This is a genomic window from Escherichia sp. MR (assembly GCF_005280595.1).
Taxonomy (GTDB): domain Bacteria; phylum Pseudomonadota; class Gammaproteobacteria; order Enterobacterales; family Enterobacteriaceae; genus Escherichia; species Escherichia ruysiae.
The window spans coordinates 1-57671 of record NZ_SZVK01000007.1 but is presented as its reverse complement, the minus strand read 5'-3'; the positions used below and the strand labels follow the sequence as shown (position 1 = coordinate 57671).

The following is a 57671-nucleotide window of genomic DNA, read 5'->3' as shown; positions in this document are numbered from 1 at the left end:
TGCCAAACTTTTACCTGCTGATAATTGCCAGTCTGGTAGTAGCTGACGCCTGCCACAATTAACGCCACCACAATACCCGGCAGATAAACAACATATCCGGCACGCTTACCTTCCGGCACGCTTTGTTCAGGAAACTCCTCCTGCGCCACATGCACCCGACGCCGCGAGCGGGAGTAAATCACCCAGCCGCCGATACCAATAGCGACAACTGGCAGCACCCACAGCAGCACGGTCAGCGGTGTTAATGGCGGATCGTAAGTGACGAAGTTGCCGTAACGCGCCACCATATAATCAACAATCTCTTTCTTGCTTTTACCTTCCTGCATCAGTTCATACACTTTCTGGCGCAGGTCAGTGGCAATCATCGAGTTGGAATCGGCAATACTGTTGTTCTGGCATTTCGGGCAGCGCAGTTCTTCCGTGAGCTGGCGGAACTGCTGTTCCTGTGCTTCATCTTTAAACTGCAACACGTCGATGGTCGCCAGCGCCGAGCCGGAGATCATCAGCATCAGCACGCCCAATAAAAACCTCATTGTGCGGCCTCCTTACTGTATTTCTCCCACAGCGGCTTGATCTCTTCTTCCCAGACGCGAGGATTGAGATCGCCCGCATGGCGATAGCGAATGATGCCGTTGCCATCGATGAGAAACGTTTCTGGCGCGCCATACACGCCGAGATCCAGCCCTAACATGCCGTCACCGTCAAACAGACTTAACGCGTAAGGATTGCCCAGTTCTTTCAGCCAGCTAATTGCTTTCTGCCTGTCGTCTTTATAGTTCATACCCACCACGCGGATGCCCTGCGCAGAAAGCTGATTCAGATATTGATGTTCCGCACGGCAGGTCGGGCACCAGGTCGCCCAGACGTTGAGCAGCACCGGTTTGCCTTGGGTCAGCACATCTGCCTGATAAAACTGCCCCGGATTGTCCAGTGATTCGAGGCGAAACGTCGGCACTGGCTTGCCAATGAGCGCCGATTCCAGATTGGTCGGATCATCCCCTTCGGCATTACGCGCCAGCTGCCACAACAATGCTGCGGCAATCGCCAGGAAGATAATCAAAGGAATTAACAATACTTTGCGCTTCATACAGCCTCCGGCGCAGTTTTTTGCGGGTTCACGCGCTTGCGATAGCGAGGATCAAACAGGCACAGCAGCCCGCCCAACGCCATCATCAGCCCGCCCGCCCAGATCCAGCGAACAAACGGTTTGTAGTAAAGACGAACTGCCCACGCGCCGTTTTCCAGCTCTTCACCGAGCGCGGCGTACAGGTCACGCGTGATGCCGCCGTCAATCGCCGCTTCGGTCATCATCGACCCGGCAGTGTTGTAATAACGTTTTTCTGCATACAGCACTGTTTCCGGCTTGCCATCTCGCGTTACGCCGATAGTCGCCACACCGCCACGCCAGTTCGGGCCAGTCACCTCTTTGACATCACGGAAGGTGAAGCGATATTCATGAATATCGACGCTATCGCCGGACTTCATGCGCACATCACGCTCAACGCTATAGTTCTGACTAAAAGCAATGCCAACAATTGTCACTGCCAGCCCCAGGTGAGCCGCCACCATCCCCCAATAACTGAAGGTGGTTTTCGTGCCGCGTGAAATACGCAGCGCAGCTTCCGCAATTGCCAGCACCGCAATCCAGCAGGCCATTGCCAGGCCGAGCACCGTCATCGCCACAACTTTGCTCTCAAACAGCCACGGCAACAGCAGAGACAGCACCAGCGTTGAGATGAAGGCGATAATCAATAAATTGCGGATCTTGCGTGGGCGATCGCGCCCCCAGCGCACCAGAGGGCCGACGCCAAGCAACAGCGCAAACGGCACCATTAGCCAGGTAAACATAGTGTTGAAGAACGGTTCGCCAATCGAAATACTGCCCAGCCCCAGTTGCTTGTGCACCAGCGGCAGCAGCGTCCCCAGCAATACCACCAGCATCGCGGCGACCAGCAAAACGTTGTTCGCTAACAGCAAAGATTCCCGCGACCACAGCGCATTGTTTACGCGTGAGCGAACTTTGTGTCCACGCGCGGCAAACAGCAGCAGCGAACCGCCAATCACCAGTACCATAAAGGCGAGGATAAACATACCGCGCGCCGGATCAGACGCAAACGCGTGTACCGATACCAGCACGCCGGAACGCACCAGGAAAGTCCCCAGCAGACACAGCGAGAAGGCACTGATTGCCAACAGTAATGTCCACGCTTTGAAGCTGGCGCGTTGTTCAGTGACCGCCAGTGAGTGCATCAGCGCAGTCCCCACCAGCCACGGCATAAATGAGGCGTTTTCTACCGGATCCCAGAACCACCAGCCACCCCAGCCGAGTTCGTAATAGGCCCATGCGGAACCGAGCACAATGCCGAGCGTCAGGAAGATCCACGCCGCCAGCGTCCACGGACGGGTAAAGCGTGCGTAAGTGCTGTCCAGACGCCCACTCAGCAAAGAAGCAATGGCAAAAGCAAACGCCACCGAGAAGCCGACGTACCCCATATAAAGCAGAGGCGGATGGAAGATTAGCCCCGGATCCTGCAACAGCGGGTTAAGATCGCGACCTTCAATCGGGAAGTTCGGCAGCGTGCGGGAGAACGGGTTTGAGGTAAAGAGAATGAACAGCAAAAATCCGACGCTGACCATCCCCATTATCGCCAGTACGCGAGCAACAATATCCAGCGGAATACGCTGGCTAAAAATCGCTACCGCAAACGTCCAGCCGCTCATCAGCAACACCCACAGCAGCAGTGAACCTTCATGCGCGCCCCAGGTAGCCGCCACGCGATACCACACCGGAAGCTGGGTATTGGAGTTGCTGGCAACATAGGTGACGGTAAAGTCGTTGACCACGAAAGCATTGACCAGCACCAGAAATGCGCCAGCCACAGTCATGAACAGTAGCCAGGCAAACAAGCGGGAAGACGCCATCATGCGCGCATCTCCGCGCGCCACGCCCCATAACGGATACACGGACAGCAGCAGCGCAATTCCTAGCGCCAGGCACAGCAGCCCGTTACCAATTTCTGGCATCATGATGCTGGATCCTTATAAACACTCGCCGGGCGACGGTGATTCGCTTCCATCGCTTTTTCGACTTCTGGCGGCGTATAGTTTTCATCGTGTTTCGCCAGCACTTCTTTCGCGAGGATATGATTGCCTTTTTCCAGCTCGCCCTGCACCACAACGCCCTGCCCTTCACGGAACAGATCCGGCAAAATGCCTTCGTAAGAGACATCCACTGAGCCTTCAGCGTCGTAAATGGTGAACGTTACTTTCAGCGAATTGGGATCGCGCTGCACGCTCCCCGGCATCACCATTCCGCCGACGCGCAGGCGCTGCCCGACTTCCGGCATCTGTTGGGTTTCACGTTTGCCGTAGAGAATCTCCCCCGGCGTATAAAAAAGATCGATATTCGAGCGCAGCGCATACAGCACCAGGCCAATCGTCAGCGCCAGCCCCGCCAGCACGGCACAGGCAATCCACAAGCGGTTTTTACGGCGAATATTCATGCAGCCTCCTGCTGTTGCGCAGCACGTAAACGCGCCTCACGCGCCCGCTGTTGCGCCACGCCACGCAGAATTGCGCGATGCTGCATCACCGAGTGCACGACCAAAACCACCAGCGGAATAACGGTCATCACCACCGCCAGCCAGACATAAAAGGCGTAACCGCCCATTGCGAAAAATTCATTCCAGGAAGCAAATGCAGGGGTCATTTACGGCCTCTTTTCAGTATCAGTTCACTCACCCACGGACGGCGTTTTTCCATCAGCAAAATCAAATTACGCATCCGCATCAGCGTCAGCGTGGCAGACAGCAGCAGGAAGCCGAAAATCGACCAGCGCAGCGGCGAACGCATCGCCGGATCGATACTTTGCTGCATCCGCGTTGATCCCTGATGCAGAGTGTTCCACCACTCCACGGAGTAATGAATAATCGGCAGATTCACCACGCCAATCAGCACCAGGATACCTGCCGCACGGCCCGCCAGACGGCGGTCGTCGAAGGCGTGCCACAGGGCAATCACACCCACATACAAAAACAGCAGCACCAGTTCAGAAGTCAGGCGTGCGTCCCATACCCACCAGGTGCCCCACATCGGTTTTCCCCACGCAGAACCGGTGACCAGGGCAATAAAGGTAAACACGGCACCAATGGGCGCCATCGCCGCCACCGCCAGGTTGGCCATTTTCATCTGCCAGACCAGGCCGATAAACGCGGCCACCGCCATTGAGGCATAAATCCCCATTGACCAGATCGCCGCAGGTACATGCAGATAGATAATGCGGTAGCTATTTCCCTGTTGATAATCAGCGGGGGCAAAGCCGAATCCCCAGATCCAGCCGACGGTAAGCACAACCACACTGGCGATTGCCAGCCACGGTATAAACCAGCCACAGATTTGGTACAGCCGTGGTGGGATCGCCAGTTGATGCAGTGTTTTCCACATAGTTTCGATACCAGACTTGAACAAAAATCAGTAATCCAGCGTTATTGAATGCTGATTCTTAACGCTGCCGCCGTCGCAAAAGGACTTAATGTCGCGGTGCCTGCCAGCAACGCGCCTAAAATTGCCAGATACCCGTCAACGGGCAAATGCATCGAAGCCGCGTCCATCGCGGCGGTGGCAAAGATGAGTAATGGGATAGTCAGCGGTAACACCAGAATGCTCAGTAGCACGCCGCCGCGCTTAAGTCCCACCGTCAGTGCCACGCCAGGTGCGCCGAGAAAGCCAAGCGTTGGGGTTCCCAGCAGCAGCGTCAGCGCCATCACTTGCCAGCCATAAACGTCCATTCCCAGTAGCAATGCCACCAGAGGCGAGAGGATGAGTAACGGCAGACCGGTTACCATCCAGTGCGCCATCACCTTCGCCAGCACAACGGCGGGCAAGGGTAACGGCAACAACATCAATTGTTCAAGACTGCCGTCCTGCAAATCGTCACGGAACAGTCGCTCCAGCGCCAGCAAGGATGAAAGCAGCGCAGCAACCCAGATAATGCCCGGTGCAATACGCGCCAGCAGTTGCGGCTCCGGACCGATACTGAGCGGAAAAAGGGTAATTACAATCAGGAAGAACCAGAGCGGGTTGGCGATTTCGGCGCTATGGCGAAACGCTACGCGCAGCTCAAGACGGAAAATGCGCCAGAACATCATGCGGCCCTCGTTTGCGTCAGTGAAATGCGGCGAATTTTACTTTCAGCAACGTTGAGCGGCTGGTGGGTAGTCAGAATCACAATCCCCCCCTGCTCCGTATGCTGCGCCATACGCTGGGTCAGACGATCGACGCCGTTAACGTCAATCGCGGTAAAAGGCTCGTCGAGGATCCATAACGTGGCACGGGTCAACCACAGACGCGCTAAAGCGACGCGGCGTTGTTGCCCGGCAGAAAGTTGATTTACCGGAATATCTTCGAATCCGGCAAGCCCGGCCTGTGCCAGAGCTTCCAGACATTGTGCGGTATCGCCATCGCGATGATAAAAGTGCAGATTTTCTAACGCCGTCAGCCGGGTTTTGATCCCCGGCTGATGGCCTATCCATAACAGGTTTTGATGGTAGCTGTCGCGTACCTGATGCAAGGGCTGCCCTTGCCAGAGAACGTCACCCGCATCAGGGCGAGACAATCCCGTCAGCAAACGGAGAAGTGTTGTCTTCCCCGCGCCGTTGCTGCCGGTGATTTGTACCCACTCTCCTGCGTTCAGCGTAAATGACAAACCACTAAATAAGGTTCGTTCATCCCGCTCGCAAAGTAATTCTCTGGCTTCAAGCATACCCACGCAATAACCCTGTTAAAAACCTGTCTCGACTTCGCGCATATCGGGCAGCTTGTGCGCTATCCCTTTATGGCAATCAATACAGGTTTGCCCATCTTTCACCGCCTGGTCGTGCATCTTAGCGGCAACAGATTTCTGGGCGGTTGTATCCATATACTCGAAGTTGTGACAGTTACGGCACTCCTGCGAGTTATTGTCCTTCATGCGCCGCCACTCATTCTGTGCCATCGTCAGGCGATGAGCTTCAAATTTCTGCGGCGTGTCAATAACGCCAAAAATTTTACCATACAGCTCTTTACTTGCTTTGAGCTTGCGTATCATCTTCGGCACAAACTCGTGCGGAACGTGACAATCTGGGCAGGTCGCACGCACGCCGCTACGGTTGTTGTAGTGCACGGAATCCATGTATTCCTGATACACCGTGTTACGCATTTCGTGGCAGCTAATGCAGAACTCTTCGGTGTTGGCTTTTTCCATACCGGTGTTAAAGCCGCCCCAGAAGACGATGCCGCCGACAAAACCGATCAACAGCAGCGTCCCCAGCGCCAGACGGCTGGGGGTACGCCACCATTTCCACAGGCGCTTAATCAGACCAGGCTTACGGTCAGAATTTCCCATAATAACCTCTTATTTCCCGTAACCTTTTGATGGGGTAAAGGTATTCCCCACGATTGGCGCGGTATCGGCCTGCGGTACGTGACATTGCAGACAGAAATAACGACGCGGAGCCACTTCCGCGCCCACTTTGCCGTCGCTGTCCATAAAGTGAGTAGGACTGATACGCGGCGCGCCAGTGGTGCGATAGCTTTCGACACCGTGGCATTGTAAGCAGCGGTTGGTATTGGTCGTTACCTGATAACCTTCAACGCTATGCGGGATCATTGGCGGCTGATTCACATAGTTCAGCGGCATTCGTTCCTGCTCTTTTGGCATCCGAATGGCCCCTTCCTGCGTCCCGGATACTTCCGGCGACTGGCTAAAATCGACGCCATTAGCCGCCCAAACTGCGCCGCTCACCACCAGGGCCAGCATCGCCGTCCATTGACACAGCGCCTTCTTCAGGTCATGGCTTTTCATGATTTCGCTCCCGAACTCCATCGTGTAGTTATTGTAAATACATCCTCAGAACAGACATCCACGCAGCGACCGCACGTCATGCAATCGCGGCTGGTGACCTGCACCGGGCTTTGTTCATCCAGCACCGGGGCACGTAGCACATGCGGTTCCGGGCAAACATGAAAACAATCCATACAGCGGTTACATTTCTGCCGATCGGTGGCCGCAACGGTAATCACACCTTTGCTACCCAGCACGCCATACAGTGCACCAACCGGACAAATGTGCCCGCACCAGCCGTGTTCAACGACCAGTAGATCAAATAAAAACAGCGCGAGAATAAGCAGCGCGCCGCTACCGAAGCCCATTACCAGGCTACGCCCCATCAGGGAAACGGGGTTGATCCATTCCCAGATGAGCGTGCCAGTTAAGGCCGAACCCACCAGAATGACCACCAACAGCACGTAGCGAATGTGGCGCGGGATCGTCGCAGACTGATTAAGGTCAAAACGCCGGCGCAACCAGTTCGCTAAGTCGGTAATCGGGTTCAGCGGGCAGACCCAACTGCAAAATAATCGCTTTCCTGCCAGGGCGTAGAGCACGGTGATAATTACCGCACCGGTCAACGCCACCGTGGCAGGCAGATGACCGCTGGCAAGACTTTGCAGCGTCATCAGCGGATCGGTCAGCGGAACGGTGTCGAATAACAGGCTACTGCTGTAGTTGCCGTGCAAAATCCACACACCAAACCACGGGCCGCTCAAAAACATCCCCAGCACGAAGAACTGACAAAGGCGACGCAATACCAGCCAACGGTGACTGCGCCACCAGCCTTTTTTCTCCAGCGCCTCGCGCCCGGCGTCACGTTTACGATTTGCCATTGTTCCCCTCCAGCCAGCCGAAGCGGTAATGGTGACCTAACTCCCCTTTCGCCAGTGACAGCGGTAACACCTTGATTGCCGGTTGTTCCAGCACGCACACTTTTTCGCACTTACCGCAACCGGTACAGGCGTCGCTGTGAACCGTCGGCAGAAAGCGGGCGTGCTTACCGGTACGCGTGTTGCGCTCCAGCTCCAGGGTGATGGCCTCATCAATTTTCGGGCATTCGCGATAACAAACATCGCAGCGCAGCCCCTGAAAGTTGAGACAGTTTTCCTGGTCCACCAGCACCGCCAGCCCCATCCGCGCGTCGTCGATCGATTCGATCTCACGATCCAGCGCACCGCTAGGGCACACTTTGGCGCACGGAATGTCCTCACACATTTCGCAAGGAATATCCCGTGCGACAAAATATGGCGTGCCCGCCGACAGGCCAGAAGCCAGCGTCGCCAGTTTTAAGGTGTCATAAGGGCAAGCCTGAACACACTGACCGCAACGCACACAGGCACTGGCAAAGGCGTTCTCGTTTATGGCTCCGGGCGGGCGCAACCGCACGCCAGATGCGCGTGCGGTTTGCTGTTGTAACCCCAGCGCCACACCCACGGCAGCCAGCCCGCCTGCTGTGCGAACGACATCGCGCAGAAAGCGGCGGCGACCATTTTGAGGTTTCGCTGACCGGGACATAATGGCTTACACCTTCTCCAGTTTGACCGCGCACTTCTTGAAGTCCGTCTCTTTCGAGAGCGGATCGGTCGCATCCAGCGTCAGTTTGTTAACCAGCTGTGCGGCGTCGAAGAACGGCATGTACACCAGGCCCTGCGGCGGGCGGTTACGACCGCGCGTTTCAACAATCGAGATCACTTCGCCACGGCGAGAAACCACTTTCACTTTGTCGCCACGGCGCAGATCGCGCGCTTTCGCATCCAGCGGGTGAATAAACAGTACCGCTTCCGGGAAGGCGCGGTGCAGTTCTGGTACACGGCGAGTCATACTGCCGGTGTGCCAGTGCTCCAGAACGCGTCCGGTAGAGAGCCACAGATCGTACTCTTCATCCGGTGCTTCCGCCGCCGGTTCGAACGGCAGTGCGAAGATCACCGCTTTGCCATCCGGTTTACCGTAGAACTTATAGCCTTCGCCCGCTTTCACGTACGGGTCGTTACCTTCGCTGTAACGCCACTGCGTTTCTTTACCGTTCACCACCGGCCAGCGCAGACCGCGCGCTTTGTGGTAGTCATCGAACGGTGCCAGATCGTGACCGTGACCGCGACCAAACCATGCGTACTCTTCGAACAGCCCTTTTTGCAGATAGAAGCCCAGCTCGCGGGATTCATCGTTCAGCTGATCTTCCGCCAGTTCGGATACCGGGAATTTGCTCACTTCGGGGGTGGCATACAGAACTTCGTACAGCGTTTTGCCACGCAGTTCCGGTTTCTTCGCCAGCAGCTCTTCCGGCCATACTTCTTCTGTTTTGAAGCGGCGGGAGAACTGGACTAACTGCCAGAGATCCGATTTCGCTTCGCCCGGTGCCTGTACCTGCTGACGCCAGAACTGAGTACGGCGTTCGGCATTACCGTAAGCGCCCTCTTTCTCTACCCACATTGCGGTCGGCAGGATCAAGTCGGCGGCCAGCGCACTGACTGTCGGATACGGATCGGAGACGATGATGAAGTTGCGCGGATCGCGCCAGCCCGGCATACGCTCTTCATTAATGTTCGGCCCGGCCTGCATGTTGTTGGTACACATAGTCCAGTAAACATTCAGCTTGCCGTCTTTCAGCGCACGGTCTTGTGCCACCGCGTGCAAACCGATTTTCGCCGGAATGGTGCCGCTCGGGATATTCCACTTCTTCTCGCAGATATCACGGTGTTTCTCGTTAGTCACCACCATGTCCGCAGGCAGACGGTGAGCAAAGGTGCCCACTTCACGCGCAGTACCGCACGCGGAAGGCTGCCCGGTCAGGGAGAACGGACCGCAACCCGGCTGGGAAATTTTGCCGGTCAGCAGGTGCAGGTTGTAGACCAGGTTGTTGGCCCACACGCCACGAGTATGCTGGTTGAAGCCCATCGTCCAGTAGGAGATGACTTTCTTGTTCGGATCGGCATACAGCTGCGCCAGTTGTTCTAACTGGTCTTTCGGCACGCCGGTCATTTCGGCAGTTTTTTCCAGCGTATACTCAGCAACGAAGGCTTTGTAATCTTCAAAGCTCATCGGTTCGGAGGCGTCAGAACCTGGATTCTTCGCTGCTTTTTCCAGCGGATGGGTCGGACGTAAACCGTAGCCGATGTCCGTCGCCCCTTTACGCAGATTAACGTGTTTGCTGAAGAAGTCCTGATTTATCGCATTGTTTTGAATGATATAGTTGGCGATGTAGTTCAGGATCACCAGGTCAGACTGTGGCGTAAAGATGATGCCGTTATCCGCCAGCTCGAAGCTACGATGCTGGTAGGTAGAAAGCACCGCCACGGTGACGTTCTGGTTAGAGAGACGACGGTTGGTGATGCGCGACCAGAGGATCGGGTGCATCTCCGCCATGTTTGCGCCCCACAGCACAAACGCGTCAGCCTTCTCGATGTCGTCATAGCAGCCCATCGGCTCATCCATACCAAAGGTACGCATAAAGCCAACTACTGCCGACGCCATACAGTGACGCGCGTTCGGGTCGATGTTGTTCGAACGGAAGCCCGCTTTAAACAGCTTGGAGGCGGCATAACCTTCCCAGATAGTCCACTGACCAGAACCGAACATACCGATCGATTCCGGCCCTTTTTCTTTCAGGGCGGTTTTGAATTTCTCTTCCATCACATCGAAAGCCTGATCCCAGGTGATTGGGGTAAATTCGCCTTCTTTGTCATATTTACCGTTTTTCATACGCAGCAGCGGCTGCGTCAAACGGTCTTTACCGTACATGATTTTGGGCAGGAAATAGCCCTTAATGCAGTTCAGGCCACGGTTAACCGGTGCGTCTGGGTCGCCCTGACAGGCCACCACACGCCCCTGCTGCGTTCCGACCAGAACGCCGCAACCAGTACCGCAGAAACGGCACGGCGCTTTATCCCATTTAATGGCTTCCTGCTGACCAACAACGGCGCGGGCAACGCCCGGCACGCTGAGACCGGCAGCCGCCGCAGCGGCCGCAACGGCGTTAGCTTTCATAAAGCTACGACGACTGAGTTTCATGGTGTTTCCTCACCTTGCTCTTCCTGCTGGTGATAAACCAGCGACACCGCCAGCACGCCCTCTACGTTGCGTACTGACTCAATGGTTTGGATCAGCGTTTCGCTGTCTTCTGCTTCCACCACCACAATCAACTGACCGCTCGGCGCGTCGCTGACAGCAACTTCACAGCCGGGAAAGGCGTTCAGTTGGGTGCTGATGTCTGAAATTCGTTCGCTTTTGGCCTGCACGACCAGGCTGCAAACTTGCCAGTTAGTGTGCATGGAGATACTCCGCAGTTATGGCTGATACCGGACAGCTGGCTGCACATGCTCCACATCCGTTGCAAAGTTGGCTATTAAGTTGCGGCTGGTAGATCCCGGAGAGCGTCGGGCGAAAGATTATTGCCATTGGCTCGCAGCTATCCTGACAGCGGCGGCATTCAACTGACTGATACGCCAGGCACGCATCCCCAATGGTGAACTGCAAATCCCAGGCCCTGGTGTGGCGCGGAGAAAATAGCGATTCGGGGCAAGCCTGCGCGCAGGCGTAACAGAAGCTGCACTCGTTATTTTTGAAATTAACGCTCGGATAGCCACCCGCGCCGCGTTGCAGAATGTTGTTTTCACAAGCATTAATACAGGCGTCGCAGCGGGTGCAATGGGTCAGAAAATGAGATTCATCACCGGACCAGGGCGGACGTATACCGTTACTGGCTTTGCGCAAGCGACCAGTGAGTATGCCCCGACGGGATGCATCAATCTTCACATTGACCTTCCATCATTAACGCGCTCTGAAAACTGAGAGCGACCAAATAAACCGCATAATTAATAAGCCATTTTTATAGCCGCTAAGATATTAAAGGATGTGTCAAAGATGCATACCCCGATCGGGGTAAAACCTGTAGCAGGATCAAAAGAGTGGTGGGAAGAGTGGCAAAAACGAGCTTTTGCTCACATTTCAAATGGTTATAAACATATTTATATAGCGATTAATTCACCAGAAATATTTCTCCAGGCTTCACCATTCATCAGAATTTAACACTAAAAGGGCAGGTAAAATTGTCTGAATATTCTTTAAGTTATTCATAAAGCAAATTAATAAATCTGATGAAGAATATGTTAACCTTCAGCGACATCATCGGTGAAAACCTATAAATGAAGAAGGAAAGCAAAAATGAAGACCATTCTACCTGCAGTATTGTTTGCCGCTTTCGCTACCACCTCCGCCTGGGCGGCAGAGAGTGTCCAGCCACTGGAGAAAGTAGCGCCTTATCCACAAGCTGAAAAAGGCATGAAGCGTCAGGTGATTCAGTTAACTCCGCAAGAAGATGAATCTACCCTGAAAGTAGAACTGTTAATCGGTCAGACGCTGGAAGTCGATTGCAATTTGCATCGTCTCGGCGGGAAGCTGGAAAGCAAAACGCTGGAAGGCTGGGGCTATGATTATTATGTCTTTGATAAAGTAAGCTCCCCGGTTTCGACGATGATGGCCTGCCCGGATGGCAAGAAAGAGAAGAAATTTGTCACCGCGTATCTGGGCGATGCTGGAATGCTGCGTTACAACAGTAAGCTGCCGATCGTGGTGTATACGCCAGACAATGTGGATGTGAAGTACCGGGTCTGGAAGGCGGAAGAGAAAATTGACAACGCGGTAGTTCGCTAAACTGCTGTGAGGTGCGGCACCCCGTAGGCCGAATAAGACGGTTACGCCACATCCGACATCTGGCGCACGAGCCGGTTGCCTGATGCGACGCTGACGCGTCTTATCAGCATACGCCACATCCGGCATACCATGCCGGATGTGGCACATCATTACAACGCAATATCCGCCACTTCTTTTTGAACGGGTTGCGGTTTCAACTGCGGTTTCGGCGTACTATCTGCTGCTTGCGGTTTGTCGTATTTCAGCCCCAGCACTTCGCTGGTGTACTGCAACTCGCGTTCTGTTGCCGCTACATCACCGTTCAGCTTGCGTCCATAAGACGGAACGATCGCTTTCAACGTTGCCTGCCATTGCGGGCTGGAAACGCGATCGCCAAATACTTTTTCCAGCAAATTCAACATAATCGGCGCGGCGGTTGACGCCCCCGGAGATGCCCCCAACAGCGCGGCAATGGTTCCTTGCTGGTCGCTGACCACTTCTGTACCCAGACGCAGCACGCCGCCTTTCTCGGCATCGCGTTTGATAATCTGCACACGCTGTCCTGCTTGCCACAAACGCCAGTCCTCTTTTTTCGCCTGCGGATAGTACTCTTTCAACGCTTCAAAACGATCCTCTTCACTCAACATCACCTGACTTACCAGATATTTCACCAGATCGAAATTATCCAGCCCGACGTGCATCATCGGCATCACGTTAGAGGTGGTGGTGGAACTCATCAGATCCCACAGTGAACCGTTTTTGAGGAATTTGGTTGAGAAGGTGGCAAATGGCCCAAACAGCACTACGCGTTTACCGTCCAGCACACGGGTATCGATATGCGGAACCGACATTGGCGGTGCGCCAACGGAGGCTTTCCCATAGACCTTCGCCAGATGATGGTTAACCACGTCCGGGTTTTCCGAAACAAGGAACTGCCCACCAACCGGGAAACCAGCGTAGTCTTTCGCTTCCGGAATACCCGATTCCTGTAACAGCTTCAGCGCCGCACCGCCCGCGCCGATAAAGACAAATTTCGCGCGGATGTTCTGTGCTGTGCCGTTTTTCAGATCGGCAACGGTGACGGTCCAGGTGTTATCGTCATTACGTTTGAGGGCGCGGACTTCACTGCTGAGTTGCAGCGAGAAGTTAGATTTCTTCTGCAAGGAAGCAATTAACTGGCGGGTGATCTCACCGTAGTTCACATCAGTGCCGATTTCTGTGCGTGTAGCCGCCACTTTCTGCTGCGGATCGCGCCCTTCCATCACTAACGGAGCCCACTCTTTGATTTGCGCGTGATCTTCAGAGTAACGCATACCGCGAAACAGCGAACTTTGTTGCAATGCCGCATAGCGGGCACGCAGGAAATTGACGTTATCTTCGCCCCAGACAAAGCTCATGTGCGGAACGGTATTGATAAATGAACGCGGAGTACGCAGCACGCCGCGCTCGACCTGGTGCGCCCAGAACTGGCGGGAAATCTGAAATGCTTCGTTAATGGCGACTGCTTTTTCAATACTGATGCTGCCATCGGCGTTTTGCGGGGTGTAGTTCAGTTCCATCAGTGCAGAATGCCCGGTTCCGGCGTTGTTCCAGCCGTTCGAACTCTCCTGCGCGACACCCTCCAGGCGCTCCACCATGGTCATCGACCATTCAGGCTCCAGCTCGCGTAAATAGGTCCCCAACGTGGCGCTCATAATGCCGCCGCCAATCAACAGTACATCAGTTTCCTGCTCCTCGGACGCTTTCGCTTTTGCCGCCATCGAAACGGCATTAAGCCCCACGGCCATCGAGAAGAGCATGGCAGTCACTTTTTTCATCTTGTTAATGCCTTACTTTTAGTCGCTTTATTGCAGGTGAGATTTGCGCGGCATCAACGGTAACACTTAAGTAACAACATTTAAATAATGTTTATAAATTATATTCTAATTTTAGAAACATTATAATTTCGTTGATTAATTATAGGGTTATTAGAAACGAAGGGATTTTTAGAATATTTACCTGGCGGCAGCGAGCCGCCAGGTCAGCGTCAAAATATTATGCCGTCCGGGCAACGGCATCACGCGAAGCAGCATCGCGCTCTTCGCCCGTCAGTTCGCTAAGTTGCCCGTTGCGCATCTCCAGCAGGCGGTCGGCGTGGATAAAGTAATGGTCATCATGGCTGATGGCGAAAATAGTTTTTCCCATCTCCTGCATCAGCGGTAGCAGCACCTGATAAAACTCACGGCGGAAGTGTGGGTCCTGATCCGCCGCCCATTCATCCAGCAGGATAATATCGCGTTCTTCTGCCAACGCCAGCAACAGCGCCACGCGTTTTTTCTGCCCTTTTGATAACTTCAGGTTAACAATACGCCCGTTACTTAACTCCAGCTTATGAGCCATTTTCAACTGCGCCAGCCACTTCTCAACCAGTTGCGGATTAGCAGGTTTACCCTCCGGTCCCAGCAGTTGATCAAACAGCCAGACATCGGTAAACACGGCCGAAAACAGTTTGCGATAATCTTCCGGTTTTTCGCCGCTGATGGGTTTACCATCCAGCAAAATTTCACCGCTTTGCGGCTGATACAACCCCGTCAGCAACATCGCCAGCGTCGATTTTCCGCTACCGTTGCCACCAATCAGAAACAACAGTTCGCCACGTTTAATGGTGAGGTTGAGTGGGCCAACGGAAAACGCGTTATCCTGATAGCTAAACGTCACATTACGCAGCTCCAGCGTTTGCCAGTTGGGAAACGCCTGCGGACGCGGAAACTCCGCTTTGAAAGGCGCGAGCGCGAATTTGTTCAGCTTGTTAAACGCCACCTGTGCCGTCAGCAGGGTCGGCAATGCGCCAACCGCAGAAAGCAGCGGCGTGCGCAGGAATAACAGCGTCAGCGAATAGGTCGCGGCAACGTTGGTATCAGCCCATCCGAGACTGTTCGCCATCCAGAACACCAGGCCGATAGCACCCAGCATCATGATGTTTGACCAGTTCACAGCACTAAGATGGAAGGTGTCTGCGCGGATAATATGATGGCGATACTCTTGCGCATCAGGAATGTAGCGGTTGTTAAACACATACTCGGCGCGTTCACGGTTCAGGGTCAGCTCTTTGCGCCCTTCCAGAACGGTTTGAAAATCCGTGTACAGCTTGTCTTCGGTTTCACGCAGGGTCGCCATATGTTTGTATACCCGCGCCACCAGCACAAAACCGCCCCAGATGGTGACCGCCATCCAGATAGCCGTTACCAGCAACATTTTGCCCGACAGCATCCACAGATACGCCGCTGAACCGATAGTGAGAATAATCCCCTGCACCAGTTCCGGCAAACGCACAAAAGCAATGGTGATATTGCGCACATCGCTGGTTAACCCCGCCAGCAATGAGGCGCTACCGAGTTGTTCGATACGCTCAACGTGGGTATCCAGAATCCGCTTGATAAATTCGCTACGCAGTCGGTAAACGAAGTGGTGCCCCAAAGTGGTGAGTGCCAGTTGCGATCCCAGCGTCACTGCCATTAGCAACAGCAATAAACCCAGAAACTCCGGCAGCACCAGCAGACTGTTATCCGCCGTTTCGATAAGGCGCTGATTGATAAAAGCAATTAAGCCAATGCCTAATGCCGCACTGGCGAGGCTTAGCGCCATCACACTGATAAATGGCCAGCGATACTGCCGCCAGACAAGTACAAGAAGTTCCATGCAGAAAACCCGGACAATGAATTACAGCCCGCAGTTTAAACATCTCCGCGCTCACAGCAATAATAATTCTTATTTTTATTCTTTTTTACCTGCCTGACGGAATGTCAGATTGTAGCGGCAGTCGGCGGTGAGTGGATGAAAGCCCGCTTTGAGCGGTTGAATGCCGTGATAAAACAGCCGCGATTCACCGCCCCAAACCACCACGTCGCCATGCTCCAGCAACAGTCGTTTTAGCGGATCATTACGTTTGAGGCCGCCAAATTGAAAAATCGCGGGTAAGCCCAGAGAAACAGAAACAATCGGTGCGCGCAGATCCGGTTCGTCTTTATCCTGATGTAACGACAGTTTCGCGCCAGGGGCATAGCGGTTGATCAGGCAAGCGTCAGGCTGGAAATCCGCATAACCCGCCACCGTGGCTGCCCGCTGACATAAATCATGAAAACTTTGCGGCATCGCAGGCCACGGTTGTTCCGTTTGCGGATCAATGGGCGAATAGAGATAGCCCTGCCGATTGGTGGTCCAGCCCAGACGCCCGCAGTTGGTCATCGCCACCGACATGGTATATCCGCCGGGTGTGACCATCTGGCGAAACGGTGACTGGCGGGCGACATTGCTGATTCCCTGCATCAGTTGCTCCGCAGTATTAAAGGCAAAACGGCGCAGGATCACCGCGCCAGGTGCCAGGAGTTCTTGCCACGGTTCAGCATCAGCAAACAGATCCAACATTATTTCTCCTCGTTTTCAGCTTCACGGCGTAGCAACTGTGCTTTACGCGAAACACCCCAGCGGTAACCGGAAAGTGTGCCATCACCACGTACCACCCGATGACAAGGTATAACGATCGCTAACTTATTGGCGGCGCAGGCACTTGCCACGGCACGTACCGCTTTCGGTTTGCCGATGGTGTTTGCCAGTTGCTGATAACTCACAGTTTCACCGCAAGGAATGGTACGCAGCACCTGCCAGACTTGCTGTTGAAAAGCGGTGCCGCGAATATCCAGCGGCAACGTCAGCGGCGTATCGCGCTGATTGAGGCTGGCGATCACTTCGCGTAGGCGTTGCTGAAATTCCTCACCCGCCGGTTCGTCGCTGGCAGCGGGAAACATCTGCCGCAGTTCACTGATTAACGTCGCGTCATCATCACCCAGTAATATCGCGCAAATCCCCCGCTCGCTTTCTGCCACCAGGCAACGACCCAGCTTACAATCAGCCAGCGCATAACGCACAGCCAGGCTTTCGCCACCGTGACGAAACTGTTTAGCCGTCATGCCCAGCGTTTCATCGGCTTTACGGTAGTAACTGCTGCCGTCGGGGAATCCGGCATTGAGAATCGCCTGAGTCACGCTTTCCCCTTTTGCCAGAGATTCCCGTAAACGACGAGCGCGCCAGGCCTGTTGCCAGGCTTTAGGCGTCATTCCGGTCGTCGCTTTAAACAATCGATGCAAATGGAACGGACTCATCGCCACCTGGTCGGCTAAGGCTTCCAGCGTTACAGGCGTTTCCTGTTCCAGCAGTCGGCAGGCGTGGGTAATTTTATCAAGGCGATGTTGCTGGGGATTGGCTTTGTCTGGCTGACAACGTTTGCAGGGGCAAAAGCCAGCGGCAAGCGCCTCGCTGGCATCCGTATAGAAAGAAACGTTTTCCCGCAAGGCATGTCTGGCGCGGCAAGACGGACGGCAAAAGATGCCCGTGGTGCGCACGGCGAAGACAAATTCGCCGTCGGCGTTCGGGTCGCGGGCTAAGACAGATTGCCAGCGTTGATCATCAGTTAAGCGTGTGGCGTTTTTCATCATCAGCTCCCTGGTTAAGGATAGCCTTTAGTCTGCCCGGTCACCATCGCGCAAAAACCAACAATCTTGCGCTTTAATTTTTTTCGCTAATAAGGAAGCTTTTAAACTGCGGCGACATCCAGGTTTTAAAGCTATCGCCCTCTTTGGTGATCATATAGACCGCCAGCCCTTCCCGACGAACGACTTCTTTGGCTTTCTCCGGCCCGAGCACCATTAAACCTGTATCCCAGGCGTCGGCTTCCAGCGCCGTCGGGGCAATCACGGTCACGGAGACCAGATTGTGCTCAATGGGACGCCCGGTTTGCGGATCGATAACATGGGAAAGGCGTTTGCCGTCCAGTTCGTAATAGTTGCGATAGCTGCCGGAGGTGCTAATCCCGTGACCGTTGATATCCACCACGGCCTGAACCGCGTTTTCTTTATCGGTCGGTTTTTGGATCGCCACTCGCCACGGCTGCTCTTCGCCGTTCATGCCACGGCTGTTCAGCGCCCCCCCCACCGACACCAGATAGCGGGAAATACCTTCCTGCTCCATTAAGCGTGCCAGATGATCTGCCGCATAACCTTCGCCGACGGTGGAGAGATCGACATATAAATCCGGCAGATCTTTTTGCAGATATTGCTGATGCGACTGATTAATGACCGTCAGGTGCTGCAAACCTGTTTTGGCTTTCATCGCGTCGATCTGTTCCTGGTTCGGGATTTGTACCGGCTGTTGTTCCGGGCCAAAGCCCCACAGATTCACCAGCGGCCCGACAGTAATATCCATCGCGCCATCGGTTTTGGCGCCAATGCGCAGCGAGGTGGTGATGATATCGGCCATCGCTTCACTTACCGGCCACGGTGACAAACTTTTCGAATCGTTAAAGCGCATCAGCGCGGAGTCTTTTTTATAGGTCGAAAGCAGCTGATCGTCGGCGTTCAGCTGGGTCTGAATCTTCTCTTTAAGTTCAGCACTGCGTTTGGCGTCAATGCCAAGGATGCTGGCACGCCAGAAGGTTCCCATCGTTTTGCCTTCAAGAACGGTAACTTCAGTAGCGTGGGATTTGGCGGGTTGTGTTTTTTGATCGCAACCAACAAAGAAGAGCGCGGCAGCCAGCAATGCCACGCGGGTAAATCTTATTTCCATACGTGATTATCCTCATGCGAACGGTCGCAAGAGTACACCAAAAAACTGCGTTTGTACGCTGAAAACAATGAAAAAAGGGCCCGCAGGCCCTTTGTTCGATATAAATCGAGATTAGAACTGGTAAACCAGACCCAGAGCTACGATATCATCAGTGTTGATGCCTGCAGCGCGGGTGAACTGGTTGTCGTCCAGCAGGTTGATTTTGTAGTCAACGTAGGTGGACATGTTTTTGTTGAAGTAGTAGGTAGCACCAACATCAACATATTTCAGGATATCTTCGTCGTCGTAGTTACGACCAGCAACGACACCCAGGTTTTTACCTTTAGACTGCAGGTATGCTACAGACGGACGCAGACCGAAGTCGAACTGATACTGAGCAACAGCTTCGAAGTTCTGTGCTTTGTTCGCCCAACCCAGGGTACCTACGCGAGTCGCGTTGTAGGTCTGGGTGTACTGAGCAGCCAGGTAGATGTTGTTAGCGTCGTATTTCAGACCACCGGTGTAGGTTTCAGCACGGTCGCCAGTACCGATGAAGCCCAGGTTGTTCTGATCCCAGGTACGTTTGGAGCTGGAAACTGCAGCACCGATACCGAAGCCTTCGTAATCATAAGTAACAGAACCGCCAACGCCGTCGCCGTTCTGACGCAGAGCACCACGACCGTTGTTGGTCATGCCTTCGCCGCTTACGCTACCGTTTTTACCCTGGTACTGAACAGCAAAGTTCAGACCGTCAACCAGACCGAAGAAGTCGGTGTTACGGTAGGTCGCGAAGCCGTTACCACGCTGCTGCATGAAGTTGTCAGAACCGTAAGTGTCGCCACCGAATTCTGGCAGTACGTCGGTCCAGGAAGTTACGTCGTAAACAACGCCGTAGTTACGACCGTAGTCGAAAGAACCAACGTCCTGGAATTTCAGACCAGCGAATGCCACACGGGTCCAGGAGTTTTCTTTGTTGTCTTCAGAGGTATTGCCCTGGATCTGATATTCCCACTGGCCGTAACCGGTCAGCTGGTCAGTAACCTGAGTTTCGCCTTTGAAACCAAGACGTACATAGGTCTGGTCGCCGTCTTCTGACTTGTTGTCAGAGAAATAGTGCAGGCCGTCTACTTTACCGTACAGATCTAATTTGTTGCCGTCTTTGTTGTAAACTTCAGCAGCGTTTGCTGCGCCTGCTACCAGCAGAGCTGGGACCAGGAGGGACAGTACTTTAACTTTCATGTTATTAACCCTCTGTTATATGCCTTTATTTGCTTTTTTATGCCACTGCATACTGATTAACCCTCATTAATCAGTCGGCAAGTCCATTCTCCCCAAAAATGCAGAATAATCCAACACGAATATGATACTAAAACTTTTAAGATGTTTCATTTATCGCTATAGATGTTTCAAAATGTAAATATGATGGAACTTTTTAAGATTCTTGATGATTGGCGAAATAAGCACCTAACATCAAGCAATAATAATTCAAAGGTAAAATCAATAACTTATTCTTAAGTACTTGATAGCACTGAATGCCAAAACAAAATCTTCACTCGCAACTAAAATATGTCTCGCTATCATCATTAACTTTATTTATTACCGTCATTCATTTCTGAATGTCTGTTTACCCCTATTTCAACCGGATGCCTCGCATCCGGTTTTTTTTACCCTTCTTTACACAACTTTTATTTTTTTGTACTACCGCTGGAAAATTATAACGCCTGTTAATAATTTCACAAAAATTTAACAAGATATAATTCCCGCCATCTTTTCTTTATCCATAATTAATTTCGCTCTTCTTTTTGCAGATTATTTGTACAGCAGAATGCGGTGTGTACATCTATTTCCTATCGGGCAGAACGAGACATATCGTTGAGGAAGAGAGAATCATCTATCGGGTAATAGTCTGGAATTTCGCACTGTACCCTTTATACTGCCCTATCACTTCGCGAAGTTTTAACAGGTCATAAACACGAATGCGTCAGAAAGAGACAACGGCCACGACCCGCTTTTCACTCCTACCGGGGAGCATTACCCGCTTCTTTTTACTGTTGATCATTGTGTTGCTGGTGATGATGGGTGTAATGGTACAAAGCGCAGTCAACGCCTGGCTGAAAGATAAAAGCTACCAGATTGTCGACATTACTCATGCTATACAAAAGCGCGTCGATACCTGGCGTTACGTGACCTGGCAGATCTACGACAACATCGCTGCAACGACTTCACCTTCCACCAGTGAAAGTTTGCAAGAGACGCGTCTGAAACAGGATGTCTACTATCTGGAAAAACCGCGTCGCAAAACAGAAGCCCTGATCTTTGGTTCTCACGACAACTCAACGCTTGAGATGACCCAACGAATGTCTACTTATCTGGACACATTATGGGGCGCAGAAAATGTACCGTGGTCGATGTATTATCTGAACGGTCAGGATAACAGCCTGATTCTTATCTCGACCCTGCCGTTAAAAGATCTCACCTCCGGATTTAAAGAATCGACCGTCAGTGACATTGTTGATTCTCGTCGCGCAGAGATGCTGCAACAGGCTAACGCCCTGGATGAACGTGAAAGTTTTTCTAACCTGCGCCGTCTTGCCTGGCAGAACGGTCATTATTTTACCTTGCGTACAACCTTTAACCAGCCGGGACATCTGGCAACAGTGGTTGCATTTGATCTGCCTATTAATGATTTAATCCCGCCAGGGATGCCGTTGGATAGCTTCCGTCTTGAACCAGAAGCAGGTACTGCGGGTAACAATAATAATGAGAAAGAAGCAACGGATAGCGTCAGCATTAACTTTAATAGTTCGAAGATTGAAATCTCTTCGGCGCTCAACTCCACCGATATGCGGCTGGTCTGGCAGGTTCCTTACGGCACTTTGCTGCTGGATACATTGCAAAATATTCTGCTGCCACTGCTGCTGAATATCGGTTTGCTGGCACTGGCGCTTTTTGGTTACACCACCTTTCGCCATTTCTCCGGGCGCAGCACAGAAAGCGTTCCCAGCACCGCAGTGAATAACGAACTGCGTATTTTGCGAGCAATAAATGAAGAGATTGTGTCACTGCTGCCACTCGGTCTGCTGGTTCACGATCAGGAATCGAATCGCACAGTTATCAGCAATAAGATTGCCGACCATCTGCTGCCGCATTTGAATCTGCAAAACATCACCACCATGGCAGAACAGCATCAGGGGATTATTCAGGCGACCGTCAATAACGAGCTGTATGAAATTCGCATGTTCCGCAGCCAGATAGCGCCGCGTACGCAAATCTTCATCATTCGCGATCAGGATCGCGAGGTGCTGGTGAACAAGAAACTCAAGCAGGCGCAGCGCCTGTATGAGAAAAACCAGCAGGGCCGGATGGCCTTTATGCAAAACATTGGCGATGCGCTGAAAGAACCCGCACGGTCACTGGCGGAGAGTGCGGCTAAACTCAACTCCCCGGAAAGCAAACAACTGGCAAATCAGGCTGATGTGCTGGTGCGCCTGGTCGATGAAATTCAGCTAGCGAATATTCTTGCGGACGATAGCTGGAAGAGCGAGACCGAGCTTTTCTCCGTACAGGATTTAATCGATGAAGTAGTGCCCGCAGTGCTACCAGCAATGAAACGCAAAGGCCTGCAACTGCTGATTAACAATCATCTGAAAGCACACGATATGCGCCGTGGCGATCGCGATGCTTTACGCCGTATTTTGCTGCTGTTGATGCAATATGCCGTCACCTCAACGCAACTGGGGAAAATTACCCTTGAGGTTGATCAGGATGAATCCTCTGACGAACGTCTGACTTTCCGCATTCTTGACACCGGAGATGGTGTAAGTATTCATGAAATGGATAATTTGCACTTCCCGTTCATCAACCAGACCCAAAGCGATCGCTATGGCAAGGCGGACCCGCTGGCATTCTGGTTAAGTGATCAACTAGCGCGAAAACTGGGCGGTCATTTAAATATTAAAACGCGGGACGGGCTTGGCACACGATACTCCGTGCATATAAAAATGCTCCCTGCTACCCCGGACGTTGAAGAGGAAGAAGAACGTTTACTGGATGATGTCACCGTGATGGTGGATGTAACTTCCACAGAAATTCGGAATATTGTCACTCGCCAGTTAGAAAATTGGGGTGCAACCTGTATCACACCCGATGAAAGATTAATTAGTCAGGATTATGATATCTTTTTAACGGATAATCCGTCTAATCTTACTGCCTCTGGCTTGCTTTTAAGCGATGATGAGTCTGGCGTACGGGAAATTGGGCCTGGTCAATTGTGCGTCAACTTCAATATGAGCAATGCTATGCAGGAAGCGGTCTTACAATTAATTGAAGTGCAACTGGCGCAGGAAGAGGTGACAGAATCGCCTATGGGTGGAGATGAAAATGCACAACTCCATGCCAGCGGCTATTATGCGCTCTTTGTAGACACAGTACCGGATGATGTTAAGAGGCTGTATACTGAAGCAGCAACCAGTGACTTTGCTGCATTAGCCCAAACGGCTCATCGTCTTAAAGGCGTGTTTGCCATGCTAAATCTGGTACCCGGCAAGCAGTTATGTGAAACGCTGGAACATCTTATTCGCGAGAAGGATGTCCCAGGAACAGAAAAATACATCAGCGACATTGACAGCTATGTCAAGAGCTTGCTGTAGCAAGGTAGCCTATTACATGAACAATATGAACGTAATTATTGCCGATGACCATCCGATAGTACTGTTCGGTATTCGCAAATCACTTGAGCAAATTGAGTGGGTGAATGTTGTCGGCGAATTTGAAGATTCCACAGCACTGATCAACAACCTGCCGAAACTGGATGCGCACGTGTTGATTACCGATCTCTCCATGCCTGGAGATAAATACGGTGACGGGATCACCTTGATCAAATACATCAAGCGTCATTTCCCTAGCCTGTCGATCATTGTTCTGACCATGAACAACAACCCGGCAATTCTTAGCGCGGTACTGGATCTGGATATCGAAGGAATCGTCCTGAAGCAAGGCGCGCCTACAGATCTGCCGAAAGCCCTCGCCGCGCTGCAAAAAGGCAAGAAATTTACCCCGGAAAGCGTATCTCGTCTGCTGGAGAAAATCAGCGCCAGTGGTTACGGTGACAAGCGTCTCTCACCTAAAGAGAGTGAAGTACTGCGCCTGTTTGCAGAAGGTTTTCTGGTTACCGAGATTGCTAAAAAGCTCAACCGTAGCATCAAAACCATCAGCAGCCAGAAGAAATCCGCGATGATGAAGTTGGGTGTCGAGAACGATATCGCCCTGCTGAACTATCTCTCTTCTGTGACCTTAAGCCCGGCAGATAAAGAGTAATCTCCCGACAGGCCAGATAAGCACCGACCGCCGGATGCGGCGTAAACGCCTTATCCGGCCTACAAATCCCAATACTTCAATACATTACACAAACGTAGGCTTGATAAGACGCGCCAGCGTCGCATCAGGCATTTGCTCCGACCGCTCCTACGATTTCCGCGCTTTCCTGACCCTCTCGGCATACATCGTCAGCGTCTGTTTTATGACATCCAGCGTCACGGGCTTCGACAGACAGCTATCCATACCGGACTCCAGACACCGCTGCTTCTCTTCAGCCAACGCATTGGCAGTCACCCCGATTACCGGCAACGTTAGCCCTAACTGACGAATACGTTGCGTTAACCGGTAACCGTCCATATTCGGCATGTTGACGTCGCTAAGCACGATATCGATATGATTCTTGCTTAGTACATTAAGCGCATCGACGCCATCATTTGCCGTTTTACACTGATAACCCAACGATCCGAGCTGATCGGCTAGTAAGCGACGGTTAATCGGATGATCGTCAACCACCAGAATCATCATGTCGTCATTGCTGGTGGAATCTTTGTCCATCAATGGCAGAACGTTGGCAGGATCATCATTTTCAATTTCTATCCGATAGATACGCGCCAGTAGCACAGGCAGTTCATGCGACGAGGTGACGCTATGCACCCACTCACCGGGCGCTTTCTCCAGCGGAATACCAATATGCCGACGGCAGAACGTCACCACCGCTCTACCCTGCCATTTTTCGCTCAGCGCCTCATCCGTAATCAACACATCCTCTGGTGAGGGTTCCTGACCTTCGTATGTTGTAACGATTACACCACTGCGCTGCAAACTGGTTTCGATAAACTGGTATAGTGACGCATTACGTACCGCCAACCAGCAGCGTTTACCCGTTAATCCTTCGACACCTTTTTTATGTGGATATTGCGCACCATACAGCGGAATACGCACCGTAAACTGGCTTCCCATGCCTGGTTCAGACTCCACCGAGATGTCACCGTCCATCATGCTGATCAATTTTTCACAAATCGCCAGCCCCAGACCGGTTCCCTGGAAGTTACGCTGTACGCCCGTCCCTACCTGGAAGAAGGGATCAAAAAGCCGCACCACTTCTTTCGCCGGAATACCCACGCCAGTATCGCGAACACGAATAGAAAGATAATCACCATCAGCACGGACATGCAGAACAATGCAGCCGGTATCGGTAAATTTAATGGCGTTACTCAACAGATTGGAGATAACCTGCTGTAAACGCATCGGATCGCCGTTTAAAGCTACCGGCACATCCGGTTCAATAAAGCAGTACAAACCAAGCTGCTTTCGCACCACCAGCGGCAAATAGTTGGCGGTGATATGGTTCATCACTTCACGCGGTGAAAACTCACGTGGCTCTATCTTTAACTGTTCCGATTCAATCTTCGAGAAATCGAGAATGTCGCTGATAATTTTCAACAGCAGGCTAGAAGAGTTATTCATTGCCGTCACCAGACGGTCAACGCCTTTCGGCAACTCTTTGGTTTGCAACAGATCCAGGTTACCGATAATGCCATACAGCGGCGTTCGCAACTCGTGGCTGACGGTAGCAAGGAACATCGATTTCGACTGACTCGCCTGTTCTGCTGCCTGCGCCATCTCTTGCAACGACTCTTCCATCTTCACGCGCGAAGAAACATCGACCAGTACGCAAATCGCCACGTTTTCATTACGATAGCGGGAATGAACAAAGCTGATTTGCAGATTAGTATTGTTGCTGGTCAGGACATCGACAAAATTGACCTGCTGCCCGCAGATAATTTGCGTCAGCCGCTGGCGATCCTCATGCGTAAGCATGTTGAGATAGGTATGCGCCAGTTCGTTACTCAAAATATTGACGCCATCAGCGGTGCGCAAAATACAGATCCCCACCGGTGCGGAGGCGACAATCTTGCGATTAAACTGCTCGTGTTCTTCCAGACGCTGGGCGTCACTTTCTGCCGGAATGAAAATACGCCGCTCGTACATCCGCGCGAGGGTGAAAAGCGCCGCACCAGCAATCACATTCAGCAAAATAGCGTTAAGTATCAGCATACGAATGCGTTCCAGCACCTGATCTACGGGCACCGAGTAAACAATACTTAACGATGATGGCGGCAGATTTTTCTTCAGCACCAGCTCATGGAAGCCTGGTGTATAACCAAACCAGGAACGTTCCTGCATCCAACGCGGTTCAGCCTCGATTTTGCTTTCTGGTCCGGTCAACGAAATCAGGGTATGACCATTCTCATCAAGGATAGTAACCCCCATCGGTAATGTACCTGGTAAGAAGAAGTTCTCCATCCGAATGGTTTGTTCAACGCCCAGCAAGGCCTGCAAACGGTTCGCCAGATACACCGGCGCCAGCGCGTAAAAATATCCAACGCCAGGACGCGGGCCTTCGCTGATCCAATAAAGGTTGCTGCCGCTGTCATCCTGCGGAGCATTACGATACTTATTGATGCGTTCATGCAGAGCTTTCAGGGCGGTATCGCGTTCAACCGGCATATCACGCAGGCCAAAGTTTGCCATGCAGAGGTTATCGCTGCCGATCAAAAATACGCGGTTGAGATCGTAAGCTGCAGAGAAATTATCGCGCCAGTAGCGCATAAACCACGCCAGTGACTCCAGAGAGCCACGCCAGGTGTTACTCATCGCGGAACAATCGGAATCAGCAAACAACGGTTCGAACACCGGCACATCCGCTTGCGTTTCTCGCCCACGCGGGGAAAGCACGCCGTTTTCTGCCGATAAGCGATTTTCAGCTATGTACTTCAGCTCTTTCATCACATCAGAGGTGCGTTGAATAAAGCGCTGAGCCTGATCGGAACTCAGATTAAATTCCTGACGAATTTCCGATTCTCGCTGATGCAGGGCATTGACGATGTAAAACACTGATGAAAAAGCAATCAGCAACCAGAGCAATAACGCCAATGCTCTGAACATATAGCGCGAGACTTTCAGGGTTGTGCGAAAAGATGCAAGGTATTTCAAAGGGGCGAAGCTCCGCCTCAGGTGACCGATGGAGTGTGGTTAAGGTAGCGGTAAAAGCGTGCCACCGCAATGTTCTCTCTTCTCGGTAATATGATACACCGCCGAGAAATCATCACCTTAACCCCCGATAATCGTCATATATCGGACAAGATTGATGGATTTCAGCATGCATTATATGAAGTGGATTTATCCACGCCGCTTACGCAATCAAATGATCCTGATGGCAATCCTGATGGTCATTGTCCCAACGCTTACTATTGGTTATATCGTAGAAACGGAAGGACGTTCAGCAGTCTTATCTGAAAAAGAGAAAAAACTTTCTGCCGTGGTCAACCTGCTTAATCAGGCGCTAGGCGATCGCTACGATCTCTACATCGACTTACCGCGTGAAGAGCGTATCCGCGCATTGAATGCAGAGCTTGCCCCCATTACCGAAAATATTACTCGCGCCTTTCCTGGCATAGGCGCTGGTTATTATAACAAGACGCTGGATGCGATAATCACCTACGCGCCTTCATCGCTATATCAGAATAATGTGGGCGTGACTATTGCTGCGGATCACCCTGGTCGCGAAGTTATGCGTACAAATACCCCTTTGGTTTATTCAGGCAGGCAGGTGCGCGGCGATATTTTGAATTCAATGCTCCCCATTGAGCGTAATGGTGAAGTCCTCGGTTATATCTGGGCAAATGAATTAACCGAAGATATTCGCCGCCAGGCCTGGAAAATGGATGTGAGGATTATCATTGTACTCACCGCCGGTTTGCTGATAAGCCTGTTGTTGATTGTGCTTTTCTCCCGTCGCCTGAGCGCCAATATAGATATCATCACCGATGGCCTCTCGACCCTGGCGCAAAATATCCCCACTCGATTACCACAATTGCCCGGTGAAATGGGGCAAATCAGTCAGAGTGTTAACAACCTCGCCCAGGCACTGCGTGAAACGCGGACACTTAACGATCTGATTATTGAAAACGCTGCCGATGGCGTCATTGCCATCGACCGCTAGGGTGATGTAACCACCATGAACCCAGCAGCAGAAGTCATCACTGGCTATCAACGTCATGAACTGGTAGGGCAGCCTTACTCCATGTTGTTCGACAATACTCAGTTCTACAGTCCCGTTCTGGATACGCTGGAACATGGCACCGAACACGTGGCGCTGGAGATCAGTTTTCCAGGCCGTGACCGCACCATTGAAATCAGTGTCACTACCAGTCGTATTCATAACACGCATGGTGAAATGATAGGTGCTTTGGTGATTTTCTCTGATTTAACTGCCCGCAAAGAAACCCAACGCCGCATGGCGCAAGCTGAACGCCTCGCCACACTGGGTGAGCTGATGGCTGGCGTGGCGCATGAAGTCCGTAATCCGCTGACGGCTATTCGTGGTTATGTACAGATCTTGCGCCAACAAACCACTGACCAAATACATCAGGAATATCTTTCTGTAGTACTCAAAGAAATCGACTCAATTAACAAAGTCATTCAGCAATTGCTCGATTTTTCACGCCCACGCCACAGTCAATGGCAACAAGTCAGCCTCAATGCATTGGTTGAAGAAACTCTGGTACTGGTGCAAACCGCCGGCGTACAAGCGCGAGTCGACTTCATAAGCGAACTGGACAATGAATTAAGCCCGATTAGTGCCGATCGCGAACTGCTCAAACAGGTACTCCTGAATATCCTGATCAATGCCGTCCAGGCTATCAGTGCACGAGGGAAAATTCGCATTCGAACCTGGCAGTACAGCGACTCACAACAGGCCATTTCGATAGAAGACAACGGCTGTGGCATTGATCTCTCGCTGCAAAAAAAGATCTTCGATCCCTTTTTCACCACCAAAGCCTCAGGAACCGGGCTTGGTCTGGCGTTAAGTCAACGCATCATTAATGCCCATCAGGGGGATATTCGCGTCACCAGTTTGCCGGGCTACGGCGCAACCTTCACCCTTATTTTACCGATCAACCCGCAGGGAAATCAGACTGTATGACCGCTATTAATCGCATCCTTATTGTTGATGATGAAGATAATGTTCGCCGTATGCTGAGCACCGCTTTTGCACTACAAGGATACGAAACACATTGTGCGAACAACGGACGCACCGCATTACACCTGTTTGCCGATATTCACCCCGACGTGGTGTTGATGGATATCCGTATGCCTGAGATGGACGGCATCAAGGCACTAAAGGAGATGCGCAGTCATGAGACCCGGACACCCGTTATTCTGATGACGGCCTATGCTGAAGTGGAAACCGCCGTCGAAGCACTACGCTGCGGAGCCTTCGACTATGTTATCAAACCGTTTGATCTCGATGAGTTGAATTTAATCGTTCAGCGCGCTTTACAACTCCAGTCAATGAAAAAAGAGATCCGTCATCTGCACCAGGCACTGAGCACCAGCTGGCAATGGGGGCACATTCTCACCAATAGCCCGGCGATGATGGACATCTGCAAAGACACCGCCAAAATTGCCCTTTCTCAGGCCAGCGTCTTGATTAGCGGTGAAAGCGGCACCGGGAAAGAGTTGATTGCCAGAGCGATTCACTACAATTCGCGGCGGGCAAAGGGGCCGTTCATTAAAGTCAACTGCGCGGCGCTGCCGGAATCGTTGCTCGAAAGTGAACTGTTTGGTCATGAAAAAGGTGCATTTACTGGTGCACAAACCTTGCGTCAGGGATTATTTGAACGTGCCAACGAAGGTACTCTGCTCCTCGACGAAATTGGCGAAATGCCGCTGGTACTGCAAGCCAAATTACTACGCATTCTGCAGGAACGGGAATTTGAACGGATTGGCGGCCATCAGACCATAAAAGTTGATATCCGCATCATTGCTGCCACCAACCGCGACTTGCAGGCAATGGTAAAAGAAGGCACCTTCCGTGAAGATCTCTTTTATCGCCTTAACGTTATTCATTTAATACTGCCGCCTCTGCGCGATCGCCGGGAAGATATTTCCCTGTTAGCTAATCACTTTTTGCAAAAATTCAGTAGTGAGAATCAGCGCGATATTATCGACATCGATCCGATGGCAATGTCACTGCTTACCGCCTGGTCATGGCCGGGAAATATTCGAGAGCTTTCCAACGTCATTGAACGCGCCGTCGTAATGAACTCAGGTCCGATCATTTTTTCTGAGGATCTTCCGCCACAGATTCGTCAGCCAGTCTGTAATGCTGGTGAGGCAAAAACAGCCCCTGTCGGTGAGCGTAATTTAAAAGAGGAAATTAAACGCGTCGAAAAACGCATCATTATGGAAGTGCTGGAACAACAGGACGGAAACCGAACCCGCACCGCTTTGATGCTGGGCATCAGTCGCCGTGCATTGATGTATAAACTCCAGGAATACGGTATCGATCCGGCGGATGTATAACACCAAAACTTGCTATGCAGAAATTTGCACAGTGCGCAAATTTCTGCATAGCCAATCATCCTCCTTCTTAATCCCCACCTTATTTATTCTTTTATATTCAATCAGTTAAAAACAACATCAAATATTCTCATTCTGGCACTCCCCTTGCTATTCCCTGACTGTACCCACAACGGTGTATGCAAGAGGGATAAATAATGAAAACAAAATTGATGACATTACAAGACGCCTCCGGCTTCTTTCGTGACGGCATGACCATCATGGTGGGCGGATTTATGGGGATTGGCACTCCATCCCGCCTGGTTGAAGCATTACTGGAATCTGGTGTTCGCGACCTGACATTGATAGCCAATGATACCGCGTTTGTTGATACCGGCATCGGTCCGCTCATCGTCAATGGTCGAGTCCGCAAAGTAATTGCGTCACATATCGGCACCAACCCGGAAACAGGTCGGCGCATGATATCTGGTGAGATGGACGTCGTTCTGGTGCCACAAGGTACGCTAATCGAGCAAATTCGCTGTGGTGGCGCTGGACTTGGTGGTTTTCTCACCCCAACTGGTGTCGGCACCGTCGTAGAGGAAGGCAAACAGACACTGACACTCGACGGTAAAACCTGGCTGCTCGAACGCCCGCTGCGCGCCGACCTGGCGCTAATTCGCGCTCATCGTTGCGACACACTTGGCAACCTGACCTATCAACTTAGCGCCCGCAACTTTAACCCCCTGATTGCCCTTGCGGCTGATATCACGCTGGTAGAGCCAGATGAACTGGTCGAAACCGGCGAGCTGCAACCTGACCATATTGTCACCCCTGGTGCCGTTATCGACCACATCATCGTTTCACAGGAGAGCAAATAATGGATGCGAAACAACGTATTGCACGCCGTGTGGCACAAGAGCTTCGTGATGGTGACATCGTGAATCTGGGCATTGGTCTGCCGACGATGGTCGCCAACTATTTGCCTGAAGGCATTCATATCACTCTGCAATCGGAAAACGGCTTCCTCGGTTTAGGCCCGGTCACGACAGCGCATCCAGATCTGGTTAACGCAGGCGGACAACCATGCGGCGTTTTACCCGGCGCAGCCATGTTTGACAGCGCCATGTCATTTGCGCTGATCCGTGGCGGTCATATTGATGCCTGCGTGCTCGGTGGTTTGCAGGTAGACGAAGAAGCCAACCTCGCGAACTGGGTAGTGCCTGGGAAAATGGTGCCCGGTATGGGTGGCGCGATGGATCTGGTGACCGGGTCGCGCAAAGTGATCATCGCCATGGAACATTGTGCCAAAGATGGTTCAGCCAAAATTTTGCGCCGCTGCACCATGCCGCTCACTGCGCAACACGCAGTGCATATGCTGGTTACTGAACTGGCTGTCTTTCGTTTTATTGACGGCAAAATGTGGCTCACCGAAATTGCCGACGGGTGTGATTTAGCCACCGTGCATGCCAAAACCGAAGCTCAGTTTGAAGTAGCCGCCGATCTGAATACGCAACGGGGTGATTTATGATTGGTCGCATCTCGCGTTTTATGACGCGCTTTGTCAGCCGGTGGCTTCCCGACCCTCTGATCTTTGCCATGTTGCTGACGTTGCTAACGTTCGTGATCGCGCTTTGGTTAACACCACAAACGCCGATCAGCATGGTGAAAATGTGGGGGGACGGTTTCTGGAACTTGCTGGCGTTTGGTATGCAGATGGCGCTGATCATCGTTACCGGTCATGCCCTTGCCAGCTCCGCTCCGGTAAAAAGTTTGCTACGTACTGCCGCCTCCGCCGCAAAGACGCCCGTACAGGGCGTCATGCTGGTCACGTTCTTCGGTTCCGTCGCTTGTGTCATCAACTGGGGATTTGGTCTGGTTGTCGGCGCAATGTTCGCCCGTGAAGTCGCCCGGCGAGTACCTGGCTCTGATTATCCGTTGCTCATTGCCTGCGCCTACATTGGTTTTCTCACCTGGGGTGGCGGCTTCTCTGGCTCAATGCCTCTGTTGGCTGCAACACCGGGCAACCCGGTTGAGCATATCGCCGGGCTTATCCCGGTGGGCGATACTCTGTTCAGTGGTTTTAACATTTTCATCACTGTGGCATTGATTGTGGTGATGCCATTTATCACCCGCATGATGATGCCAAAACCGTCTGACGTGGTGAGTATCGATCCGAAACTACTCATGGAAGAGGCTGATTTTCAGAAGCAGCTACCGAAAGATGCACCACCCTCCGAGCGACTGGAGGAAAGTCGCATCCTGACGTTGATCATCGGCGCACTGGGTATCGCTTACCTGGCGATGTACTTCATCGAACATGGCTTCAACATCACCATCAATACCGTCAACCTGATGTTTATGATTGCAGGTCTGCTGCTACATAAAACGCCAATGGCTTATATGCGAGCTATCAGCGCGGCAGCACGCAGTACCTCCGGTATTCTGGTGCAATTCCCCTTCTACGCCGGGATCCAACTGATGATGGAGCACTCCGGTCTGGGCGGACTCATTACCGAATTCTTTATCAATGTTGCGAACAAAGACACCTTCCCGGTAATGACCTTCTTTAGTTCTGCACTGATTAACTTCGCCGTTCCGTCTGGCGGCGGTCACTGGGTTATTCAGGGACCTTTCGTGATACCCGCAGCTCAGGCGCTGGGCGCTGATCTCGGTAAATCGGTAATGGCGATCGCCTACGGCGAGCAATGGATGAACATGGCACAACCGTTCTGGGCGCTGCCAGCACTGGCAATCGCCGGGCTCGGTGTCCGCGACATCATGGGCTATTGCATCACTGCCCTGCTCTTCTCTGGCGTCATTTTCGTCATTGGTTTAACGCTGTTCTGACGGCAACTCTACAGACAGAAGGAATATAAAATGAAAAATTGTGTCATCGTCAGTGCGGTACGTACTGCCATCGGTAGTTTTAATGGTTCACTCGCCTCCACCAGCGCCATCGATCTGGGGGCAACAGTAATTCAGGCCGCCATTGAACGCGCAAAACTCGATTCACAACACGTCGATGAAGTGATTATGGGTAACGTATTGCAGGCCGGGCTGGGGCAAAATCCGGCTCGTCAGGCACTGCTAAAAAGCGGACTGGCAGAAACGGTGTGCGGATTTACGGTCAACAAAGTATGTGGTTCTGGTCTGAAAAGCGTGGCGCTTGCCGCCCAGGCAATTCAGGCCGGTCAGGCACAGAGCATCGTAGCGGGTGGAATGGAGAACATGAGTTTAGCGCCCTATTTACTCGATGCAAAAGCACGCTCTGGTTATCGTCTTGGAGACGGACAGGTTTATGACGTGATCCTGCGCGATGGCCTGATGTGCGCCACTCACGGTTATCATATGGGTATTACCGCCGAGAACGTTGCCAAAGAGTACGGAATTACCCGTGAAATGCAGGATGAACTGGCGCTACATTCACAGCGTAAAGCGGCAGCAGCCATTGAGTCCGGTGCTTTTACCGCCGAAATTGTCCCGGTAAATGTTGTCACACGGAAGAAAAACATCGTCTTCGATCGCGATGAATTCCCGAAAGTAGATTCTACTGCAGAAGCTCTTGCTGCATTGCGCCCGGCCTTCGACAAAGCCGGAACGGTCACCGCCGGGAACGCGTCTGGCATTAACGATGGGGCTGCCGCACTGGTGATTATGGAAGAATCTGCGGCGCTGGCGGCAGGCCTAAAACCACTGGCGCGCATTAAAAGCTATGCCAGCGGCGGCGTGCCCCCTGCATTGATGGGTATGGGGCCAGTACCTGCCACGCAAAAAGCGTTACAACTGGCGGGGCTGCAACTGGCAGACATTGATCTCATCGAAGCCAATGAAGCATTTGCCGCGCAGTTCCTTGCCGTTGGGAAAACCCTGGGCTTTGATCCTGAGAAAGTGAATGTCAACGGCGGAGCCATCGCGCTGGGGCATCCTATCGGTGCCAGCGGTGCACGTATTCTGGTCACATTATTACATGCAATGCAGGCTCGCGATAAAACGCTGGGTCTGGCGACGCTGTGCATTGGCGGCGGTCAGGGAATTGCGATGGTGATTGAACGATTGAATTAACGAACAAAAATGCCCGATAGCGAAAGTCATCGGGCGTTTTCTTAAACATCGACAGTGAAAGTAACCTCATTAATTACCAGTCAAAACTTTTCACCAGCGTCAGCTCGCCAGCATTACGCATCGGTACAATAAATGTTTCCTGTTTCTCATTGACCGATCCTTCATCGGTGATCAGCGTCAGTTGGGCAGTGGTTAATTCCGTTTCGCTGCGTCCGCCATAGTAGTTGATATACACCTGATAACGCCCGTGAACTGGCGCTGGCATGGCGAAAATCTCGGGTCCGTACCCCGTCGTGACATCCATATCCAGTGCGCCACTGTTTTTCAGCACCGTGTTACCGTACCAGGCGTGTTCGCCATCAGGCGTAACGACATGAAGATCGAGGTCGGTATTATCCGTATCCCACGAGAGAACCAGCCGTAAACGTGCACGAATCGTTCCTGTACCCGGCGTTGAGTAAAACTGCATTTTTTGTCGGCTTTGCCCATCCGGGCTGATGACCTGCACGCTGTTGCTGCCTTCAATGCCCAGACGCCAGCGGAAAGTAGGGCTATTGCACCAAAACCTACAAGGCCATAAAACCGCCAGCCTTTCGCTTTTTTTCACCACTCATTGCCACATTCCTTGTGTAAAGCCAGCCATTTTTTATGGGCGATGCACAACTTTATCGCGCCCTAATACGACAAAAGCCCAGACTTTGCAGCCTGGACTTTTCAATTCAAAAAAGGGAGATGGCTCCCTTTTGACATGAATAAATAAAATTATTCTTCTTCTGGCTCGTCGTCAACGTCCACTTCCGGAGCGATTTCATCGTCCCCTTCCGCAGCACTGCCATCGATGGTATCCAGATCTTCCTCGTCAACGGGTTCAGCAACACGTTGCAGACCCACTACGTTTTCATCTTCCGCAGTACGGATGAGGATCACGCCCTGGGTGTTACGACCCACGATGCTGATTTCTGAAACGCGGGTACGTACCAGCGTACCGGCATCGGTGATCATCATGATCTGATCGCAGTCATCAACCTGTACCGCACCAACCACTAAACCGTTACGTTCAGTCACTTTGATGGAGATAACCCCTTTCGTCGCACGCGACTTAGTTGGGTATTCCGCCACCGCAGTACGTTTACCGTAACCGTTTTGTGTTGCAGTAAGGATTGCGCCATCGCCACGCGGTACGATCAGAGACACGACTTTATCGCCTTCGCCTAAACGAATACCGCGAACACCCGTGGTGTTGCAGCCCATCGCACGGACAGAAGACTCTTTAAAGCGCACCACTTTACCTTCGGCGGAGAACAGCATTACTTCGTCTTCGCCACTGGTCAGATCAACGCCGATCAGCTCATCGCCTTCAACCAGCTTGATCGCCACTTTACCGGCGGTACGCAGACGGTTGAATTCGGTGAGGACGGTTTTCTTCACAGTACCGTTAGCCGTCGCCATGAAGACTTTCACGCCTTCTTCAAACTCGGTCACAGGCAGGATCGCGGTGATACGTTCGTCCTGTTCCAGCGGCAGCAGGTTGACGATCGGACGACCACGTGCACCACGAGAGGCTTCCGGCAACTGATAAACCTTCATCGAGTAGACGCGACCACGGCTGGAGAAGCACAGGATATGATCGTGGGTGTTCGCCACCAGCAGTCGGTCGATAAAGTCTTCTTCTTTAATACGTGCGGCAGATTTACCTTTCCCGCCACGACGCTGCGCTTCGTATTCCGAAAGCGGCTGGTACTTCACGTAGCCCTGGTGAGAGAGCGTCACTACTACATCTTCCTGAGTGATCAGATCTTCCAGGTTGATGTCTGCGCTGTTGGCAGTGATTTCAGTACGACGTTTGTCGCCGAACTGTTCACGAACCAGTTCCAGCTCTTCGCGGATCACTTCCATCAGACGATCGGCGCTACCCAGAATACGCAGCAGTTCCGCGATCTGATCCAGCAGCTCTTTGTATTCGTCGAGCAGTTTTTCGTGCTCAAGGCCGGTCAGTTTCTGCAAACGCAGATCCAGAATTGCCTGAGCTTGCTGTTCGGTCAGGTAGTACAGACCGTCACGCACGCCGAACTCTGGCTCCAGCCATTCCGGACGCGCAGCATCGTCACCCGCACGCTCCAGCATCGCGGCAACGTTGCCCAGCTGCCACGGATTAGCAACCAGCGCGGTTTTCGCTTCTGCAGGCGTCGGCGCATGACGGATCAGTTCAATGATCGGGTCGATGTTCGCCAGTGCTACGGCTAATGCTTCAAGGATATGAGCACGATCGCGGGCTTTACGCAGTTCGAAAATGGTACGACGGGTCACCACTTCGCGACGGTGACGGACAAACGCAGCGATAATGTCTTTCAGGTTCATGATCTTCGGCTGACCATGGTGCAATGCCACCATGTTGATACCGAAAGAAACCTGCAACTGGGTCTGGGAGTAGAGGTTGTTGAGCACAACTTCACCGACCGCATCGCGTTTAACTTCAATCACGATGCGCATACCGTCTTTGTCAGACTCGTCACGCAGCGCGCTGATGCCTTCCACGCGTTTTTCTTTTACCAGTTCCGCAATCTTCTCGATCAGGCGCGCTTTGTTTACCTGATACGGAATTTCGTGGACGATAATGGTTTCACGCCCGGTTTTGGCGTCAACTTCCACTTCGGCACGAGCGCGGATATACACCTTGCCGCGACCGGTACGGTAAGCTTCTTCAATACCGCGACGACCGTTAATGATTGCCGCCGTCGGGAAGTCCGGCCCCGGGATGTGTTCCATCAGCCCTTCAATGCTGATGTCTTCATCATCGATATACGCCAGACAACCGTTGATGACTTCCGTCAGGTTGTGTGGCGGGATGTTGGTTGCCATACCTACGGCGATACCGGAAGAACCGTTCACCAGCAGGTTAGGAATTTTGGTCGGCATGACGTCCGGAATTTTTTCCGTACCGTCATAGTTATCAACGAAATCGACCGTCTCTTTTTCGAGATCGGCCATCAGTTCATGGGCAATTTTCGCCAGACGGATTTCCGTATAACGCATTGCCGCCGCAGAGTCGCCGTCGATAGAACCGAAGTTACCCTGACCGTCTACCAGCATGTAACGCAGCGAAAATGGCTGCGCCATACGGACGATCGTGTCATAGACCGCCGAGTCACCATGGGGATGGTATTTACCGATTACGTCACCAACGACACGGGCAGATTTTTTATAGGCTTTGTTCCAGTCATTGCCTAGTACGTTCATGGCGTAAAGTACGCGACGGTGTACCGGCTTCAGGCCATCTCGGACATCTGGCAGCGCACGGCCAACAATGACCGACATCGCATAATCCAGATAGGAGCTCTTCAGCTCTTCCTCAATGTTGACCGGTGTAATTTCTCTCGCAAGGTCGCTCATCTAACCGCTATCCCTCTACTGTATCCCGGATTCAAAGGTCGCAAATTATAACACAGCCGCGCAGATTGAGGTAAACCAATACGCTTTATTCACATCCAATGCCTGATATACTCGATTGCCTTGCCAATTACGGAGTAGAAGTGCCAATGAATGCCGAAAAATCGCCGGTAAACCATAACGTAGACCACGAAGAGATCGCTAAATTTGAAGCCGTCGCCTCCCGCTGGTGGGATCTGGAAGGCGAGTTCAAACCACTGCACCGCATTAACCCGCTGCGTCTGGGCTATATTGCCGAGCGTGCTGGCGGTTTATTTGGCAAAAAGGTACTCGATGTCGGTTGTGGCGGCGGCATTCTGGCTGAGAGTATGGCGCGCGAAGGCGCGACGGTGACCGGCCTGGATATGGGTTTTGAACCGCTACAAGTTGCAAAGCTACACGCGCTGGAAAGCGGTATTCAGGTGGAGTACGTGCAGGAAACCGTTGAAGAACACGCAGCAAAACATGCCGGACAGTATGATGTGGTGACCTGCATGGAGATGCTGGAGCACGTCCCCGATCCACAGTCAGTGGTTAGAGCCTGTGCGCAACTGGTGAAACCGGGCGGCGATGTCTTTTTCTCCACGCTTAACCGCAACGGCAAGTCATGGCTGATGGCGGTGGTCGGCGCGGAATATATTTTGCGCATGGTGCCCAAAGGCACGCATGATGTGAAGAAGTTTATTAAACCGGCAGAACTGCTGGGCTGGGTGGATCAGACCAGTCTTAAAGAGCGCCATATGACCGGGCTACATTACAACCCAATCACAAATACTTTTAAGCTCGGCCCCGGCGTGGATGTGAACTATATGCTGCACACGCAGAATAAGTGAGATTGTTGACCGGATTCATCTGGCAACCGTACCAATGCCTGATGCGACGCTTGCTGTGTCTTATCAGGCTTACAAATGACTCCCCCGTAGGTCGGATAAGGCGTTTACGCCACACCCGGCAACGATGCCGGGCGGACAACAATTACCATTTCACCGTCATCGACAAAAATCCTGCCGTCTGGGCAAAATCATCACTTCCCTTCTGCCATGCGACGCTGCCGCGCAGGGAAACTCGCTGGCTAATATTGCCTGTTATCCCCACTTTTATTTCACCACGCTGCTTCGCCGCATCGTCGCTGATATTGCTGCCATCGTCTTCAATTTCCGCCGAATGGGGATGGTGATAATAATTCAGATCCAGGGTTGGCGTGATATGGAAAGCATTACGCCATTCGCTATGTATCCCGACACGCGTCTGAATATCATCGCCCTGCGATTGCGACACCCGCGCACGGTTAGCGGCGGTAAAATCATTCTGCTGCACGCCCTGATAAATCACCTGCGCCTGTGGTTCGATTACCACACCATGCCCCGATAACCACTGATAGCCAGCTTCCAGCGAGGCGATGCTCCCCGACGAGTGGTAATGATCCGCGCCATCGCCTTGTTCGGAAACATCATTGCTAAACCACGCGTATTGCAGCCAGCTATCCAGCCACGCCCCCTGCTGCTGGCTACCATGCTGAAACCAGCTCGAAGTCAGCCCAACGGCATAACCGTGGTTCTGGTTATCGGCGCGAGTTCCAGTCATATTCGAGCGGCTGTCGCCCTGGTTATCGCTGTAGCCACCGACAATCCCAAGCATCCATTCGCCATCATCGCCCCAGCGCCCCCTAAACAGATCACCGCTAAGCTGCACCGTAGAGGTGTCTTCATGCTGAGCCAGTTGCCCCGCAGCCGTGTAATGATAACGTCCGCCGATAATGCGCAAATGCAGCGTCTGACCGTTGCTACCTGCGTGATCGTGTCGCTCCATCACAAACGCCTGATTTGCCGCCCGAAGGTTATTAAGATATCCACCAATTTTTGCATTCAACACCGGCTGATAAGCGGGCGTGGGATCAGGATCGGGAGTCGGGTCTGGATCAGGTGGCGATGGAGGCGTGACTTTTTGTGATCGCAAATACCAGTCGTTGTTATCTTCCACCAGCGTGTAGTCATACGCTCCCATATTGACGTAGCCGCTGCCCGCCAGACTGAACTGCGCGTTATTTTGAAATTGTGTGGGATCGCCAGCGAAATCAACCAGTTTTATACCTGTAGATGTCGGATCGCCAATGCCAGTAATGGGGTTAACCACCACGGTCGTGTTGCCAGCGGTATTACCGTTCAACACCAACCGGTCGCTTACCGAGTCATCGCCCTTTAATTCGCTGTCGAGCAACAACGTACCGCCACCGTTGTAATCACCGTTTACGATCAGGGTATCGCCAGCGACGCCATTTTGCAGGCTGACCGCGCCGAAAGTATTGCTCAGATCACCATTGATCGTCACGCCAGGAAGATAAGTCAGGCTGTCAGTTTCAAGGTTGGTATTAAGCTCGCCCGTTAACGTAACGCCATCGGTGACATTCACCAGCGTACCGCCACCGTTAAATAATGAGGCGTCGAGCGCCACAGACGTATCCTGCCCGGTTAAACGCAAAACCGTGCCATCGCTGATGTCGATAGTGCCACTGGAACTGGCATCAATAGACTGAATATCCTGATCCACGCCAGTCTCGAACGTTGCCCCGTCACCAACCCACAGCGACGAAGCGTAAGGAAAGATATCCGCAACATCACCTTTCAGCGTACCTTCTTCCACTCGCACTGCCGACTGCGCCGTGCCGCTGGCAGTCAGTTCCAGCGTGCCTGCACCGGTTTTCGTCAGTGTGGTTCCCGCGTCCTGGTGCTGTCCACTGCTGTCGGCGATCAATGCGCCCCACTGCGTCACAGCACCATCATCAACCACAATTTCGCCATCAGCGCGCATTTCGATATCACGCCCATGACCAGCCATCGCAGAGCGAGTATCGACATCAGCCGTAATCTCCATCGCGCTATCTTGTTGATTATCAGTGAAGATAACCTGGCGGTTATAGTGAGTATCACCAAGCTGAGAATTGTTGCTCACTACCAGCGTGCCGGAAGCGATTTGTGTTGTGCCGAGGTATTGATTGTCATTCGCCAGGCTTACCTGTCCATCGCCTGCATCTACCACTACATAGACGCCTTTTTTCCCGTCATCGCCAATATGCAAATCCTCACCACTATAAAGATCGACAACGTCCTGCTGACCAATCACCGTACCGCCGTTACCACTGATTTCCAGCCCATCGTTCTCTGACGTACCGCTCTGCCAGGTGGTGAAATCGGAAAGATCTAATACGCCACCGTTTAATACAATTGACTGCGGATCGTCCTGCATCGCCGCCAGATCCGCCGCGTTTCCCGCCAGCGAGAGGATTGCGCCATCTTCCACCACAATATCGCCGGTCAGCGCCATCGACGACGCCCCCGCCAGCGCATAGCTACCATTTTCGGCAATGGTCAGTTGCCCTTCACCTTCAATAGTTCCGCTAAACCCACCGGCATTTACCGTCACGTTACCGCCAGCATCAATATTTAAAGTGCCATTCTGAAAACCCGTCAGTGAGTGAACAAAAGTCTGCTGTGTTGCGCCAACGTTAAGTTCTGCCTGATCATCCCGATGACTGATACTGCCGACCATCAGTCCATAGCAATTTTGTGGATTACTCTGGCAACGATCATCGCCAACATTCATCAGCGAATTGCTACGCCCCAGCGTCACTTCACCGTTTTCAACCCGCATCTCGCCGGTAAAATTATTATTATCCGCATTAAGCACCAGTTCGCCTGCGCCGGTTTTGCTGATACTTCCGGTTCCGGCAATGGAATCGAGCGCACCATCGTTGCTCAGGTCACCAATAATCAACGTTTTATTACCAGCGATATCAAACCTGACCTGACTTGAATCGATGTACATAAAGCCGCCCGCCGATGCAGATGGCGCATCGCCATATCCTGCGGCACTGTTGTTCTCATCCATCAAAACGCCACCGTTGTAGCTGTAGCTGGCATCAACCGAAATATCAATAAGATAGGGAGAGTTCGTACTACTGCTATAAATTGCGCCACCGTAACCTTCAGCAATATTATCTGTAAACGTGGTGTTATTAATTATTGTGAACTCTGATGGGTGAATGGTTTCCGTATTATTATCAGTGATATCGATAGCGCCACCATCGCCATCACTGTAACTTGTTGATGTATATGCCCGATTATGATTAAAAATCGTATTATTTAAGTAAATATTATTATTAATCGAATAAATTGCGCCACCTTTGCCGTCGTTAGCAATATTACCTGTAAATACAGCATTGGTAACGCTAAGATCAATATCACCAGCGTCATTTGTACCCGCAGAATAGATTGCCCCGCCATATCCTCCTGCCACATTACTGTCGAAGATAACCTGAGTAAGATTCAGCGTTGAGTTTTCTTTCGCAAAAATAGCACCTCCATTATTATATTCACCACTCACGGTATTATTTTCGAACAGAGTCATACCTGTCCCACCTTGTGCTGACAATATGAAATCAGCTCCTTGTTGTAAAAATACCGCCCCGCCACTGGCATCATTTGCCATAGAGGAAAAAATAAGCCATTGCCCGTCAGCAACACTCCAGGTCTGCATACTACCTGAGAGGCTCTGGCGACTGGCCAGGCAACTGGTAGAAACATTAACCCCCTGACATGAAGACAGAATCTGCGACGCCGCGTTTGCACGCGTAAACACGCAAGCAACGACAGCCAGGAAAATTAACAGATATCCTTTCCTGATAAAAATAATCCATTTTTTATTCATGATCTGACAGCCTGTGAGAAATAACAGGCTATCATTAAAAGGCATATTGCGATTGTAGATAATAACCAATTGTAAACAAGAAATTTTTAAAATAAGCGCACCAGCAATAATATTTACAGAAAGGAATTAATTATTTCTTTCAAAGTTTACCTGATTATTAAACAATGATAATTAAAACATATTAAACTGATTAATTCATTTCTTGTTTACCTGGAATAATCAATATCGCAAACTTTTATTTTACATCTACTGATTAAAAAATATCTGTTTCGTGAACCACACCTCTTTACATTTGCTCACATCATAAACATAACAATAAGTGTCGACGTGATATGAGTTTGTGATGGTATCAATTTTCGCCACATCTGACATAAGCGCAATAAATAACCTGGATCAATAATTATCTTAAATTGAACGTTCAAGAAATCACCGAACAGTTATTTTTAACAATTTTTTCTCTTCCCATTGACTTTCCCGAACACCTTGTCTGACCTAAGGTGCGTGGAAGCCGCCTTTTCCGTCGCGAGTTATCCACAAAGTTATACACTTGCAAGAGGGTCATTTTCACACTATCTTGCAGTGAATCCCAAACATACCCCCTATATATAGTGTTTGTAGCGACTTCCCTCACTACAGGTAGTCTGCATGAAACTATTTCGGAAAGAACAGGTACTACATACATGAATCAGAATCTGCTGGTGACAAAGCGCAACGGTAGCACAGAGCGCATCAATCTCGACAAAATCCATCGCGTTCTGGATTGGGCGGCAGAAGGACTGCATAACGTTTCGATTTCCCAGGTCGAACTGCGCTCCCACATTCAGTTTTATGACGGTATCAAGACTTCTGACATCCACGAAACCATTATCAAGGCTGCCGCAGACCTGATCTCCCGTGAAGCACCGGATTATCAGTACCTCGCCGCGCGCCTGGCAATTTTCCACCTGCGTAAAAAAGCCTACGGCCAGTTTGAGCCGCCTGCGCTGTATGACCATGTGAAGAAAATGGTCGAAATGGGCAAATACGATAATCATCTGCTGGAAGACTACACGGAAGAAGAGTTCAAGCAGATGGACACGTTTATCGATCACGACCGTGATATGACCTTCTCTTACGCTGCCGTTAAGCAACTGGAAGGCAAATATCTGGTACAAAACCGCGTAACCGGCGAGATCTACGAAAGCGCCCAGTTCCTGTATATTCTGGTTGCTGCCTGCCTGTTCTCAAACTATCCGCGTGAAACCCGTCTGCAATATGTGAAGCGTTTTTACGACGCGGTTTCCACATTTAAAATTTCGCTGCCGACGCCAATCATGTCCGGCGTGCGTACCCCGACTCGTCAGTTCAGCTCCTGCGTACTGATCGAATGCGGCGACAGCCTGGATTCCATCAACGCGACTTCCAGCGCGATTGTAAAATACGTTTCCCAGCGTGCGGGTATCGGTATCAACGCCGGGCGTATTCGTGCGCTGGGTAGCCCGATTCGCGGTGGCGAAGCGTTCCACACCGGTTGTATTCCGTTCTACAAACATTTCCAGACGGCGGTGAAATCCTGCTCTCAGGGCGGTGTACGCGGCGGTGCAGCAACGCTGTTCTACCCAATTTGGCATCTGGAAGTAGAAAGCCTGCTGGTGCTGAAAAACAACCGTGGGGTTGAAGGCAACCGCGTCCGTCATATGGACTACGGGGTACAAATCAACAAACTGATGTATACCCGCCTGCTGAAAGGTGAAGATATCACTCTGTTCAGCCCGTCCGACGTACCGGGGCTGTACGACGCGTTCTTCGCCGATCAGGAAGAGTTTGAACGTCTGTATACCAAATATGAGAAAGACGACAGCATCCGCAAACAGCGTGTGAAAGCCGTTGAGCTGTTCTCGCTGATGATGCAGGAACGTGCGTCTACCGGTCGTATCTATATTCAGAACGTTGACCACTGCAACACCCACAGCCCGTTTGATCCGGCTATTGCACCAGTGCGCCAGTCTAACCTGTGCCTGGAAATCGCCCTGCCGACCAAACCGCTCAATGACGTCAACGACGAAAACGGTGAAATCGCGCTGTGTACGCTGTCTGCTTTCAACCTGGGCGCAATTAATAGCCTGGATGAACTGGAAGAGCTGGCGATTCTGGCGGTACGCGCACTCGACGCGTTGCTGGATTATCAGGACTACCCGATCCCGGCAGCCAAACGCGGAGCGATGGGTCGTCGCACGCTGGGTATTGGTGTAATCAACTTCGCTTACTACCTGGCGAAGCACGGTAAACGCTACTCTGACGGCAGCGCCAACAACTTGACGCATAAAACCTTCGAAGCTATTCAATATTACCTGCTGAAAGCGTCTAACGAGCTGGCGAAAGAGCAAGGCGCGTGTCCGTGGTTTAACGAAACCACTTACGCGAAAGGCATCCTGCCGATCGATACCTACAAGAAAGATCTGGATGCTATCGCCAATGAACCGCTGCATTACGACTGGGAAGCGTTGCGTGAGTCAATCAAAACGCACGGCCTGCGTAACTCCACGCTTTCTGCTCTGATGCCGTCCGAGACCTCTTCGCAGATCTCCAACGCCACTAACGGTATTGAGCCGCCGCGCGGTTACGTCAGCATTAAAGCGTCGAAAGACGGTATTCTGCGCCAGGTGGTGCCTGACTATGAACACCTGCACGACGCCTATGAGCTGCTGTGGGAAATGCCGGGTAACGATGGCTACCTGCAACTGGTGGGTATCATGCAGAAATTTATCGATCAGTCGATCTCTGCCAACACCAACTACGATCCGTCACGTTTCCCGTCAGGAAAAGTGCCGATGCAGCAGTTGCTGAAAGACCTGCTCACCGCCTACAAATTCGGGGTCAAAACGCTGTATTATCAGAACACCCGTGACGGCGCTGAAGACGCGCAGGACGATCTGGTGCCGTCAATCCAGGACGATGGCTGCGAAAGCGGCGCATGTAAGATCTGATAATCCCCCAGCCTTTGCACCAAACCGTCCCCTCTCCCCTTGCGGGAGAGGGTTAGGGTGAGGGGTAATAAAACCACAGGACACATTCATGGCATATACCACCTTTTCACAGACGAAGAATGATCAGCTCAAAGAACCCATGTTCTTTGGTCAGCCGGTCAACGTGGCTCGCTACGATCAGCAAAAATATGAAATCTTCGAAAAATTGATCGAAAAGCAGCTCTCTTTCTTCTGGCGCCCGGAAGAAGTTGACGTCTCCCGCGACCGTATCGATTATCAGGCGCTGCCGGAGCACGAAAAACACATCTTTATCAGCAACCTGAAATATCAGACGCTGCTGGATTCCATTCAGGGTCGTAGCCCGAACGTGGCGCTGCTGCCGCTGATTTCCATTCCCGAACTGGAAACCTGGGTAGAAACCTGGGCGTTTTCGGAAACAATTCACTCCCGCTCCTACACGCACATCATTCGTAATATCGTTAACGATCCGTCTGTTGTGTTTGACGATATCGTCACCAACGAGCAGATCCAGAAACGCGCGGAAGGGATTTCAGCTTACTACGACGAACTGATCGAAATGACCAGTTACTGGCATCTGCTGGGCGAAGGCACTCATACCGTCAACGGCAAAACCGTGACCGTTAGCCTGCGCGAGCTGAAGAAAAAACTGTATCTCTGCCTGATGAGCGTTAACGCGCTGGAAGCGATTCGTTTCTACGTCAGCTTCGCTTGCTCTTTCGCATTCGCTGAACGTGAGCTGATGGAAGGCAACGCCAAAATTATTCGCCTGATTGCCCGTGACGAAGCCCTGCACCTGACTGGTACTCAGCATATGCTGAATCTGTTGCGTAGCGGCGCGGACGATCCTGAGATGGCGGAAATTGCCGAAGAGTGTAAGCAAGAGTGCTATGACCTGTTCGTTCAGGCAGCACAGCAAGAGAAAGATTGGGCGGATTATCTGTTCCGCGACGGTTCGATGATTGGTCTGAATAAAGACATTCTCTGCCAGTACGTCGAGTACATCACCAATATCCGTATGCAGGCGGTTGGTTTAGATCTGCCGTTCCAGACGCGCTCCAACCCGATCCCGTGGATCAACACCTGGCTGGTGTCTGATAACGTACAGGTTGCTCCGCAGGAAGTGGAAGTCAGTTCTTATCTGGTCGGACAGATTGACTCGGAAGTAGACACCGACGATTTGAGTAACTTCCAACTCTGATGGCTCGCGTTACCCTGCGCATCACTGGCACACAACTGCTGTGCCAGGATGAACACCCTTCCCTGCTGGCGGCGCTGGAATCCCACAATGTGGCAGTTGAGTATCAGTGCCGCGAAGGCTACTGCGGCTCCTGTCGCACGCGCCTTGTTGCAGGCCAGGTGGACTGGATTACCGAACCGTTAGCCTTTATTCAGCCGGGGGAAATTTTGCCCTGTTGTTGCCGGGCAAAAGGCGATATTGAAATCGAGATGTGATCGGGTACTAACGCCAGATGCGACGCTTATGCGTCTTATCTGGTCTACAACGATTACATGGCGTAGTAATACGCTTTCACTTGCTCCCAGTCCGCTTTGGGGATCGGCTCCAGATATTTCTCCAGCTGGCGGAAGTCATGATGAATCGCTTTATGGCGACGCAGACGACGGCGACTTTTCTCCAGATCAAGAAAACCTGCTTCTGCCTTACCTTCTGTTTTGACATAGATATGGCGAACATAACAGCAACCATGCTGACGATTAACGCTATGCATCTTTTTAAATGCCTGCGCCACCGCTTTCAACATGGCTTGCCGTACATCATCGGAATAAGGCATTACTACGTGTTGTGAATACCAGTCAGCAATACTGACAAACCCCGCCATATCTTCAGTCACCAGCAACGCGCGCCATTCACCCTCAATTTTCACCGCTTCACCAAAAACGATGTTCGGCACAATCACACCAGCGCGCTTCAGATCTTTTATTACAGCTATCTCCCGAACAATCGTCGGACGCCCAAACGGATAGCGGATAGAATGAAACAAGTGGTGAGTCATGCGCTTCACGTACAACTTTTTGCCGTTGTGCTCGACGCATTGCACCCCGCTCATACCGTTGCGGCGGTAATTCGGCTCCTCAACCCAGTCACCTTCTGTAGCCCACCAATGATTGAACTCATCGTGCTTTGCTGAAACTGCCATACCCTGTCGCCTGTCTTTATTGTTAACGACAATGACTATAGGTGTTTACCTTAAGAAAAACTTAATAAAAAGTGTTTCTTAATGGATTTCTTTTGCCGGGAACAAGTCATCCCGCTCCAAATAACAGCAAGTAAGGATAATCAACAGATTTTATTAAAGAATTAACTATGTCCACTATATGTAGGGGTGTGGATGAAGAGTGGCATCGGATGGCACATAAGTGCCATCCGGCACTGAATTTACTCTTTATTGAGGAATTTTACTGCCTTATCCGGGAAGTCCGTAAACAACCCATTAACACCTGCTTTGTTATACAGAGCGTCATACAGTTGATTCACATCGGTCGTATATGCCGGCAGTTTATCCGACCGCACGGTATAAGGATGCACCACCAGCTTATTCTGCTGTGCATCTTTCACCATTCCAGTCAGTTTGATATTGCCCGGCAGTGATGTCTCATCAATCACCATATGGTAATCGGGGCCAATACCGTCGGCATATTCCGCCACCTGCTTCATGGCACCCGGCTTAAACATCCAGTCATAGCTGTAATTTACCCAGGTTCCGTCCGGCTGTTTCTGCTGAGTTTCATTCCAGTCAGTATAAGCAATCAACTGAACCAGATTGAGATTCATGCCCATTTTCGGTTCCAGCTCATTTTTAATGCGTTTCAGCTCATCAGCATCAAAGCATTGCAAATAAACTTTGTCCCCTTTGCTGGTGTAACCATATTTTTTCAACACTTCCAGCGTTTTTGCCGCAATATCCTTCCCTTCCTGATGATGGAACCACGGCGCTTTAATTTCTGGATAGATGCCAATATTTTTCCCCGTCGAGTGATTTAATCCCTGAATAAATTCAATCTCTTCTTCGAAAGTGTGGACACGAAAGTCAGACTTACCCATCGGGAATCGCCCGGGGAAAGTCTGCACTTTTTTGCCGTTTACAATATCGAAACCTTCGGTAAATTTCAGAGACTTAATTTCATCCAGCGTGAAATCTATCGCGTAGTAGCGACCATCTTTACGCGCCCGATTCGGAAAACGATCGGCGACATCAGTAACGCGATCAAGATAGTGGTCATGCAGGACGACCAGATGGTCGTCTTTGGTCATTACCAAATCCTGCTCCAGATAGTCAGCGCCCTGTGCATATGCCATCGCTTTTGCTGGCAGCGTATGCTCCGGTAAATAACCACTGGCGCCGCGATGGGCTATTACAATTTTCTCGCTATTGTCTGCCGCCATTGCACTGCTTCCCATGATCATTCCACTCATCATGATCGCCATGCTAAGGTTTTTCAGCGTCAATTTCATGCCATTAGCCCCCGTTGCGTTTTTGCTGTAATTCCTGATGGCGACGTTTTTCGCCAATCATCACAACAATCAACAAGATAACCGCCAGAATGCTGCCGCCAATCATTACCATAAAGCCGCCATCCCAGCCGAAGAAGTCCACGGTGTAGCCAACAATCGCGCTCGCCGCCACCGAACCGCCCAGGTAACCAAATAGACCGGTAAAGCCCGCTGCCGTACCTGCCGCTTTTTTCGGTGCCAGTTCCAGCGCATGCAGACCGATCAGCATGACAGGGCCATAAATCAGGAAGCCAATGACAATCATACAAATCATATCTACGGTCGGGTTGCCCGCCGGGTTCATCCAGTAAACGATAGTTGCGATGGTCACCAGAGTCATAAAGAAGACGCCGGTTGCACCACGGTTGCCACGGAAGACTTTATCCGACATCCAGCCGCACAGTAGGGTGCCCGGAATGCCCGCGTACTCATAAAGGAAATAGGCCCAGGAAGATTTATCCAGCGCGAAGTGTTTCACCTCTTTCAGGTAAGTTGGCGACCAGTCGAGGATGCCGTAGCGAAGCAAATAAACGAACACGTTGGCGATAGCGATGTACCACAGCAGTTTGTTCGGCAGTACGTACTGCATGAAAATCTGCTTCGCGGTCAGTTCCTGTTCCGCTTTTTCGTTATAGTCGTCCGGGTAATCATTTTTGTACTCTTCAATCGGCGGCAGACCACAGGATTGCGGGGTATCGCGCATCATAGCAAAAGCGAAAAGCGCCACCAGAATGGCACAGAAAGCAGGCATATAAAGCGCCGCGTGCCAGTCATTGAACCAGGCCATCCCCAGCAAGAATAACAGCGGCGGAATACCACCACCAACGTTATGCGCACAGTTCCACACCGATACAATGCCGCCACGTTCTTTCTGTGACCACCAGTGCACCATGGTACGACCACACGGCGGCCACCCCATCCCCTGGAACCAGCCGCAGAGGAACAGCAGCACGAACATCACCGCAATGCTGGAAGTCGCCCACGGCACAAAGCCCATAAACAGCATCACTGCCGCAGCAAGAATCAAACCTGCTGGCAGGAAAACGCGCGGATTCGAGCGATCCGATACCGAGCCCATGATGAATTTCGAAAATCCATAGGCGATTGAGATCCCTGAAAGCGCAAAACCTAAATCGCCACGCGAGAATCCCTGCTCCACCAGGTAAGGCATTGCAAGAGCAAAGTTCTTACGAACCAGATAGTAAGCGGCATAACCAAAGAAGATCCCCAGGAAAATTTGCCAGCGCAATCGACGATAGGTCGGGTCGATCTCCGCAGCAGGTAAGCGCGCTTTATGTGGCGCTGGTTTAAAAATACTCAACATTTATAGCCTCCGTGGCCCATGGTCTTATTTATGATTAACAGCCTGATTCAGTGGAAGAACCTGCTGTTTTTTTGAGTTGCCGCGATGTTAAGAAAACATTCATAAATTAAATGTGAATTACCGCACACATTATTAAATAAGATTGCCAAAATGTTCCGAAAGGCGCATGAAATCACGTTTCACTTTCGAATAATGAGCGAATATGCGCGAAATCAAACAATTCATGTTTTTACTATGGCTAAATGGTAAAAAACGAACTTCAGAGGGATAGCAATGAAAACTCGCGACTCGCAATCAAGTGACGTGATTATCATTGGCGGCGGCGCAACGGGAGCCGGGATTGCCCGCGACTGTGCCCTGCGCGGGCTGCGCGTGATTTTGGTTGAGCGCCACGACATCGCAACCGGTGCCACCGGGCGTAACCACGGCCTGCTGCACAGCGGTGCGCGCTATGCGGTAACCGATGCGGAATCGGCCCGCGAATGCATTAGTGAAAACCAGATCCTGAAACGCATTGCACGTCACTGCGTTGAACCAACCAACGGCCTGTTTATCACCCTGCCGGAAGATGACCTCTCCTTCCAGGCCACTTTTATTCGCGCCTGCGAAGAAGCAGGGATCAGCGCAGAAGCTATAGACCCGCAGCAAGCGCGCATTATCGAACCTGCCGTTAACCCGGCACTGATTGGCGCGGTGAAAGTTCCGGATGGCACCGTTGATCCATTTCGTCTGACCGCAGCAAACATGCTGGATGCGAAAGAACACGGTGCCGTTATCCTTACCGCTCATGAAGTCACGGGGCTGATTCGTGAAGGCGCGACGGTGTGTGGTGTTCGTGTACGTAACCATCTCACCGGCGAAACCCAGGCACTTCATGCACCTGTGGTGGTTAATGCCGCCGGGATCTGGGGGCAACATATCGCAGAATATGCCGATCTGCGCATTCGTATGTTCCCGGCGAAAGGATCGCTGCTGATCATGGATCACCGCATTAATCAGCATGTGATCAACCGCTGCCGTAAACCTTCTGATGCCGATATTCTGGTTCCCGGCGATACCATTTCGCTGATTGGCACCACCTCTTTACGTATTGATTACAATGAGATCGACGACAACAGAGTGACGGCAGAAGAAGTGGATATTCTGCTGCGTGAAGGGGAGAAACTGGCTCCGGTGATGGCGAAAACGCGTATTCTGCGAGCCTACTCTGGCGTGCGCCCGTTGGTTGCCAGCGATGACGACCCAAGTGGGCGTAACGTCAGCCGTGGCATTGTGCTGCTCGACCATGCTGAACGCGATGGCCTTGACGGATTTATCACCATCACCGGTGGCAAACTGATGACCTATCGGCTGATGGCGGAATGGGCTACCGACGCGGTATGTCGCAAACTGGGCAACACGCGCCCCTGCACTACCGCCGACCTGGCACTACCTGGCTCACAGGAACCGGCTGAAGTCACCCTGCAAAAAGTCATCTCTCTGCCAGCGCCACTTCGCGGTTCAGCGGTTTATCGTCATGGCGATCGCACGCCTGCCTGGCTGAGCGAAGGCCGTCTGCACCGCAGCCTGGTCTGTGAGTGCGAAGCCGTTACCGCAGGCGAAGTGCAATATGCAGTAGAAAATTTGAACGTTAACAGTCTGTTAGATTTGCGCCGTCGTACCCGTGTGGGAATGGGCACCTGCCAGGGCGAACTCTGCGCCTGCCGCGCCGCCGGACTGCTGCAACGCTTTAATGTCACCACATCTGCGCAATCTATCGAGCAACTTTCCACCTTCCTGAACGAACGCTGGAAAGGCGTGCAACCTGTTGCCTGGGGCGATGCGTTGCGCGAAAGCGAATTTACCCGTTGGGTTTATCAGGGACTGTGTGGTCTGGAGAAGGAGCAGAAAGATGCGATTTGATACTGTCATTATGGGCGGCGGTCTTGCCGGATTACTCTGCGGCCTGCAACTACAAAAACACGGGCTGCGTTGTGCGATTGTCACTCGTGGTCAGAGCGCGCTGCATTTTTCGTCCGGGTCGCTGGATTTACTGAGCCATCTACCGGACGGTCAACCGGTGACAGACATTCACGATGGCCTGGAATCTTTGAGCCATCAGGCTCCTGCCCATCCTTACAGTGTTCTCGGCTCACAGCGCGTGCTCGATCTCGCTTGCCGGGCGCAGGCATTGATCGCTGAAAGCGGTGCACAATTGCAGGGTAGCGTTGAACTGGCTCACCAGCGGGTTACACCGCTCGGCACTCTGCGCTCAACCTGGCTAAGTTCGCCAGAAGTCCCCGTCTGGCCGCTGCCAGCGAAGAAAATATGTGTGGTGGGTATCAGCGGGCTAATGGATTTTCAGGCGCATCTTGCGGCGGCTTCGTTACGTGAACTGGATCTTTCGGTTGAAACCGCAGAAATTGAACTGCCGGAACTGGATGTGCTACGTAATAACGCCACCGAGTTCCGCGCGGTAAATATTGCCCGTTTCCTTGATAACGAAGAAAACTGGCCGCTGTTGCTTGATGCGCTTATCCCTGTTGCCAACACTTGTGAAATGATCCTGATGCCCGCCTGCTTCGGCCTGGCTGATGACAAACTCTGGCGCTGGCTGAACGAACAATTGCCCTGTTCATTAATGTTACTGCCGACACTGCCACCTTCCGTGCTGGGCATCCGTCTGCAAAACCAGTTGCAGCGCCAGTTCGTGCGCCAGGGCGGTGTATGGATGCCGGGCGATGAAGTGAAAAAAGTGACCTGCAAAAATGGCGTAGTCAGTGAAATATGGACACGTAATCACGCCGATATTCCGCTACGTCCGCGCTTTGCGGTACTTGCCAGCGGCAGTTTCTTTAGCGGCGGGCTGGTCGCGGAACGTAACGGCATCCGCGAGCCGATTCTCGGCCTTGATGTGCTGCAAACCACCACGCGGGGTGAGTGGTATCGAAGTGATTTTTTTGCGCCGCAACCGTGGCAGCAGTTCGGTGTAACCACTGATGAGACGCTACGTCCGTCGCTGGCAGGCCAGACGGTAGAAAACTTGTTTGCCATCGGTTCAGTGCTGGGCGGATTTGATCCTATCGCTCAGGGATGCGGCGGCGGCGTTTGTGCTGTCAGTGCATTACATGCTGCTCAACAGATTGCCCAACGCGCAGGAGGCCAACAATGAACGATACCAGCTTCGAAAACTGCATTAAGTGCACCGTCTGTACCACCGCCTGCCCGGTGAGCCGGGTAAATCCTGGTTATCCGGGGCCCAAACAGGCCGGGCCGGACGGTGAGCGTCTGCGTTTAAAAGATGGTGCACTTTATGACGAGGCGCTGAAATATTGCATCAACTGCAAACGTTGCGAAGTCGCCTGCCCATCCGATGTGAAGATTGGCGATATCATCCAACGCGCGCGGGCGAAATATGACACCACGCGCCCGTCGCTGCGCAATTTCGTTTTGAGTCATACCGACCTGATGGGTAGCGTTTCCACGCCGTTCGCGCCTATCGTCAACACCGCTACCTCGCTGAAACCGGTGCGGCAGCTGCTTGATGCGGCGTTAAAAATCGATCATCGCCGCACGCTGCCGAAATACTCCTTCGGCACGTTCCGTCGCTGGTATCGCAGCGTGGCGGCTCAGCAGGCGCAATATAAAGACCAGGTCGCCTTTTTCCACGGCTGCTTCGTTAACTACAACCATCCGCAGTTAGGCAAAGATTTAATTAAAGTGCTCAACGCGATGGGCACCGGCGTGCAACTACTCAGCAAAGAAAAATGCTGCGGCGTACCACTGATCGCCAACGGCTTTACCGATAAAGCACGTAAACAGGCAATCACGAATGTAGAGTCGATCCGCGAAGCTGTGGGGGTAAAAGGTATTCCGGTGATTGCCACCTCCTCAACCTGTACATTTGCCCTGCGCGACGAGTACCCGGAGGTGCTGAATGTCGACAACAAAGGCTTGCGCGATCATATCGAACTGGCAACCCGCTGGCTGTGGCGCAAGCTGGACGAAGGAAAAACCTTGCCACTGAAGCCACTGCCGCTAAAAGTGGCCTATCACACCCCGTGCCATATGGAAAAAATGGGCTGGACGCTCTACACCCTGGAATTGTTGCGCAAAATCCCAGGGCTTGAGCTAACAGTGCTGGATTCCCAGTGCTGCGGTATTGCAGGAACCTACGGTTTCAAGAAAGAGAACTACCCCACCTCACAAGCCATCGGTGCGCCACTGTTCCGCCAGATAGAAGAGAGCGGCGCGGATCTGGTGGTCACCGACTGCGAAACCTGTAAATGGCAGATTGAGATGTCAACCAGCAAACGCTGCGAACATCCAATGACATTACTGGCACAGGCACTTGAATAATCTTCACTGGCAGGACGTGAAAACCTCCTGCCATTCATATCCACGCTGAATATTTCAGAATAACTGCTCTCTATTTTTTTACTTAACTTCACATTTCCATGTATTGACACTCGCTATCTAAAAGTAGCTTTATTATGTCCCTTCAGAAACTAATTGATATAAATAATAATATTCACCACCACATTACCTAAAAGAATAATAATATACGATTATTAAAAATTAAACATATTCACCAGCATTATATGTTTAGAATTACTTTGATAATTCCCGCAAAAAAATGTTTATAAATATTTATTTGCGTATATAATCCCGCCTGTTTAATATATTAAAAATATAATATTATTCCATTCATCAATATAAAAGGAACTTAAGTGAAAGCAAAAATTCTCATTCCATCGTTATCTGTTCTCCTGATGGGTATATCGGCTTTAAGTTATGCGGACACTCCCGCCGGTAAAGTTCATTTCAATGGGCTAATTACTGCATCAACTTGTGACTTAGAGCAAGGTACAGGCAAGGGACAGAATGACCAGACCGTAACGCTTCAGACAGTGGACGTTGCTGATTTTGGCGCTGCTGTAGGTAATGAAGCAGCAAACTCTGCAACAGATTTTAATATTAATCTTACCGGTTGTACGACACAATTAGGTAGCATCAACCTTGAATTTAGCGGTAATACCACCGATGCCACCGATAATACAGCCCTGGCAATTGACACCGGTGCAGATAAAGCAACAGGCGTAGGGATTCGTATTTATCGTGAAGGTGCTTCTTCACCGATTAATTTTGCTACTGATCGTACCGATGCAGAAAGCTCTGCGGTAACACTTTCATCCATTAGCCCAACCAATGGTGATGGCAAGCATAGCTTTAATTATAAAGCGGTTTATGTCAGAACAGCAGATACAATTACTGAAGGTCAGGGTAACGCGACTGCGGATTATCGTATCGCTTACTATTAATGATATATTTCAAAGGGGTGAAATTACTACACCCCTTAATTACTAAAGTAAAAATGCATGAAAAAATACTCTTTATTACTGATTGTATTATTTGCCAACATTGCTTACGGGGGAGTGGTTATTCGGGGAACAAGAATTATTTACCCGTCCACGGCGCGGGAAATCCCTGTAGAAGTGACGAATCAAGATAAAGAGCGTTCATACCTTGTTCAGGCCTGGATGAGTGACTTTGCCAATGATGCAAATAAGAAAACGCCATTTGTACTCACTCCGCCGTTAGTTAAACTGGAAGCTCAGAAAAACACGCTTTTCCGCTTAATCTATACCGGTACGCAAAAATTACCGGAGGATCGTGAATCCATTTTTTGGCTAAATGTAAAATCCATTCCTGGGATGTCAGAAGAGTCTTCACAGGTGCCGAATCAACTGCAATTTGCCGTTCAGAGCCAGCTCAAAGTTTTTTATCGTCCGCAGGGGCTTGCTGATGATGCCAATACCGCCTATAGCAAAATCGCTTTCCGGATACAAGGCAACAGACTAATCGCCAAAAACCCAACACCTTACTTTGTCACCTTCCGCACTCTGGCAGTGAATGGTAAGCCCGTATCGTATAAAGGAAACGGCGTTGTGAAAATGATGCTCAATCCATTTGGCGAGCAAACATATACTCTGACCGCATCCTCTTCTGAAAACAATAGTGTTGAATGGTCAGCAATAAATGATTACGGCGGTACGACAAGTACCATAAAGACCCGGTTATAAGCGCAATAGATTGTTCAGGAAAACGACAGGAATTATCTCGTACAAGGAAAGTAATAATAACATGAACTCCTTACATCTATTTTGTTTGCATGTTGTTGTAACAATAGTGCCATTGACACTGTTACAAAACAGTTACGCCCGCGAGGTGTTTAATTACAAACTTTTAGAGTCAGGGGCTTCAGAAAGCGAACTGGAAGCCATTAAAAATTTTGACAAAAATGATGGCCTGGTGCCCGGTAAATATCGGGTCGATGTTTTTATGAATAATCAACGCATTACACGTAAAGATATTGATTTTGTCGTTGATGATAAAGCGAACAAACTCTTACCTGTGTTAAGCAAAAAAGAGTATATCGCTATGGGGGTTGCCAATAGCCCCTCCGCGTCATTTGCCACGCTGGCAGATGACGATATCGTGACGAATTTAGAAAATTATATTCCCTTTTCATCAGTGCGCTTTGAGCAGAGTTCGCTGCGCCTGTATCTGTCAGTTCCACAACTGGCGATGAACAATGCCGCAAACGGGTATATTGATCCGGTTTTATGGGATAATGGATTGCCTGCGTTGTTTACAAATTACTATTTTAGCGGCTCACATAATTGGCAAGATGATCGTTCAGATAATAGTTCATACCTTAATCTGAATAATGGTATTAATCTTGGTCCCTGGCGTTTAAGAAATAACATTAATTACAACGATGGCACCTGGCAAAATATTGATACCTATATCTGGCGAAATATCCCTGCGTTAACCAGCAAACTCATTCTTGGCGATACCTGGGTAATGACTCCAACTTATTGATAGTGTTTTATGTTCAGATAATGCCCGATGACTTTGTCATGCAGCTCCACCGAT

Annotated in this window: 47 protein-coding genes and 3 pseudogenes (1 of these 50 running past the window's edge); 20 read left to right on the top strand and 30 right to left on the bottom strand. The window is 51.4% G+C overall.

Annotation, left to right across the window (positions count from 1 at the left end; genetic code table 11):
* The 15 genes in view from ccmH to napF are tightly spaced (at most 41 nt apart) and all read right to left on the bottom strand, a layout consistent with a single transcriptional unit that may run on beyond the window.
* Positions 1-533: the 5' portion of a cytochrome c-type biogenesis thiol:disulfide oxidoreductase CcmH gene (gene ccmH, locus FC814_RS04900; RefSeq protein ID WP_137325590.1), read on the bottom strand. Its footprint begins 520 nt before the window's first position; only the first 533 of its 1053 coding nucleotides appear in the window; its start codon is at positions 531-533; its stop codon lies off the left edge, out of view.
* Complete coding sequence (gene dsbE, locus FC814_RS04895) at positions 530-1087, bottom strand: thiol:disulfide interchange protein DsbE (protein ID WP_000824453.1); 558 nt, start codon at positions 1085-1087, stop codon at positions 530-532. The genes ccmH and dsbE overlap by 4 nt, the downstream gene beginning before the upstream one ends.
* Positions 1084-3027 (bottom strand): cytochrome c-type biogenesis heme lyase CcmF, encoded by a 1944-nt coding sequence (ccmF, locus tag FC814_RS04890; protein WP_000982467.1) that lies wholly within the window; start codon positions 3025-3027, stop codon positions 1084-1086. The genes dsbE and ccmF overlap by 4 nt, the downstream gene beginning before the upstream one ends.
* The gene (gene ccmE / locus FC814_RS04885) at positions 3024-3503 is read right to left on the bottom strand and encodes a cytochrome c maturation protein CcmE (protein WP_001026418.1); all 480 of its coding nucleotides are present in this window, start codon (positions 3501-3503) and stop codon (positions 3024-3026) included. The genes ccmF and ccmE overlap by 4 nt, the downstream gene beginning before the upstream one ends.
* On the bottom strand, positions 3500-3709 hold the full coding sequence (gene ccmD, locus FC814_RS04880; protein WP_000186547.1) for a heme exporter protein CcmD: 210 nt from the start codon (positions 3707-3709) through the stop codon (positions 3500-3502). Before ccmD ends, ccmE begins: the two co-directional genes overlap by 4 nt.
* Entirely contained in the window at positions 3706-4443 is a 738-nt protein-coding gene (ccmC, locus tag FC814_RS04875; RefSeq protein WP_001295447.1) for a heme exporter protein CcmC, read from the bottom strand. The genes ccmD and ccmC overlap by 4 nt, the downstream gene beginning before the upstream one ends.
* Positions 4444-4484: 41 nt before the next feature.
* Positions 4485-5147 carry a heme exporter protein CcmB gene (gene ccmB / locus FC814_RS04870; RefSeq protein ID WP_000971724.1) on the bottom strand — a complete coding sequence of 221 codons (663 nt, stop codon included), beginning with the start codon at positions 5145-5147 and terminating at the stop codon, positions 4485-4487.
* Positions 5144-5767: a cytochrome c biogenesis heme-transporting ATPase CcmA gene (ccmA, locus tag FC814_RS04865; RefSeq protein WP_000525568.1), complete on the bottom strand. Its 624-nt coding sequence runs from the start codon at positions 5765-5767 to the stop codon at positions 5144-5146. Before ccmA ends, ccmB begins: the two co-directional genes overlap by 4 nt.
* Before the next feature lie 12 nt (positions 5768-5779).
* On the bottom strand, positions 5780-6382 hold the full coding sequence (gene napC / locus FC814_RS04860) for a cytochrome c-type protein NapC (protein ID WP_000528377.1): 603 nt from the start codon (positions 6380-6382) through the stop codon (positions 5780-5782).
* Between the two features lie 9 nt (positions 6383-6391).
* Positions 6392-6841, bottom strand: coding sequence for a nitrate reductase cytochrome c-type subunit (gene napB, locus FC814_RS04855; RefSeq protein ID WP_000835177.1), 450 nt, complete (start codon positions 6839-6841; stop codon positions 6392-6394).
* A complete protein-coding gene (napH, locus tag FC814_RS04850; RefSeq protein ID WP_000013515.1) occupies positions 6838-7701 on the bottom strand; it encodes a quinol dehydrogenase ferredoxin subunit NapH in 864 nt (287 codons plus the stop codon). Before napH ends, napB begins: the two co-directional genes overlap by 4 nt.
* Complete coding sequence (gene napG / locus FC814_RS04845) at positions 7688-8383, bottom strand: ferredoxin-type protein NapG (protein ID WP_000091291.1); 696 nt, start codon at positions 8381-8383, stop codon at positions 7688-7690. The genes napH and napG overlap by 14 nt, the downstream gene beginning before the upstream one ends.
* Before the next feature lie 6 nt (positions 8384-8389).
* Positions 8390-10876: a periplasmic nitrate reductase subunit alpha gene (napA, locus tag FC814_RS04840; RefSeq protein ID WP_137325589.1), complete on the bottom strand. Its 2487-nt coding sequence runs from the start codon at positions 10874-10876 to the stop codon at positions 8390-8392.
* Positions 10873-11136 (bottom strand): chaperone NapD, encoded by a 264-nt coding sequence (napD, locus tag FC814_RS04835; RefSeq protein WP_000557378.1) that lies wholly within the window; start codon positions 11134-11136, stop codon positions 10873-10875. Before napD ends, napA begins: the two co-directional genes overlap by 4 nt.
* Entirely contained in the window at positions 11126-11620 is a 495-nt protein-coding gene (napF, locus tag FC814_RS04830) for a ferredoxin-type protein NapF (protein WP_137325588.1), read from the bottom strand. Before napF ends, napD begins: the two co-directional genes overlap by 11 nt.
* 108 nt (positions 11621-11728) lie before the next feature.
* Between napF and FC814_RS22810 the strand changes: the two genes are divergently transcribed.
* Together FC814_RS22810 and eco are read left to right on the top strand one after the other, a co-directional pair.
* The gene (locus FC814_RS22810; RefSeq protein ID WP_021551082.1) at positions 11729-11893 is read left to right on the top strand and encodes a hypothetical protein; all 165 of its coding nucleotides are present in this window, start codon (positions 11729-11731) and stop codon (positions 11891-11893) included.
* Positions 11894-12028: 135 nt separating this feature from the next.
* Entirely contained in the window at positions 12029-12517 is a 489-nt protein-coding gene (gene eco, locus FC814_RS04825) for a serine protease inhibitor ecotin (protein ID WP_000849222.1), read from the top strand.
* Between the two features lie 149 nt (positions 12518-12666).
* Here the strand turns inward: eco and mqo are convergent, their stop codons facing one another.
* The 6 genes from mqo to ompC form a co-directional block, all read right to left on the bottom strand.
* A complete protein-coding gene (gene mqo / locus FC814_RS04820) occupies positions 12667-14313 on the bottom strand; it encodes a malate dehydrogenase (quinone) (protein ID WP_000758076.1) in 1647 nt (548 codons plus the stop codon).
* Between the two features lie 217 nt (positions 14314-14530).
* On the bottom strand, positions 14531-16174 hold the full coding sequence (yojI, locus tag FC814_RS04815) for a microcin J25 efflux ABC transporter YojI (protein WP_137325587.1): 1644 nt from the start codon (positions 16172-16174) through the stop codon (positions 14531-14533).
* A 75-nt stretch (positions 16175-16249) separates the two neighbouring features.
* Positions 16250-16900, bottom strand: a complete 651-nt coding sequence (gene alkB / locus FC814_RS04810; RefSeq protein WP_137325586.1) for a DNA oxidative demethylase AlkB — start codon at positions 16898-16900, stop codon at positions 16250-16252.
* A complete protein-coding gene (ada, locus tag FC814_RS04805) occupies positions 16900-17964 on the bottom strand; it encodes a bifunctional DNA-binding transcriptional regulator/O6-methylguanine-DNA methyltransferase Ada (protein ID WP_137325608.1) in 1065 nt (354 codons plus the stop codon). The genes alkB and ada overlap by 1 nt, the downstream gene beginning before the upstream one ends.
* Positions 17965-18037: 73 nt before the next feature.
* The gene (gene apbE, locus FC814_RS04800; protein WP_137325585.1) at positions 18038-19093 is read right to left on the bottom strand and encodes an FAD:protein FMN transferase ApbE; all 1056 of its coding nucleotides are present in this window, start codon (positions 19091-19093) and stop codon (positions 18038-18040) included.
* A gap of 111 nt (positions 19094-19204) precedes the next feature.
* Entirely contained in the window at positions 19205-20311 is a 1107-nt protein-coding gene (gene ompC, locus FC814_RS04795) for a porin OmpC (protein WP_000865604.1), read from the bottom strand.
* Positions 20312-21048: 737 nt separating this feature from the next.
* On the opposite strand from ompC, the gene rcsD reads away from it, so the two are divergent.
* Positions 21049-23721: a phosphotransferase RcsD gene (gene rcsD / locus FC814_RS04790; protein WP_001249070.1), complete on the top strand. Its 2673-nt coding sequence runs from the start codon at positions 21049-21051 to the stop codon at positions 23719-23721.
* Between the two features lie 16 nt (positions 23722-23737).
* Positions 23738-24388: a response regulator transcription factor RcsB gene (gene rcsB / locus FC814_RS04785; protein WP_001516743.1), complete on the top strand. Its 651-nt coding sequence runs from the start codon at positions 23738-23740 to the stop codon at positions 24386-24388.
* A gap of 147 nt (positions 24389-24535) precedes the next feature.
* Here the strand turns inward: rcsB and rcsC are convergent, their stop codons facing one another.
* On the bottom strand, positions 24536-27385 hold the full coding sequence (gene rcsC, locus FC814_RS04780; protein ID WP_137325584.1) for a two-component system sensor histidine kinase RcsC: 2850 nt from the start codon (positions 27383-27385) through the stop codon (positions 24536-24538).
* Between the two features lie 166 nt (positions 27386-27551).
* Between rcsC and atoS the strand changes: the two are divergent.
* From atoS to atoB, 6 genes and pseudogenes are all read left to right on the top strand, one after another.
* Positions 27552-29378, top strand: a pseudogene (gene atoS, locus FC814_RS04775) (two-component system sensor histidine kinase AtoS).
* Entirely contained in the window at positions 29375-30760 is a 1386-nt protein-coding gene (atoC, locus tag FC814_RS04770; protein ID WP_032225738.1) for an acetoacetate metabolism transcriptional regulator AtoC, read from the top strand. The pseudogene atoS and the gene atoC overlap by 4 nt, the downstream one beginning before the upstream one ends.
* 194 nt (positions 30761-30954) lie before the next feature.
* Positions 30955-31617 (top strand): acetate CoA-transferase subunit alpha, encoded by a 663-nt coding sequence (gene atoD / locus FC814_RS04765; protein WP_000850523.1) that lies wholly within the window; start codon positions 30955-30957, stop codon positions 31615-31617.
* The gene (gene atoA / locus FC814_RS04760; RefSeq protein WP_137325583.1) at positions 31617-32267 is read left to right on the top strand and encodes an acetate CoA-transferase subunit beta; all 651 of its coding nucleotides are present in this window, start codon (positions 31617-31619) and stop codon (positions 32265-32267) included. Before atoD ends, atoA begins: the two co-directional genes overlap by 1 nt.
* Positions 32264-33586 carry a TIGR00366 family protein gene (locus FC814_RS04755; RefSeq protein ID WP_137325582.1) on the top strand — a complete coding sequence of 441 codons (1323 nt, stop codon included), beginning with the start codon at positions 32264-32266 and terminating at the stop codon, positions 33584-33586. Before atoA ends, FC814_RS04755 begins: the two co-directional genes overlap by 4 nt.
* 30 nt (positions 33587-33616) lie before the next feature.
* On the top strand, positions 33617-34801 hold the full coding sequence (atoB, locus tag FC814_RS04750) for an acetyl-CoA acetyltransferase (protein ID WP_000786558.1): 1185 nt from the start codon (positions 33617-33619) through the stop codon (positions 34799-34801).
* A gap of 73 nt (positions 34802-34874) precedes the next feature.
* Here atoB and FC814_RS04745 read toward each other — a convergent pair.
* The 3 genes and pseudogenes from FC814_RS04745 to gyrA all read right to left on the bottom strand — a co-directional run.
* A pseudogene (locus FC814_RS04745) lies at positions 34875-35324 on the bottom strand (YfaP family protein); the annotation flags it as partial.
* Positions 35315-35404: pseudogene (locus FC814_RS23065) on the bottom strand (hypothetical protein); the annotation flags it as partial. The pseudogenes FC814_RS23065 and FC814_RS04745, both read right to left, overlap by 10 nt.
* Positions 35405-35563: 159 nt before the next feature.
* Entirely contained in the window at positions 35564-38191 is a 2628-nt protein-coding gene (gene gyrA, locus FC814_RS04735; protein WP_001281237.1) for a DNA topoisomerase (ATP-hydrolyzing) subunit A, read from the bottom strand.
* 146 nt (positions 38192-38337) lie between these two features.
* Between gyrA and ubiG the strand changes: the two genes are divergently transcribed.
* A complete protein-coding gene (gene ubiG, locus FC814_RS04730; RefSeq protein WP_000990776.1) occupies positions 38338-39060 on the top strand; it encodes a bifunctional 2-polyprenyl-6-hydroxyphenol methylase/3-demethylubiquinol 3-O-methyltransferase UbiG in 723 nt (240 codons plus the stop codon).
* 142 nt (positions 39061-39202) lie between these two features.
* On the opposite strand, the gene yfaL is transcribed toward ubiG, so the two are convergent.
* Positions 39203-42931: an AIDA-I family autotransporter adhesin YfaL/EhaC gene (yfaL, locus tag FC814_RS04725; protein WP_085460955.1), complete on the bottom strand. Its 3729-nt coding sequence runs from the start codon at positions 42929-42931 to the stop codon at positions 39203-39205.
* A 680-nt stretch (positions 42932-43611) separates the two neighbouring features.
* On the opposite strand from yfaL, the gene nrdA reads away from it, so the two are divergent.
* The 3 genes from nrdA to yfaE all read left to right on the top strand — a co-directional run bounded on the left by nrdA (position 43612) and on the right by yfaE (position 47370).
* Entirely contained in the window at positions 43612-45897 is a 2286-nt protein-coding gene (nrdA, locus tag FC814_RS04720; protein WP_001075191.1) for a class 1a ribonucleoside-diphosphate reductase subunit alpha, read from the top strand.
* 88 nt (positions 45898-45985) lie between these two features.
* Positions 45986-47116: a class Ia ribonucleoside-diphosphate reductase subunit beta gene (gene nrdB / locus FC814_RS04715; RefSeq protein WP_000332038.1), complete on the top strand. Its 1131-nt coding sequence runs from the start codon at positions 45986-45988 to the stop codon at positions 47114-47116.
* Complete coding sequence (gene yfaE / locus FC814_RS04710; RefSeq protein ID WP_096979870.1) at positions 47116-47370, top strand: ferredoxin-like diferric-tyrosyl radical cofactor maintenance protein YfaE; 255 nt, start codon at positions 47116-47118, stop codon at positions 47368-47370. Before nrdB ends, yfaE begins: the two co-directional genes overlap by 1 nt.
* Positions 47371-47423: 53 nt before the next feature.
* On the opposite strand, the gene inaA is transcribed toward yfaE, so the two are convergent.
* The 3 genes from inaA to glpT all read right to left on the bottom strand — a co-directional run bounded on the left by inaA (position 47424) and on the right by glpT (position 50753).
* Positions 47424-48074 carry a lipopolysaccharide kinase InaA gene (inaA, locus tag FC814_RS04705; RefSeq protein ID WP_137325581.1) on the bottom strand — a complete coding sequence of 217 codons (651 nt, stop codon included), beginning with the start codon at positions 48072-48074 and terminating at the stop codon, positions 47424-47426.
* A gap of 239 nt (positions 48075-48313) precedes the next feature.
* Positions 48314-49390 (bottom strand): glycerophosphodiester phosphodiesterase, encoded by a 1077-nt coding sequence (gene glpQ / locus FC814_RS04700; RefSeq protein WP_137325580.1) that lies wholly within the window; start codon positions 49388-49390, stop codon positions 48314-48316.
* A 4-nt stretch (positions 49391-49394) separates the two neighbouring features.
* On the bottom strand, positions 49395-50753 hold the full coding sequence (glpT, locus tag FC814_RS04695) for a glycerol-3-phosphate transporter (protein ID WP_000948734.1): 1359 nt from the start codon (positions 50751-50753) through the stop codon (positions 49395-49397).
* A 273-nt stretch (positions 50754-51026) separates the two neighbouring features.
* On the opposite strand from glpT, the gene glpA reads away from it, so the two are divergent.
* The 6 genes from glpA to FC814_RS04665 all read left to right on the top strand — a co-directional run bounded on the left by glpA (position 51027) and on the right by FC814_RS04665 (position 57617).
* Complete coding sequence (glpA, locus tag FC814_RS04690; RefSeq protein ID WP_000857252.1) at positions 51027-52655, top strand: anaerobic glycerol-3-phosphate dehydrogenase subunit A; 1629 nt, start codon at positions 51027-51029, stop codon at positions 52653-52655.
* Positions 52645-53904: a glycerol-3-phosphate dehydrogenase subunit GlpB gene (gene glpB, locus FC814_RS04685; RefSeq protein WP_001209913.1), complete on the top strand. Its 1260-nt coding sequence runs from the start codon at positions 52645-52647 to the stop codon at positions 53902-53904. The genes glpA and glpB overlap by 11 nt, the downstream gene beginning before the upstream one ends.
* A complete protein-coding gene (glpC, locus tag FC814_RS04680) occupies positions 53901-55091 on the top strand; it encodes an anaerobic glycerol-3-phosphate dehydrogenase subunit GlpC (RefSeq protein WP_001000374.1) in 1191 nt (396 codons plus the stop codon). Before glpB ends, glpC begins: the two co-directional genes overlap by 4 nt.
* A gap of 371 nt (positions 55092-55462) precedes the next feature.
* Positions 55463-56053: a fimbrial protein gene (locus tag FC814_RS04675; RefSeq protein ID WP_000644765.1), complete on the top strand. Its 591-nt coding sequence runs from the start codon at positions 55463-55465 to the stop codon at positions 56051-56053.
* A 57-nt stretch (positions 56054-56110) separates the two neighbouring features.
* Positions 56111-56815 (top strand): molecular chaperone, encoded by a 705-nt coding sequence (locus tag FC814_RS04670; protein WP_105280563.1) that lies wholly within the window; start codon positions 56111-56113, stop codon positions 56813-56815.
* Positions 56816-56876: 61 nt separating this feature from the next.
* Positions 56877-57617: a FimD/PapC N-terminal domain-containing protein gene (locus tag FC814_RS04665; RefSeq protein WP_301546356.1), complete on the top strand. Its 741-nt coding sequence runs from the start codon at positions 56877-56879 to the stop codon at positions 57615-57617.
* Here FC814_RS04665 and FC814_RS23435 read toward each other — a convergent pair.
* The gene (locus tag FC814_RS23435) at positions 57611-57667 is read right to left on the bottom strand and encodes an IS1 family transposase (protein WP_003032489.1); all 57 of its coding nucleotides are present in this window, start codon (positions 57665-57667) and stop codon (positions 57611-57613) included. The genes FC814_RS04665 and FC814_RS23435 overlap by 7 nt on opposite strands.
* Between the last annotated feature and the right edge of the window lie 4 nt (positions 57668-57671).

Excerpts from the sequence above, each read along its gene's own strand:
- atoD (WP_000850523.1), top strand. The coding sequence starts at position 30,955 with ATGAAAACAAAATTGATGACATTACAAGACGCCTCCGGCTTCTTTCGT.
- ccmC (WP_001295447.1), bottom strand. The coding sequence starts at position 4,443 with ATGTGGAAAACACTGCATCAACTGGCGATCCCACCACGGCTGTACCAA.
- rcsB (WP_001516743.1), top strand. The coding sequence starts at position 23,738 with ATGAACAATATGAACGTAATTATTGCCGATGACCATCCGATAGTACTG.
- ccmF (WP_000982467.1), bottom strand. The coding sequence starts at position 3,027 with ATGATGCCAGAAATTGGTAACGGGCTGCTGTGCCTGGCGCTAGGAATT.
- yfaE (WP_096979870.1), top strand. The coding sequence starts at position 47,116 with ATGGCTCGCGTTACCCTGCGCATCACTGGCACACAACTGCTGTGCCAG.
- yfaL (WP_085460955.1), bottom strand. The coding sequence starts at position 42,931 with ATGAATAAAAAATGGATTATTTTTATCAGGAAAGGATATCTGTTAATT.
- glpA (WP_000857252.1), top strand. The coding sequence starts at position 51,027 with ATGAAAACTCGCGACTCGCAATCAAGTGACGTGATTATCATTGGCGGC.
- napB (WP_000835177.1), bottom strand. The coding sequence starts at position 6,841 with ATGAAAAGCCATGACCTGAAGAAGGCGCTGTGTCAATGGACGGCGATG.
- ompC (WP_000865604.1), bottom strand. The coding sequence starts at position 20,311 with ATGAAAGTTAAAGTACTGTCCCTCCTGGTCCCAGCTCTGCTGGTAGCA.
- atoA (WP_137325583.1), top strand. The coding sequence starts at position 31,617 with ATGGATGCGAAACAACGTATTGCACGCCGTGTGGCACAAGAGCTTCGT.
- ubiG (WP_000990776.1), top strand. The coding sequence starts at position 38,338 with ATGAATGCCGAAAAATCGCCGGTAAACCATAACGTAGACCACGAAGAG.
- dsbE (WP_000824453.1), bottom strand. The coding sequence starts at position 1,087 with ATGAAGCGCAAAGTATTGTTAATTCCTTTGATTATCTTCCTGGCGATT.
- yojI (WP_137325587.1), bottom strand. The coding sequence starts at position 16,174 with ATGGAACTTCTTGTACTTGTCTGGCGGCAGTATCGCTGGCCATTTATC.
- alkB (WP_137325586.1), bottom strand. The coding sequence starts at position 16,900 with ATGTTGGATCTGTTTGCTGATGCTGAACCGTGGCAAGAACTCCTGGCA.
- gyrA (WP_001281237.1), bottom strand. The coding sequence starts at position 38,191 with ATGAGCGACCTTGCGAGAGAAATTACACCGGTCAACATTGAGGAAGAG.
- FC814_RS22810 (WP_021551082.1), top strand. The coding sequence starts at position 11,729 with ATGCATACCCCGATCGGGGTAAAACCTGTAGCAGGATCAAAAGAGTGG.
- ccmB (WP_000971724.1), bottom strand. The coding sequence starts at position 5,147 with ATGATGTTCTGGCGCATTTTCCGTCTTGAGCTGCGCGTAGCGTTTCGC.
- apbE (WP_137325585.1), bottom strand. The coding sequence starts at position 19,093 with ATGGAAATAAGATTTACCCGCGTGGCATTGCTGGCTGCCGCGCTCTTC.
- napA (WP_137325589.1), bottom strand. The coding sequence starts at position 10,876 with ATGAAACTCAGTCGTCGTAGCTTTATGAAAGCTAACGCCGTTGCGGCC.
- glpB (WP_001209913.1), top strand. The coding sequence starts at position 52,645 with ATGCGATTTGATACTGTCATTATGGGCGGCGGTCTTGCCGGATTACTC.
- eco (WP_000849222.1), top strand. The coding sequence starts at position 12,029 with ATGAAGACCATTCTACCTGCAGTATTGTTTGCCGCTTTCGCTACCACC.
- mqo (WP_000758076.1), bottom strand. The coding sequence starts at position 14,313 with ATGAAAAAAGTGACTGCCATGCTCTTCTCGATGGCCGTGGGGCTTAAT.
- ccmD (WP_000186547.1), bottom strand. The coding sequence starts at position 3,709 with ATGACCCCTGCATTTGCTTCCTGGAATGAATTTTTCGCAATGGGCGGT.
- nrdA (WP_001075191.1), top strand. The coding sequence starts at position 43,612 with ATGAATCAGAATCTGCTGGTGACAAAGCGCAACGGTAGCACAGAGCGC.
- napH (WP_000013515.1), bottom strand. The coding sequence starts at position 7,701 with ATGGCAAATCGTAAACGTGACGCCGGGCGCGAGGCGCTGGAGAAAAAA.
- FC814_RS04755 (WP_137325582.1), top strand. The coding sequence starts at position 32,264 with ATGATTGGTCGCATCTCGCGTTTTATGACGCGCTTTGTCAGCCGGTGG.
- glpQ (WP_137325580.1), bottom strand. The coding sequence starts at position 49,390 with ATGAAATTGACGCTGAAAAACCTTAGCATGGCGATCATGATGAGTGGA.
- napD (WP_000557378.1), bottom strand. The coding sequence starts at position 11,136 with ATGCACACTAACTGGCAAGTTTGCAGCCTGGTCGTGCAGGCCAAAAGC.
- atoB (WP_000786558.1), top strand. The coding sequence starts at position 33,617 with ATGAAAAATTGTGTCATCGTCAGTGCGGTACGTACTGCCATCGGTAGT.
- FC814_RS04670 (WP_105280563.1), top strand. The coding sequence starts at position 56,111 with ATGAAAAAATACTCTTTATTACTGATTGTATTATTTGCCAACATTGCT.
- ada (WP_137325608.1), bottom strand. The coding sequence starts at position 17,964 with ATGAAAAACGCCACACGCTTAACTGATGATCAACGCTGGCAATCTGTC.
- ccmE (WP_001026418.1), bottom strand. The coding sequence starts at position 3,503 with ATGAATATTCGCCGTAAAAACCGCTTGTGGATTGCCTGTGCCGTGCTG.
- glpC (WP_001000374.1), top strand. The coding sequence starts at position 53,901 with ATGAACGATACCAGCTTCGAAAACTGCATTAAGTGCACCGTCTGTACC.
- glpT (WP_000948734.1), bottom strand. The coding sequence starts at position 50,753 with ATGTTGAGTATTTTTAAACCAGCGCCACATAAAGCGCGCTTACCTGCT.
- atoC (WP_032225738.1), top strand. The coding sequence starts at position 29,375 with ATGACCGCTATTAATCGCATCCTTATTGTTGATGATGAAGATAATGTT.
- napC (WP_000528377.1), bottom strand. The coding sequence starts at position 6,382 with ATGGGAAATTCTGACCGTAAGCCTGGTCTGATTAAGCGCCTGTGGAAA.
- inaA (WP_137325581.1), bottom strand. The coding sequence starts at position 48,074 with ATGGCAGTTTCAGCAAAGCACGATGAGTTCAATCATTGGTGGGCTACA.
- nrdB (WP_000332038.1), top strand. The coding sequence starts at position 45,986 with ATGGCATATACCACCTTTTCACAGACGAAGAATGATCAGCTCAAAGAA.
- napG (WP_000091291.1), bottom strand. The coding sequence starts at position 8,383 with ATGTCCCGGTCAGCGAAACCTCAAAATGGTCGCCGCCGCTTTCTGCGC.
- rcsD (WP_001249070.1), top strand. The coding sequence starts at position 21,049 with ATGCGTCAGAAAGAGACAACGGCCACGACCCGCTTTTCACTCCTACCG.
- FC814_RS04665 (WP_301546356.1), top strand. The coding sequence starts at position 56,877 with ATGAACTCCTTACATCTATTTTGTTTGCATGTTGTTGTAACAATAGTG.